At 68.9% G+C, this 57,671-nt stretch carries 47 protein-coding genes and 3 pseudogenes (1 of these 50 running past the window's edge); 30 read left to right on the top strand and 20 right to left on the bottom strand.

All coding sequences use genetic code 11. The features are described 5' to 3' along the window. Together AB0C28_RS48130 and AB0C28_RS48125 are read left to right on the top strand one after the other, a co-directional pair. A protein-coding gene (locus AB0C28_RS48130) for a GNAT family N-acetyltransferase (RefSeq protein WP_358083006.1) crosses the window boundary here: on the top strand, positions 1–626 show its 3' portion. 214 nt of this gene lie to the left of the window's left edge; the window shows 626 of its 840 coding nt (coding positions 215–840); its start codon lies off the left edge, out of view; its stop codon occupies positions 624–626. Positions 627–763: 137 nt separating this feature from the next. Further along, on the top strand, positions 764–1,738 hold the full coding sequence (locus AB0C28_RS48125) for a sigma-70 family RNA polymerase sigma factor (RefSeq protein WP_358083003.1): 975 nt from the start codon (positions 764–766) through the stop codon (positions 1,736–1,738). A 16-nt stretch (positions 1,739–1,754) separates the two neighbouring features. Here the strand turns inward: AB0C28_RS48125 and AB0C28_RS48120 are convergent, their stop codons facing one another. From AB0C28_RS48120 to AB0C28_RS48110, 3 genes are all read right to left on the bottom strand, one after another. Next, positions 1,755–2,189: an ester cyclase gene (locus AB0C28_RS48120; RefSeq protein ID WP_358083000.1), complete on the bottom strand. Its 435-nt coding sequence runs from the start codon at positions 2,187–2,189 to the stop codon at positions 1,755–1,757. A gap of 118 nt (positions 2,190–2,307) precedes the next feature. Beyond that, positions 2,308–2,883 (bottom strand): YbhB/YbcL family Raf kinase inhibitor-like protein, encoded by a 576-nt coding sequence (locus tag AB0C28_RS48115; RefSeq protein ID WP_357849316.1) that lies wholly within the window; start codon positions 2,881–2,883, stop codon positions 2,308–2,310. Further along, positions 2,880–4,274, bottom strand: coding sequence for an NADP-dependent succinic semialdehyde dehydrogenase (locus AB0C28_RS48110; protein WP_357849319.1), 1,395 nt, complete (start codon positions 4,272–4,274; stop codon positions 2,880–2,882). The genes AB0C28_RS48115 and AB0C28_RS48110 overlap by 4 nt, the downstream gene beginning before the upstream one ends. Positions 4,275–4,625: 351 nt before the next feature. Between AB0C28_RS48110 and AB0C28_RS48105 the strand changes: the two are divergent. From AB0C28_RS48105 to AB0C28_RS48095, 3 genes and pseudogenes are all read left to right on the top strand, one after another. After that, a pseudogene (locus AB0C28_RS48105) lies at positions 4,626–5,015 on the top strand (alcohol dehydrogenase catalytic domain-containing protein); the annotation flags it as partial. Between the two features lie 19 nt (positions 5,016–5,034). Next, positions 5,035–5,550, top strand: coding sequence for a zinc-binding dehydrogenase (locus AB0C28_RS48100; protein ID WP_358082997.1), 516 nt, complete (start codon positions 5,035–5,037; stop codon positions 5,548–5,550). A 996-nt stretch (positions 5,551–6,546) separates the two neighbouring features. Next, positions 6,547–7,611, top strand: a complete 1,065-nt coding sequence (locus AB0C28_RS48095) for a mannosyltransferase family protein (protein ID WP_358082994.1) — start codon at positions 6,547–6,549, stop codon at positions 7,609–7,611. A 37-nt stretch (positions 7,612–7,648) separates the two neighbouring features. Here the strand turns inward: AB0C28_RS48095 and AB0C28_RS48090 are convergent, their stop codons facing one another. The 3 genes from AB0C28_RS48090 to AB0C28_RS48080 form a co-directional block, all read right to left on the bottom strand. Continuing rightward, entirely contained in the window at positions 7,649–8,113 is a 465-nt protein-coding gene (locus AB0C28_RS48090; protein ID WP_358082991.1) for a hypothetical protein, read from the bottom strand. A gap of 191 nt (positions 8,114–8,304) precedes the next feature. Next, on the bottom strand, positions 8,305–8,979 hold the full coding sequence (locus AB0C28_RS48085) for an IS3 family transposase (RefSeq protein WP_357849331.1): 675 nt from the start codon (positions 8,977–8,979) through the stop codon (positions 8,305–8,307). A gap of 35 nt (positions 8,980–9,014) precedes the next feature. Beyond that, a complete protein-coding gene (locus AB0C28_RS48080; RefSeq protein ID WP_358082988.1) occupies positions 9,015–9,773 on the bottom strand; it encodes a GNAT family N-acetyltransferase in 759 nt (252 codons plus the stop codon). A 576-nt stretch (positions 9,774–10,349) separates the two neighbouring features. Here AB0C28_RS48080 and AB0C28_RS48075 point away from each other — a divergent pair. The 13 genes from AB0C28_RS48075 (at position 10,350) to AB0C28_RS48015 (ending at position 35,397) form a co-directional block, all read left to right on the top strand. Beyond that, a complete protein-coding gene (locus tag AB0C28_RS48075; protein ID WP_358082986.1) occupies positions 10,350–10,850 on the top strand; it encodes a Rieske (2Fe-2S) protein in 501 nt (166 codons plus the stop codon). A gap of 106 nt (positions 10,851–10,956) precedes the next feature. Continuing rightward, positions 10,957–11,496 (top strand): hypothetical protein, encoded by a 540-nt coding sequence (locus tag AB0C28_RS48070; protein WP_358082983.1) that lies wholly within the window; start codon positions 10,957–10,959, stop codon positions 11,494–11,496. A gap of 147 nt (positions 11,497–11,643) precedes the next feature. Beyond that, positions 11,644–11,910, top strand: coding sequence for a hypothetical protein (locus tag AB0C28_RS48065; RefSeq protein ID WP_358082980.1), 267 nt, complete (start codon positions 11,644–11,646; stop codon positions 11,908–11,910). A gap of 277 nt (positions 11,911–12,187) precedes the next feature. Further along, positions 12,188–12,832, top strand: a complete 645-nt coding sequence (locus AB0C28_RS48060) for a hemerythrin domain-containing protein (protein ID WP_358082977.1) — start codon at positions 12,188–12,190, stop codon at positions 12,830–12,832. A gap of 545 nt (positions 12,833–13,377) precedes the next feature. Then, a complete protein-coding gene (locus tag AB0C28_RS48055; RefSeq protein ID WP_358082975.1) occupies positions 13,378–15,747 on the top strand; it encodes a hypothetical protein in 2,370 nt (789 codons plus the stop codon). Further along, positions 15,744–17,429 carry a hypothetical protein gene (locus AB0C28_RS48050; protein ID WP_357849350.1) on the top strand — a complete coding sequence of 562 codons (1,686 nt, stop codon included), beginning with the start codon at positions 15,744–15,746 and terminating at the stop codon, positions 17,427–17,429. Before AB0C28_RS48055 ends, AB0C28_RS48050 begins: the two co-directional genes overlap by 4 nt. Beyond that, on the top strand, positions 17,426–22,021 hold the full coding sequence (locus AB0C28_RS48045) for a DUF6603 domain-containing protein (RefSeq protein WP_358082972.1): 4,596 nt from the start codon (positions 17,426–17,428) through the stop codon (positions 22,019–22,021). Before AB0C28_RS48050 ends, AB0C28_RS48045 begins: the two co-directional genes overlap by 4 nt. A gap of 28 nt (positions 22,022–22,049) precedes the next feature. Next, positions 22,050–23,225, top strand: coding sequence for a kelch repeat-containing protein (locus tag AB0C28_RS48040; RefSeq protein ID WP_358082969.1), 1,176 nt, complete (start codon positions 22,050–22,052; stop codon positions 23,223–23,225). Beyond that, positions 23,222–26,410 (top strand): hypothetical protein, encoded by a 3,189-nt coding sequence (locus AB0C28_RS48035; protein ID WP_358082966.1) that lies wholly within the window; start codon positions 23,222–23,224, stop codon positions 26,408–26,410. The genes AB0C28_RS48040 and AB0C28_RS48035 overlap by 4 nt, the downstream gene beginning before the upstream one ends. A 2-nt stretch (positions 26,411–26,412) precedes the next feature. Further along, complete coding sequence (locus tag AB0C28_RS48030; RefSeq protein WP_358082963.1) at positions 26,413–31,665, top strand: hypothetical protein; 5,253 nt, start codon at positions 26,413–26,415, stop codon at positions 31,663–31,665. Further along, positions 31,658–33,460, top strand: a complete 1,803-nt coding sequence (locus AB0C28_RS48025; RefSeq protein ID WP_358082960.1) for a hypothetical protein — start codon at positions 31,658–31,660, stop codon at positions 33,458–33,460. The genes AB0C28_RS48030 and AB0C28_RS48025 overlap by 8 nt, the downstream gene beginning before the upstream one ends. A gap of 200 nt (positions 33,461–33,660) precedes the next feature. Next, on the top strand, positions 33,661–34,269 hold the full coding sequence (locus tag AB0C28_RS48020) for an SDR family oxidoreductase (protein ID WP_357849367.1): 609 nt from the start codon (positions 33,661–33,663) through the stop codon (positions 34,267–34,269). Positions 34,270–34,386: 117 nt separating this feature from the next. Beyond that, the gene (locus AB0C28_RS48015) at positions 34,387–35,397 is read left to right on the top strand and encodes an aldo/keto reductase (RefSeq protein ID WP_358082957.1); all 1,011 of its coding nucleotides are present in this window, start codon (positions 34,387–34,389) and stop codon (positions 35,395–35,397) included. Positions 35,398–35,548: 151 nt separating this feature from the next. On the opposite strand, the gene AB0C28_RS48010 is transcribed toward AB0C28_RS48015, so the two are convergent. The 3 genes from AB0C28_RS48010 to AB0C28_RS48000 form a co-directional block, all read right to left on the bottom strand. Next, positions 35,549–36,415 (bottom strand): hypothetical protein, encoded by an 867-nt coding sequence (locus tag AB0C28_RS48010; RefSeq protein ID WP_357849373.1) that lies wholly within the window; start codon positions 36,413–36,415, stop codon positions 35,549–35,551. A 137-nt stretch (positions 36,416–36,552) separates the two neighbouring features. Beyond that, on the bottom strand, positions 36,553–36,897 hold the full coding sequence (locus AB0C28_RS48005) for an EthD domain-containing protein (RefSeq protein ID WP_357849376.1): 345 nt from the start codon (positions 36,895–36,897) through the stop codon (positions 36,553–36,555). Positions 36,898–36,914: 17 nt separating this feature from the next. After that, positions 36,915–38,351 carry an MFS transporter gene (locus AB0C28_RS48000; protein WP_358082954.1) on the bottom strand — a complete coding sequence of 479 codons (1,437 nt, stop codon included), beginning with the start codon at positions 38,349–38,351 and terminating at the stop codon, positions 36,915–36,917. A 102-nt stretch (positions 38,352–38,453) separates the two neighbouring features. Between AB0C28_RS48000 and AB0C28_RS47995 the strand changes: the two genes are divergently transcribed. From AB0C28_RS47995 to AB0C28_RS47950, 10 genes are all read left to right on the top strand, one after another. Beyond that, positions 38,454–39,329: a helix-turn-helix transcriptional regulator gene (locus tag AB0C28_RS47995; RefSeq protein ID WP_358082951.1), complete on the top strand. Its 876-nt coding sequence runs from the start codon at positions 38,454–38,456 to the stop codon at positions 39,327–39,329. 451 nt (positions 39,330–39,780) lie between these two features. After that, positions 39,781–41,046: a serine hydrolase domain-containing protein gene (locus tag AB0C28_RS47990; protein ID WP_357849385.1), complete on the top strand. Its 1,266-nt coding sequence runs from the start codon at positions 39,781–39,783 to the stop codon at positions 41,044–41,046. Between the two features lie 22 nt (positions 41,047–41,068). Next, positions 41,069–41,395, top strand: a complete 327-nt coding sequence (locus AB0C28_RS47985; protein WP_358082948.1) for a MarR family winged helix-turn-helix transcriptional regulator — start codon at positions 41,069–41,071, stop codon at positions 41,393–41,395. Next, the gene (locus tag AB0C28_RS47980) at positions 41,392–41,733 is read left to right on the top strand and encodes a nuclear transport factor 2 family protein (protein ID WP_358082945.1); all 342 of its coding nucleotides are present in this window, start codon (positions 41,392–41,394) and stop codon (positions 41,731–41,733) included. The genes AB0C28_RS47985 and AB0C28_RS47980 overlap by 4 nt, the downstream gene beginning before the upstream one ends. 121 nt (positions 41,734–41,854) lie before the next feature. Beyond that, the gene (locus AB0C28_RS47975) at positions 41,855–42,070 is read left to right on the top strand and encodes a hypothetical protein (protein ID WP_358082942.1); all 216 of its coding nucleotides are present in this window, start codon (positions 41,855–41,857) and stop codon (positions 42,068–42,070) included. A gap of 88 nt (positions 42,071–42,158) precedes the next feature. Continuing rightward, positions 42,159–42,533, top strand: a complete 375-nt coding sequence (locus AB0C28_RS47970) for a hypothetical protein (RefSeq protein WP_358082940.1) — start codon at positions 42,159–42,161, stop codon at positions 42,531–42,533. Between the two features lie 546 nt (positions 42,534–43,079). Continuing rightward, the gene (locus tag AB0C28_RS47965; RefSeq protein ID WP_358082938.1) at positions 43,080–43,919 is read left to right on the top strand and encodes an NAD(P)-binding domain-containing protein; all 840 of its coding nucleotides are present in this window, start codon (positions 43,080–43,082) and stop codon (positions 43,917–43,919) included. A gap of 244 nt (positions 43,920–44,163) precedes the next feature. Beyond that, positions 44,164–44,763 (top strand): hypothetical protein, encoded by a 600-nt coding sequence (locus AB0C28_RS47960; protein ID WP_358082935.1) that lies wholly within the window; start codon positions 44,164–44,166, stop codon positions 44,761–44,763. 187 nt (positions 44,764–44,950) lie between these two features. After that, positions 44,951–45,178 carry a hypothetical protein gene (locus AB0C28_RS47955; RefSeq protein WP_358082932.1) on the top strand — a complete coding sequence of 76 codons (228 nt, stop codon included), beginning with the start codon at positions 44,951–44,953 and terminating at the stop codon, positions 45,176–45,178. Between the two features lie 363 nt (positions 45,179–45,541). Continuing rightward, entirely contained in the window at positions 45,542–45,973 is a 432-nt protein-coding gene (locus AB0C28_RS47950; protein ID WP_358082929.1) for a hypothetical protein, read from the top strand. Here the strand turns inward: AB0C28_RS47950 and AB0C28_RS47945 are convergent. From AB0C28_RS47945 to AB0C28_RS47925, 5 genes and pseudogenes are all read right to left on the bottom strand, one after another. Next, a complete protein-coding gene (locus AB0C28_RS47945) occupies positions 45,958–46,620 on the bottom strand; it encodes a hypothetical protein (protein WP_358083073.1) in 663 nt (220 codons plus the stop codon). The genes AB0C28_RS47950 and AB0C28_RS47945 overlap by 16 nt on opposite strands. A gap of 135 nt (positions 46,621–46,755) precedes the next feature. Beyond that, positions 46,756–46,899, bottom strand: a pseudogene (locus tag AB0C28_RS47940) (transposase); the annotation flags it as partial. 43 nt (positions 46,900–46,942) lie between these two features. Further along, entirely contained in the window at positions 46,943–47,500 is a 558-nt protein-coding gene (locus tag AB0C28_RS47935) for a DUF1707 domain-containing protein (protein WP_358082926.1), read from the bottom strand. 234 nt (positions 47,501–47,734) lie between these two features. Next, positions 47,735–48,547, bottom strand: coding sequence for a DUF2306 domain-containing protein (locus tag AB0C28_RS47930; RefSeq protein WP_357849410.1), 813 nt, complete (start codon positions 48,545–48,547; stop codon positions 47,735–47,737). 194 nt (positions 48,548–48,741) lie between these two features. Further along, positions 48,742–51,582: a BTAD domain-containing putative transcriptional regulator gene (locus tag AB0C28_RS47925; protein ID WP_358082923.1), complete on the bottom strand. Its 2,841-nt coding sequence runs from the start codon at positions 51,580–51,582 to the stop codon at positions 48,742–48,744. Positions 51,583–51,787: 205 nt separating this feature from the next. Between AB0C28_RS47925 and AB0C28_RS47920 the strand changes: the two are divergent. Beyond that, positions 51,788–52,126: pseudogene (locus AB0C28_RS47920) on the top strand (family 20 glycosylhydrolase); the annotation flags it as partial. Between the two features lie 493 nt (positions 52,127–52,619). On the opposite strand, the gene AB0C28_RS47915 reads toward AB0C28_RS47920, so the two are convergent. From AB0C28_RS47915 to AB0C28_RS47895, 5 genes are all read right to left on the bottom strand, one after another. Next, a complete protein-coding gene (locus AB0C28_RS47915) occupies positions 52,620–52,856 on the bottom strand; it encodes a hypothetical protein (protein ID WP_358082920.1) in 237 nt (78 codons plus the stop codon). A 61-nt stretch (positions 52,857–52,917) separates the two neighbouring features. Next, positions 52,918–53,946 (bottom strand): aldo/keto reductase, encoded by a 1,029-nt coding sequence (locus AB0C28_RS47910; protein WP_357849419.1) that lies wholly within the window; start codon positions 53,944–53,946, stop codon positions 52,918–52,920. A gap of 212 nt (positions 53,947–54,158) precedes the next feature. Continuing rightward, a complete protein-coding gene (locus AB0C28_RS47905) occupies positions 54,159–55,058 on the bottom strand; it encodes an AraC family transcriptional regulator (RefSeq protein WP_358082917.1) in 900 nt (299 codons plus the stop codon). Positions 55,059–55,394: 336 nt separating this feature from the next. Further along, positions 55,395–55,628, bottom strand: a complete 234-nt coding sequence (locus AB0C28_RS47900) for an alpha/beta hydrolase (protein WP_358082914.1) — start codon at positions 55,626–55,628, stop codon at positions 55,395–55,397. Between the two features lie 47 nt (positions 55,629–55,675). Next, positions 55,676–56,347: a TetR/AcrR family transcriptional regulator gene (locus AB0C28_RS47895; RefSeq protein ID WP_358082911.1), complete on the bottom strand. Its 672-nt coding sequence runs from the start codon at positions 56,345–56,347 to the stop codon at positions 55,676–55,678. Between the two features lie 371 nt (positions 56,348–56,718). On the opposite strand from AB0C28_RS47895, the gene AB0C28_RS47890 reads away from it, so the two are divergent. After that, positions 56,719–56,916, top strand: coding sequence for a hypothetical protein (locus tag AB0C28_RS47890; RefSeq protein WP_357849431.1), 198 nt, complete (start codon positions 56,719–56,721; stop codon positions 56,914–56,916). 156 nt (positions 56,917–57,072) lie between these two features. Here the strand turns inward: AB0C28_RS47890 and AB0C28_RS47885 are convergent, their stop codons facing one another. Next, positions 57,073–57,393 carry a hypothetical protein gene (locus tag AB0C28_RS47885; RefSeq protein WP_358082908.1) on the bottom strand — a complete coding sequence of 107 codons (321 nt, stop codon included), beginning with the start codon at positions 57,391–57,393 and terminating at the stop codon, positions 57,073–57,075. Between the last annotated feature and the right edge of the window lie 278 nt (positions 57,394–57,671).

The raw sequence follows: 57,671 nt of genomic DNA, 5'->3' as shown, positions 1-57,671 counted from the left end.
ATCTGATCGGCGAGATCTGCGACTTCTACCGAGCGCGGAACGACCCGTCGGCCGACCTGCAGCTCGCGCCCTCGGTGCTGCCTCCGGACTGGGCGAAGATCTGCGCCGAGCACGACCTGTTTCAGGGAACGTCCTCGGTGAAACTCGCTCGGGACCTGTCCCTCAGTGTGCCGGTCGCGCCCGGCGGTCCGCCGGTCGAGCGCGTGGACGCGCGCGGCGCGGAGGAGTGGGCCACGATGCTGATGCGCGGCTTCGACATGGCCGACAAACCGCTGGTGGCGATGACGGCCGCCTTCGCCGCGCTGCCCCGCGTCCGCGCCTACGTCGTCCGGCACGGCGGAGAGGTGATCGCGGCGGCCGGGATGTACATCGGCGGAGAGACGGCGCAGCTCCTGGGCGCCGCCACGCTGCCGCCCTATCGGGGGCGCGGCGCCCAGAGCGCGCTGCTGCGGGCGCGCATCTCCGACGCCATCGCGGCCGGCTGCCGGGTGATCTTCACCGAGACCGGGGCCGAGACGCCGGGCACGCACAACTCCTCCCTGCACAACATGAAGCGGGCGGGGTTCGTTCCCCTGTACGAGCGCGTGACCTGGGTGCTGAGCACACGATCCCCGGCCGGAAAGTAAGGCGCGCGGTGCGCGCGGGCGGCCTCCCGCCACACGAATGCCCAGCATCACGCCGGCCGTGCACGAACGGGTCCCTGTGGCCGAGCCCGAAAGTCGGCCCCTGGTGAATACTTCTCCACGCTCCGGAAGGAAGCACGTTGACCGCCTCGGAGAACGCCAAGGTCACGGAGGTCGACCTCGTCCACGCGGCCCAGTCTGGTGACGTCCACGCACTCGGCTTGTTGCTGGTCAGGCACCAGGCGGACATGCGAGCGGTGGCGTTGAGCATCCTCGGCTGCGGTCCCGACGCCGAGGACGCCCTCCAGGACGCCGCCATGATCGCGATGCGCCGCATCGGCGACCTGCGCGATCCCGCCGCCGTGGCACCGTGGTTGCGGGCGATCGTCCGCAACGCCTGCCGGATGCAGCTGCGCGCCGCGACACCGATACCGGTGGAGGATGTCGAGACACTGACCCTTCCGCGAGGGGAGCCCGATCCGGAGGAACTGCTGAACGGTCACGCCTTGCGCGACTGGGTCTGGCACGCCCTCGACGAGCTTTCACCCCGCCTGCGGCTGGTGACGATGCTGCGCTACTTCACCGACGTCACCGCCTATGAGCACATCGCGCAGTTGTGCGACGTGCCGGTCGGCACCGTACGCAGCAGGCTCAACCAGGCGCGGGCCAAGCTGTCGCAAGCGCTGCTGGCGACAGCGAACGCGACCCACGACGACGTGGCCGTACAGGAGAAGAAGCGCCGCACGGAGGCGGAGGAAACCATGCGAGCCGCCCGGCAGGGCTTGTTCGCGCAGGCGCTCAAAGAGCTCTGCTCGCCCGAGGTGGAGATCACCACGATGAAGGGCAAGCGGATGCAGGGCATCGACTGGCTGCTGGGCGCGATGAACCGCGATCTCGACGCCGGCGTACGGCAGAACTCCGCCAACGTCGTGACCGGCCGTGACGTCGTCATCTGGGAGAACAGCCTCATCAGCCCGCCCGACGATCCCTTCCACTGCCCGCCCGCCGTCATCTGGGTGAACTTCCTCCAGGCGAACCGCGTCCGCGAGATCCGGTTGTTCCACCCGCACCGCGACGACGACGTCGTGTGCCGATGCTGCCACGGCCGTCGGTGACGGTCACGGCGCACCGCTACGCCGGGAGCTTCGTCGTGAAGGGTATGCCGAGCTGGGCGTACCACTCCAGCTGGTCGTAGTAGTCACGGTCGGTGGTGATGAGGCCGTTCTCTATGCTGCACACCGCCACCCCGCGCACCGCGATGGGGCGGCCCGTGGCCTGCAGCACGCTGCCGTCGGCCAGCAGGAAAGGCCCTTGGTGCGTGCCGGTGTACATGTATTCGGTGACCGCGGGATCGTCGAGCAATGGTTTGTTCCAGGCGGTGAGCTTGATGTCGGGAAAGCCCTCGAACAGGTGCTCGTAATACCAGCCGATCTGTTCTCTTCCCTCGGTCAGCCCCGTGGGCGAGACCAGGACGGCCCGCGGGGCGAAGAAGCGCACGACGCCTGGCACGTCGTGCCGGTTGAAGGCGGCCACGACCTCGTCTTTGAGCTCCCGGGCACTGGTCATCAGTACCAACCCCCGTTCGTGCTCCGGGCATATATCCCCAGGTTAACAACCGGAAGTGAGCGGCGAGAAGTTCACCGTCCCCGCTCGTCGCGCGGCCGGGACCGCGGGAGGGCGGATCTCAGGTGCCGCCCTCCGCTGGGGCGGGGATCTCGGCGGTGGCCACCAGGATCGCGCGGCCCAGCACATGAGTGGACATCACCCAGCCCAGCCACCCCGGCGTGGAATCCGCCGGCACCCCGATGTCCTCGACATCCAGAGCATGCACCACCACGAAATACCGATCAGGCCCACTCCCCGCAGCCGGAGCCGCACCCATGAAACGAGCCTCACCGATGTCATTGCGCAACTGGTAAGCCCTCTCGGGCAGACCAGACCCCGCCTCGTCCCCCGCCCCTTCCGGCAACTCCGTCACAGCCGCCGGAATCCCCGCCACCACCCAATGCCAGAACCCCGAGCCCGTCGGCGCATCCACATCCAGCACCGTCACCGCGTAACTCCCCGTCCCCTCCGGAGCCCCCCACCACGACAACTGCGGAGACACATCCCCACCGCCCACACTCACATGCATCTGCGCCACCGGCCACGGCTCACCATCACCCACCGTGCCGCTGCTCACCCCGAACTCCGCCACCCGCGGCAGCCGAGCATACGGATCATCACCCCGAAGGCCCCCACGCATGGCTCGAATGTTCATGACGAGGCTCCTTCGTCGCCGATCCAGACGGTCTTGAGGTTGCAGAACTCCCTGATGCCGTGGGCGGCGAGCTCGCGCCCGTAACCGGAGCGCTTGATCCCGCCGAACGGCAGCTCGGGGTAGGAGACGGTCTTGCCGTTGATGAAGACCTGGCCGGCCTCCAGGTCGGCGATGAACCGTTCCTGTTCGGCTTCGTCACGGGTCCAGGCGTTGGAGCCCAGGCCGAAGCTGGTGGCGTTGGCGATCTCCAGGGCCTGTTCGATGTCGGCCGCCCGGTACAGCGAGGCGACGGGGCCGAACACCTCCTCCAGGTAGATACGCATATCGGGGGTGATGTCGGCGATGACGGTCGGCGGGTAGAACCAGCCGGGGCCGTCGAGCCGCCGTCCGCCGCACAGCACGCTCGCCCCGGCGGCGACGGCGTCGTCCACCAGCTCCTCGATGTCGGCCCGGCCCTGTTCGGTGGCCACCGGCCCGACATCGGTGGACGTCTCGAACGGGTCCCCGACCCGGAGGGCTCGCATGCGGGAGACGAACTTGTCGGTGAAGGCGTCGTAGACGTCGGCGTGCACGATGAAGCGCTTGGCCGCGATGCACGACTGCCCGTTGTTCTGCACCCGCGCCTCCACCGCCGTGGCCGCGGCGCGGTCCAGGTCCGCCGAGGGCATCACGACGAACGGATCGCTGCCACCCAGCTCCAGCACCGTGTGTTTGACCTCGTCGCCGCAGATCGCGGCCACGGAACGACCGGCGGGCTCGCTTCCCGTCAGCGTCGCGGCGACCACCCGCGGATCACGCAGGATCGACTCGACTCTGCGCGAGGAGACGAGCAACGTCTGGAAGCAACCCTCGGGGAAGCCGGCCCGGAGGAAGACGCTCTCCAGATACAGTGCGCACTGCGGGACGTTGGAGGCGTGCTTGAGCAGCCCGACGTTGCCCGCCATCAACGCCGGGGCGGCGAAGCGCATCACCTGCCACATCGGGAAGTTCCACGGCATGACCGCCAGCACCGGGCCGAGCGGCTGGTAGCGGCCCAGGGCGCGCACCGCACCGACCCGCGAGGGGTCGGCCAGTGGCTCGTCGGCCAGGAATCCGGCCGCGTGCTCGGCGTAGTAGCGCATGCCATGAGCGCACTTGAGCGCCTCGTGCCTGGCCGAGGCCAGGGTCTTGCCCATCTCGGTGCTCATCAGCTCCGCTGCCAGGTCCGCTTCCTTCTCGAACAGGTCGGCGGCGGCATGCATGTGCGCGGCCCGCTCCTCGAAGCCGGTGGTGCGGTACGTCCTCCATCGTTCGTCCGCGAGAGCGATCTTCTGTTCCAGCTCGGCCTCGCCGAGCTCCTCGAATGTCCTGACCGTCTCACCCGTCGCCGGGTTGATCGTGGCGATCGCCATGACAGTGGTCTCCTTTCGCTCCGCCGGTACGAACGGGCGCGCGGTCCGGCCCGACGCAAAGGGCCATGTGCGGACCGGCCCTGCTCAGGGCCGTGCGCGGGCCGGCTCGGCCGTGCTCCTGCGACTACCCGGAGGCCGCGGCCTCAGGCGTCGGCCGGCAAGTCACCTCGCTGATGTCCGCACTGTAAGGGCTTCGTAGTTGACGGCCAGTGAACGAAGCAAACCCGCTGCCCACAGCGATCGGGCATCGCCACTTCTGAATCGGCCGCGGAACGGTTCAGTCGCGATCAACAAGCCTTCCTTGCCCGGATTAACGTCACCGGACGACAGCGACGAGAACGAGGAGGCGTCATGACCATGCGCGCGGCTCGGATGCACGGGTACAAGCAGCCGTTGCAGATCGACGAGGTTCCGGTTCCCGAGCCGGGGCCTGGCGAGGTGCTCGTCAAGGTCGCGGCGACCGGCATGTGCCGCAGCGACTATCAGCTACTGGACGGCTACTTCCCGGTGGAACTGGCCTTCCCCTACATCCCGGGCCATGAGGTCGCGGGCCACATCGCGCAGGTAGGCCCTGGTGTGCCGGCGTCGGCGGGCCCGGCGGAGGGCGACATGGTGGTGGTGGACCCGGCGTGGGGGGAAGGGACCTGCCGTCAGTGTCACGAGGGCAACGAGCAGCTGTGCACGGGCAGCGGAGGGTGGATCGGGTTCGGCCCGCCCGGAGGGTTCGCGGAGTACGTCGTGGTGCCCTGGCGGTTACGGGGTGCAGTACGCGCGGCTGCTCGGAGGTGGTGCGACGGTGGTGGCCTTCGCCCGCAGCGACGACAAACTCGCGGTGGCGCGGGAGAACGGCGCCGATCACACGATCAACACCCGAGGCAAGACCGTTGATCAGGTCCGGGCCGAGCTGCGGGAGCTGACCGGCCGGGAGGAGGCAGATGGGGTTCTGGACTGTTCGGGGGCTCCGGAGTCACTGGCGCTGAACGCCTCGTTGCTGGCGTACGAGGCGACCTTGGTGTCGGTGGGGCTCATGGGACAGCGGGTCGAGCTGCCGTTGTTCCCGTTCGTGTCCGGCGAGCGCACGTTCACGGGATCGTTCTGGGGCAACTACCACGATCTGACGGAGGTTCTGGCTCTGGCCGATCGGCCGCCAGGTCGTCGTCTTCGACTGACGTCCACAGCGCCCCTACCGCAGTTCGGGCCGGGCAGGTGCTTGCCACCTGCCCGGCCGCTGCCGTGTCGACGCCCGTCCGGCTCTCCGGGCGGACGCCTGAGGTGAGGTCACGCGGGTGAAGCAAAAACGCCGGGCACCTCGTCTCAGGCGAATTCTTATGTGGAACGAAATTCATGGAGTCGTTCTGTCGTGTCGGATGACCTCATGCCAGGAGTCCGGAGAATGGGGTAATAAATTGACTCCAGGACCATAGCGAGGCCGTTCGACATAAAGCTCTTTCCAGCATGGAGCGTCCTTGACGAATCGTTCGAGTGATGCCATCATCCCTGTTCAAAGGCGCCAAGCGGCCGAGGCCCGAGCTGTGATGAGCGAATACCAGAACAACCTCGCCCACGCTTGCGACAGCTGTCACACACTTCATGTGATCGACTCGCGGAAATAGCGTTAAGGTCATTCCTGCTGTCGGCGGAGACACGTATCGACCTTGGCGATCCAGCGGGCGTCAGAAAGGGTTCAGACATCCATGGGAAAGCAATTGAACGGCGGGCGGTTCTCGTTCTTCGTGCGGCGGTTGAGTGCTCACGCATGTGGTTGAACCGGTCAGGACGACGCTCGGCGCCCGATCGCTTCAGGTCCTCTTGATCGTCGTACCGCCGAGGGTGGCCGGCGTGCCACGTTGAGCCGCGGCCCCCTACCCGCAGCTCTTTTTCTCATGACATTCCGCACAGGACGGCATGACCGGCCCTGGGCTTGAACTCCCCCAGGCCGTTGCCGCTTTTCGTCTCTCCTGCTGCGGATCGAATTTCCCCGGACGGCCCTCATCCCCTGCCGTCCCGGCTGCTCACCAGCCGTGTTGAGGCCCAGCAACGATTCCGGCCTGGGCCTGCGACGCGGCCATTTCGCCATGACCACTGTCCTTCACGGAGGGCTCTCCGGCCTTCGCGACCGCCAGGAAAGAAGACCGTCAGTGCACAGATATAGACAGCTGAACAACACGTGCAGCGCGCGGGACCACGATGCCGAGTGCCCGGATGCCAGGCCGGGGGCGCAGCCCCTGGACACCTCGCCTGCCGGCCATGTTCACCCGGCCTCCGTACTTTCATGATCACTCGATCTGGACGGCTCGACGCGCTGCTGCTCTGGTTCGGCCTGCACACGGGCATCATGGTGTCCACGCTGCTCGGAGTGGCGCTCGCCGACTACGTCGACAGGTGGCGCAAGTGGGATGTCGTGCTGTTCGCCACGATCGCCGAGCACGGTTACGACGGCGATCCCGCTCAGCCGCACGACCCCGGACTGCCCGCGTTCTTCCCCGGGCTGCCGCTCCTCATGCGACTGGTTCACCTCGTGGTTCCCGACTGGACGGCGGCCGGGTTGCTGATCTCGCTGGTGGCCGGCGCGGTGGCGGTGGTGCCACTGGCCCGGCTGGCCGAGGCCGAAGGCGCCTCGGGATGGATGGCGGTGGTGGCCCTGCTGCTCTTCCCGACGGCGGTGTTCCTGACGGCCGGCTACAGCGAGACGCTCTTCCTCGCCTTCGCGATCCCCGCCTGGCTGGCCGCCAGGCACGGCCGCTGGCCGCAGGCGGCGATGCTGGCCGCGGGAGCCTCATGCGTGCGCATCACGGGGTTGTTCCTGTCGGTGGCCCTCGTCGTGGAGTTCTGTGTGCGCAAGGAACCGCTGTGGCGGACGGGCTGGCTGGTGCTGCCGCTGGTGCCGCTGGGGGCGTACTCGGCCTACCAGTACGGCAGGCTCGGCGACTGGCTGGCCTGGATGCACGCGCAGGAGGCCGGCTGGGGACGCACCTTCACCTGGCCGTGGGAGGCGTGGAAAACGTCCTGGCGCGAGGCCATGGGGCACGGCGACTTCTCCGTGGGGTTCAGAATGGAGATCGTCGGCGCGGTGGTGTCGGTCTGCGTGCCGGTCCTGCTGCTCGTGCTGCGCAGGTGGAGCGAGGCCGTGTACGCGGGGACGCAGGCCGCGGCTCTCCTGACCTCGTCGTTCTACCTGTCGGTCCCGCGCTCGCTGCTGCTCTGCTTCCCGTTGTGGCTGCTGGTGGCCCGGGTCGCGACCAGGCGACCGTGGGTGATGGCGCTGTACGCGGTGATCCTCGGGCCGCTCATGCTGCTCCACGCCAGCCTCTTCCTCAGCGGAGGCTGGGCGGGCTGACGACGCCGGCGGTCGGCCGGCATGCCGGCCGGCCGTGTCAAGGCGTCACGGGCACGTTCCGGAGGGGCGGCGCGCCACCGATGGAGACGTCCATCGCGGTGACCTCAGGTCCGGGAGCGGGGAACGTGTACGTACGCATGCTGATCTCGCCCACCTCAAGAGCCGGGTCCTGCGTCCGGGACGGCCGGTTCGCGGAGTCCGGGACGGTCAGGTAGCGCTTGCGCCCGGCGTTGTCCACGAGGCTGATGGCCGACGGGCTGTCGCCGACGAACGCCTCGACCGAGACGCGACGGGCCTGTTCGGTATGCGGCATGATCGACAACACCAGATCGAGCAGGTCGCCCCGGCGTCTGAGCGTCAGCACCCCGATCTCGGCGGTGTGTCCGCCCGCCGCCTTCAACGTGACTTTCGCCGGCCAGTGGGTGACGGGGTCCGGGGTGCGCCGTGGTGACGGCGACGCGCTGCGGGGCGGAGGTGGTGAGAGGAGATGGGGAGCGATCACGGATGGATCGGCGCCTCTTCCTGGCACCGAACAGGCCGTCAGCGCCAGGGGTATCACCGCTGCCGCGATCCAGCTGCGAGCTGGCAAGATCTCTCCTTCGACATCGAAGACGGTGACCGTCTTGACCGTGTCACGCGGCCCGGCGGCTGCCGGGCCGGTTCCGCTATCACATGCGGGCCGGGGCCGGCTGGTCAGCGCCGATCGGGAGCATCGGGATCAGTGCGGCGCTGTACGGCGCCGTCCGCACGATCCTGACCGGCGACCTGCCGGCGGCTCTCGCGGCCACGGGCGCCCTGCAGCCCGGCTTCGCGCATGAGCCGGGCGACGCGCTTGCGGTTGACCTCTTCGCCCAGGTCGACTCGTAACCTGGCGTAGACGCGCGGCGAGCCGTAGGAGCCGTTGGAATCAGCATGGATCTGCCGGATCATCTTGGTGAGCTCTTTGTTGCGCAGGACACGCGTCGGCTCAGGACGCCCGAGCCAGTCGTAATATCCCGATGTCGACACATGGAGGAGCCGGCAGGCCACCGCGACCGGAACGTGGTCGTCGGCGAGCTCGCGGATCAGCGCGTAGAGCACCTTGGGAGAGCACTTCCGCAGGGCGAGATGGATCGCGCGCTGGAGAACGTCATTCTCCGTCTGCAACTGCCTGGTGCGGCGGCGAAGGTCGGTGAGCTTCTTCCTGGTCTCGGTGGGCAGTTGGTCATCGGCGCCGGATCGGGCATCGGCGTCGTCTTGTTTCAGCCACGCGTGCAGGCACGAGCGGCTGATGCCCAAATCCTTGGCGAGCTGGACGAGCGATGTGTCGCCTCGCCGCGCGAGCTCGATCGCGCGGCGGCGGAGGTCGGGAGAGTGCGCAGGGGGCACGGACGACGTCCTTTCCTGGTGAGCGAGCCGGCTGCTCAGCCGGTCCAACCGAACGCCTCGATGCCGGTGCTGTCCTGCTCTGTTCGGCTTGGCGATCGGGTCGGCTGATCGGCGCCATCGGATCGCCACACCCAGTTCTCCCGGATGTACAGCGGCCGCAGCCCGGCCCTGAGCATGTTGCTCAGCGACGAGTTGGAGCCGCCTTGCTCGGGCTGGCCCGTCTCGGCGACGAGCCAGCGGCAGCCCGCGTTCGCGGCCTCCTTGGCGCGGGCCGCCAGCAGGGCCGACTGCGCCCCGCGGTTGCGATAGCCGGGGAGGGTCGCACCCGTGTTCAGTGAGCCGGCCTTGCCATGAAGGAACAGGTTGGCGCCGGCCACCATCCGGTCATCGTCCCAGGCGGCGAAAGGGCGGAAGTCCGGGTGCGTCACCGCGGCCGCGATCATCTCGTCGATCCCGTGCTCCGGCATGCCGAACCCACGAAGCACGACCGAAGCCCATTCCCGGGTGTCGTCGGGACCGACCGGTCCGACGCGCAGGTCGGTCGTCGCGCCGGCGGTGAAGAAGTCGATCGGGCACCAGAGCTTCACGATCCTCCCTTCCGGCCGCAGGTCGTGCCGGGCGCGGATGTCGTCCCAGTCCTTCGGCAGGACGTCCGGGGCGACCTGGATGACCGCCATCCTGCTGTCTTCGTCCCGGTAGAAGTCCAGGACACGATCAAGAAGCTCTCCTGTGAAGGGTTCGTCGAAGCCGAACCCCAGTGCCTTGCTCCAGTAGCCCGTCGGGTCGTTGCGCATCGCCAGGGCGACACCCCCGCCGATATGGGCCGTCGCGATGCCGAGCTCGGCTCGGACCCGCGACGGGGCGCTCGACTCGTACCGATACATGAACTCCGCCTCGGCACCTTCGGCGAGAGCGGTCTGTTCCGCGTGCCACATGCTCTTTCCTGCTGGTCCCCTCGTGGCATCCCGTTCCGGCGCCGCGTGTGCGGGCCGTCGCGGGATCTGACGCAGACAAGATGCGCTGATCAACCGGGAAGTTCGATTTCGGCTCGACGAGTTTTCTGGCCTTCCGGCGCGGGGTTCGCACCATGTTCGACCGCACGGAGGGCAGGTGATAAGTTCCCCCGGGAAATCCCAGATGTGTGGAAAAGTGCATGGTCATCCGCGCCTGGACCCCGGCAACCTCCTTGAGGTCCCGCTCAGAGGCCGCATTCTGAGCGCCGCCCGACAAGGGCCGAAACGACTATCTGACATTCCCTGGCTGTCACGGCACGCGGCTGCGGCATGCGCCGAAACCGACGACACGGGAAGAACCTGAAGGGCGAACGTATGTGCACGATGTCTGATCAGGGGTGCCAGGCGCGCCACGTCATGACCGATGATCAGCCGGAGGACCCGCTCGCGACCGGCTCGTCCCGCCGCGCCGCCATCGCGGGCGTGGGGGCCGCCGGACTGATGACCGTCCTGGCCGCCTGCGCCGGCGAGGGCCAGACCAGCGCCTACACCGACTCCGGCTCCGGCTCCGGCTCAGGCGCTTCGGCACCCGATGCCGGGAACACCGGCACGCCTCCCGCCACGCAGGCCGGTGGTACCGTCCTGGCCAAGACCGCCGACATCCCGAAGGAGGGCGGCAAGGTCTTCCCGGACCAGAAGGTCGTCGTCGTCCAGCCGTCCGCCGGCAAGTTCCGGGCCTTCAGCGCCGTCTGCACCCACCAGGGATGCACGGTGAGCGACGTCTCCTCCGGCATGATCAACTGCCCGTGTCACGGCAGCATGTTCTGGCTGGACGGCAAGGTCATGGGCGGTCCGGCGACCAAGCCGTTGCCCGAGGTGCCGATCAGGGTCGACGGCGACACCATCTCGCTGGCCTGAACACGCCGTTCCACACCACGGTCGACCACTTGCGACCTCAGTCGATCACCGACAGTTACCGATCGAATACCTCCATGTCCCCGTACCTCCGCAGAAAGCAGGAAGCATGAACCTCGCACACCTCTCCCGCACGCTCGGCATGACCCTGGCGGCCGGAGCGATCGCGCTGACCGCGGTGCCCGCAGCGAGCGCCGACACCGCCGCAGCGCCGACCGGCTGTTTCAACGGCTGGATCGGCGCCTGGGCGAACAACCGTCTGGTCAGCGCCGAACTCCACTGGGAGGGCGCCGGATACGGCGCGCTCCGCGCCCGGACGGTCACCGCCAAAGAGGGCAATTGGGAGCAGTTCGAAATCTGCCTGGGCAGCAGGTACGACACCATCCGCTCGCTGGCTTCGTCACGTTACGTAGCCGCCGAGCTGGACTACACCGGAGCCGAGAAGAGCATGCTCCGCGCACGCTCGACCACCATCGGCCCCTGGGAGGAGTTCGACGTCGTGTGCCGGACCAATTCCTACTGCACCATCAAGTCGCTGGCGAACAACAAGTACGTCTCCGTGGCGGACTCCACCGCGCTCCGGGCGGACTCGACGTCCATCGGGTGGGAGCAGAAGTTCGGCATCGAGCGCCAGGACCAGATGGACTGAGAACCGGTCCTTTCGCCGGGGCAAGGCGTCAGCCGCCTTGCCCCGACGCAAAGACCCGGGCACCCGCAGAGCGGCGGTATTCATCCAGCAGCCCCGAGCGGCCGCGAGCAGCGGCCCCGGCCTGCGAAGAGAGCAGAAGGCGAAATCATGATTCTCGGGAAGAGCACGCGTACGTTCGGCATGACCTTGGCGGCGGGGACGCTCGTGCTGAGCACGACGTCCACGGCGTTCGCCTCCGCTTCGGCGGCCGGCTCCTTGTCCTCCTCATGCGTCAGGTGGTCATTCAAGGAGCAGGTCACCGACCGCGGGGTCAGCGCCGAACTCGACTACACGGGAGACAAGAAGGGCATGCTCCGCGCCCGGGCGACCGGCGTCGGAGCTTGGGAGAAGTTCGACGTCTGGCAACCGAAGTGATCGGAGACCTGCACGCCGCGCCCGCAGGTCTCCCCCGCCGACCGGCTCCGACCGGGAGAACGCGATCAGCGAAACCGAATGCGGCCGAAATCGAACTTTCGGCGTGGCCGCCGCATCTTGATGTCCGGGAAGGCTGGGCCGGTCCCAAAGTGCTTGGGCAAGCCGGTGACCACCACGTGCTCAAGCCGGGCGCCTGGCCATGGTGGCTTCAACCGGAATAGCCACAAGATCGCGAGATGAGGTCGTAGTGAACCAGCCCATGGCTGACGTACGGGACATGTTCATGGTGCACACGATGATGCGCCGGGAGTTCGGGCTTCTTCCCGAGCTCGTGCGCGAGGTGACCGCGGGTGACACCAACCGCTCCGCGGTGGTCGGGAAACATGCCGCGCTGATGTGTGTCGTCCTGCATCTGCACCATGAAGGCGAGGACATCATTCTGTGGCCGCTCCTTCTGGAGCGCGGTGGTACGCAGGCCGCGACCTTCGTGCCGAAGGTGGAGGATCAGCACCACGGGATCGAGGCCGCCCTTGAGGGGGTGAAGGAGCTGTTGCCGGCGTGGACGTCCACGGCCCGCGACGGTGAGAGCCTCGCGGCGGCCTTCGAGGTGCTACGCGACCGGCTGCTGGAGCACATGGCCCTGGAAGAGGAGGAGATCCTTCCTCTGGCCGCGAAAGTCGTCACCGCCGCCGAATGGGCCCAGCTCGGTGAGCACAGTATGTCGAACAGCCCCAAGAAGGACCTGCCGCTCGTGTTCGGCATGGGCATGTACGAGGGCGATCCCGACGTGGTCAAGGAAGTGCTCTCTCACGCGCCACTGGCGGCCCGGCTGATCATGCCACTGCTCGCCCCGCGTCTGTACGCTCGGCACGCCAAACGCCTCTACGGCACCGCCACCCCGCCTCGTGCAGGTCGACAGTGAGGTTGTCGCAGAGCGGACGGGGTGCCCAGCCCGTGAGCACGTTCGGGGGCAGCGCCTGACTGCTCGGGATCGAGGGCGCCCAGCACGGCGTCGCGGTCCACGATGATCCTCAGTACGCCGACCCGCAGATTCAGGACCTTCTGATGGGTCCGGGCCGAGTTCGTCGCGCGTGCCACCGCCAACGCTTCAAGTCCGTGCGACGCCGCGCTGTCCGGTCGTCCCATCGCGATATACGCTCTGCTCTTCAGCGATCGGCGAGGGTGAGCATCCGAAGCGCATCGCGTTCGTCCCAGGCCGCCTGGCTCTTCCGCGGCAGCACATAGCCTTGCATGGGAAAGTCGCCGGTGGCCTGAGCCCATTCCATCGCACGGTCACGCCAGCAGCCGGCCCCGTCGCCCCATGCCACTTTCCTCTCATCAAGTGGCACAAAAGCGTGGTAACCCACCTCTGCTTATTTCAAAGCCCACCAGGGTCATGTGGAGACCATTGCTGGATATTTCCGGATATTTCCGGACTTTCGGTGAGCAACTCGTTTCATCGGATGCTTGCGGCCGAACCACTTCGCATGTCCAATGAAACTCGCAACTCTTCTAACGAGATGGTCAGTCATCCCGACCGAACGAGGTGATGCGGGTGGCATCTCCCATGATGGGCGTCATTCCGGCCTGTCCACGCGGTCAGGCCAGGTTGTCACCTTGAATGACGATCCGTTCGGAGGTGAAGGGCGGCCGTCTCTCCGCGAGCTGCTTGAGCCGCGCGCTGTCCCGCACTCCAGCACACCCAGCGTGCACGCGGGCAAGGGAGTGACACGGGGCAAGCACGGCAACTTCGATCAGGGCACAGCCGGGCTGATCGTCCGGAAAGTCGGAGGGCAGGGCAGGTACATGCTGACCTGCGCGCACGTCCTCGGTCTGGCGCCGCTCGGGCAGGAGGTGCCGGACTCCAAGCTGGTGTACTCGCCGGAGCTGAGCGAATGCTGCGATATCGAGTGCAACAACCCCATCGGCAATGTGGTCCCGGAGACCCTTCAGCAGTTGCAGGACAATGCCATCCAGGCCAAGGTCAAAATCGGCCAGGTCGATTTCGCGGTGGACGCCTCGCTTGTCGAGCTCGCCGCCCGGGCTAATGCGTCGAACGAGGTCCCGAAGATCGGAATGGTCGCCGGAATACGGGATCTCATCGCGGAATGGGCGATCTCCGCGTCCGAGCCCTCGAGCTCACCCGACGGCGTACTGTCACTGAGCGTCGAGCGCCAGATCGCGGTGCAGAAGTACGGCGCGAAGACACAGCACTCCCGCGGAAAGATCGTCGCGCTGAGACGGGTGCCGACCAAACAACTCAGCGGCAGCCAGATCGTCCCCGGACAGGCATGGGTCTTCGAGATCGAGGTTGTGCCTCCTCCCGGCCAGGAACCGGTCGTCGAGTACCGGCTGGACATGCAGCGCTATCTCACCGCGGACCCGGCGATGACCCCGCAGGCCATCAAGGCGCAGTTCGACAACTCCGGCCTGATCGTCTCGGTCGGCGGCACCCCCTCCGAACCGACGTTGATCGTCAGAGGCAGGCACTTCTCGCTGCCCGGGGACTCCGGCGCGCCGATTCTCGACAACGACCGCAAGACGGTGGGCATCCTCACTCAAGGTGTCAAGCAGCTCGTTCTCGTCACGGGAAAGACCGCCCCGGTCGAGATTCTCACCGGACGATCTCAGGGCATCTTCGTCGAGGCCGCCTTCAAACACCTGAACGTCGAGCTGCTCCCGCCCGGCGTGACCACGGCCGGCGACGTGGTGGCCGTGCCGGGAACGGCCATCAGGCGCGGCGGGCCGCCAGTGGACTGGTCGGCGATCCGCGCCGCGTGGACCTCCCTGGAGAGCAGCGAACTGGGCGGCCGCCTGGGCGCGGTGATTCGCCGGCACATGGCCGAGGTACGCGATCTGGTGCATCACAACCGGCGCGTCATGGTCACCTGGCACCGCCGCAAAGGCCCGGCGTTCGTCAATGCCATCCTGCGCGGCGCCGAGCAGCCGGCCTGGCCGTTGCCGGCGGAGATCAACGGGGTGAGCCCGGTGGACACGCTGCGCGCGATGCGGGATGTACTGATGATGGAGGGCAGCGCGGGGCTGCGCGCCGACCTCGACGCCCACCAGGAGTACATCCTCGACCTGGCGCGACGTGCGACCTCGCTCCCGAGCGTGCTGAACCTGCCGGATCTCATGGGGCCGCCGGCGGTGCGGATCGTCAACTCTCGCGGCGTGCCCGGCGTCGCCTCCGTGCTCGTACGCGACATCGACGGCGCCCACCATCTGCTGGCCAACCACCACGTGGTCCATGGGGCCGGAGCACAGGATGGAGAAGCTGTCTGGGCGCTGCCGCCATCCCGCGGCGACGGGGCGCCGGCCGAGCCGGTCCGGCTGGGGCATGCAGGACGCGGCCGCCTCGGCACCGTGAAGCATGACGGCGAGGAGTACTTCGTCGACGCTGCGCTCGTCGGCCTCGGCGGCGTTCAGAACCTGCCCGGCTGGCTGCGGCACACTTTCGCCGGTCCGTGGCCGACGATCGTCGCCCCTCCTGAGCCGGGGGCCGTGGTGAGCAAGCACGGACCGGCCACCGGCCTAACAGAAGGCATCCTCCTGGACGTCGCCTACCCCGACCGGCCGTTCATCGACGGCCGCGAGTTCCTCGCGCCGGGGCAGCTTCTGGTCGGGCCGCGCGATCCGGAGCGGGTCTTCTCGGCCTCCGGCGACTCGGGCGCGGCACTGCTGGACGAGCAGCGCCGCCTCATCGGGCTGCTCTGGGGAGCCACCGCCGGCGGTGACGGTGTCGCATGTCCCATCGCACCCGTACTGGATTGCCTCGGCGTGACACCCGTGGGATCGGCCGAGCCCGCCGGAGCGGCCCGGGAGGAGAGGTCATGAGCTCGGTGGAGAACCTCAGGCCACATCTGCCGCAGGTGCGGCGGATGCTCCGCGACCTGCCCGGCATCGTGGGCGTGGGGCTGGGCGTCGCCGACGACGACAGTGCCACGCCGGTCTGGCGCGTGTACGTCGATGGCTCGGATCAGACCCAGGAGGCCGGGGTTCCGGTGAGCGTCCTGGGGCTGCCCACCCGGATCGTGGTCGCCCGTGCCACCGTCCCGACGGCCGCTCCGCCGTTCGTCACGGCCGGCGCCAGCATCGAGACCAATCACAATAAGGGGCCCGGCTCGCTGGGATGCTTCGCCCGCGACAGCGGCGGTCACCCTGTCCTGCTGAGCTGTGCCCACGTCCTGTTCCCCGGCTTCAAGGTCATCGACAAGTTCGCCGTCTACTCACCCGACTACAGCTCGTGCTGCTCGAGCGGCGTCCGGATCGGCCGTCCCGTCTACGACCCGAACCAGAAGGCTCAGCCCACCGAGGGCGAGGAGTGGGTCGGCGGCTACCACGACGGCCAGTGGACGGGCGGCTTCAACTGGATTCCCGCCAAGGTCCGGGTGATGGGGACCGTGGTGAACGGCCACGCCAGTGAGACCGACTGCGCGATGGCCCGGCTCGATCCCGGGGTCAAGTTTCACAACGCCTGGCAGGTCAATCTCGGCAGCACGGTGACCTCGATCCCGATCAAGGGGGCGGTCACCGACGGCCTCGGGATCGGTAAGGGACCGCCCGTGGGCACGTTGCCGAGTCATGAGCAGTACGTGCGTGTCTACAACGCCGTCAACGGGCGGCTGAGGTTCGGCACCATGTTGAGCAACACGCTCTCCGAGCCCGATGTCGCGGATCCCGACCGCATCATCATGAGGGTGGGAATGTCCGATCCCCGGGATCACGGGACCGGGTCCAAGACGAACGTCAACCAGTTCATGATCCTGCCGAGGCCCAGTCCGATTCCCGGGCAGTCGCTGAGCGACAGCTACCACAACGGGGAGGAGCTGACCTTCGAGAGTGGCGACTCGGGCAGCGTGGTGATCAATCACGAGAACCGCGTCATCGCGATGATCATCCGAGCGGGGCCGATAGACGAGTACTTCAAGCTCGATCGGAGCGCGCCCGAGTTCGCGCACGTCGGCAATCTCGGCATCGCCACGCCCATCGGCCCGGTACTCGAACGGCTCCAGGTGGAGATCCCGGCTGCCGAGGACGGCTGGTCAGGCACCACTCCGAGTGCCGGCGGCCCGGTCCACATCTTCCTGGGCCGGCCTCCGTCCAACGTCGATCTGGCCCAGCGGCGCGGGGTGGAGCAGTTGCGTGAGCAGCTTCGTACCAGCCTTCTCGGGCGGCTGCTGCTGGGCAAGATCGGCCAGCACCGCAGGGAGGTGAGGGAGTTGCTCACGTCGGTACGTCCCGTCGCCGCCGCCTGGCAGGCCATGCAAGGGGCGGCCTTCTACCATCACTGCGTGCAGGGCGTCCGCGCTCCGGGGCACACCATCCCGACGGTGATCAACGGAGTGAGCCGAGCCCAGCTGGCCGAAACGATGCTCCCGCTGCTGCTCCGGCATGCCGGGCCCGTTCTCCGTCGTGATCTCGAACGCTACGGCCCGAAGATGATCGGACTGCTGCTGCCGGTCGAGACGATCCAGGACGTCCCCCTCGTCCTCGCCCGCCCGCGAGCGCGGTCATGACCGGTGAGCGAGGCAGCCTTGACGGGCTGATCGGCCAGCTCGCCACGCTCCTGTCCCCGCTCACCGGGCTCTCCCGGGCCGGGGCGCGAGAGTTCTTCGCCGACGTGGGGCTGCCGCTGACGGACGCGCAGGCCGCCGCCATCGCGCCGGCTCTCAGCACCACCACGGGATCCGTCGGCTTCCTGGTCGAATTGCTGCGCGGCCTTCAGGAAGCGGTCGAAGCCGAGCAGTGGGATGAGGTCCTGCGCCGGATCCTCCGCGCCGGCGGCCAGATCGACGCGGTCATCTCCGGGTTCGACGGGCTGAAGACCGCACTGGCGGGCCTGAACCTGCCCGGCGCGGAGCCGATCCTGGCGAACTTCCCGCAGCGGGTGTTCAACCTGCTGCTCACCGAGTTCCTGGGACGGCAGCAGGGTGTCAACGAACTCCTGGAGTTCCTGGGCGTCCTGGTGCGTACGGATCGCAACGTCGGCCTGATCGACCCCCAGAAGCCGTTCTTCACGGAGAACGACTTCCACTTCGACCGCATCGGCGGCTGGATCCGTGAACCGAATGCCCAGCTGGCCGCTCTCTACGACTGGGGCGCGCCGAGCTTCGACGGCACCAAGATCCTCGCCGTGCTCGACCGGATCGCCGCGTACGCGGGATTGCCGTCACTCTTCGACCGTGCAGCCACACCACCCACCCTGGACCTGGTCTTCGCCTCTCTCGTCCCGCGGACCGACCTCGACCCGCCTGGCCTCGCGGTGGAGCTGCCGCAAGGACTGGGTGTGGGATCGGTCGAGCGCAGTGGTGAGGCCTGGACCCTCACTCTGCGTCTCGACGCCGACGTCCCAGCGGGGACGAAACTGGTGTTCCAGCCCGGCGGAGCCAGGGTCCAGCCGCCACCCGGCACGACCGTGTCGGGAACGGCCGAGGTGGTTCACAGCTATCGCCGTGATCCCGCAGATCCGGTGATCCTGCTGTCGCTTCCCGGAGGAAGCCGGATCTCGGTCGAGCAGGTGGACGTGACCCTGCGGCTGCGAGCCGAGCCGGACGGACGTCTTGAGGTGCAGCTGGGGGCGCTGCTGCAACGCGGCAAGGTCCTCATCACCCTGGCCGGCGGTGACGGCTTCATCGCGAAGCTGCTCGGTGGCGTCCGGATCGAGAGCGGCTTCGAGCTCGGCGTCCGGTTCAGCCCGGCCGACGGCCTGCGGTTCGAGGGCAGCGGCGGCCTGGAGGTGCGCCTCGCCTCCCACGTCGGCCTCGGCGCGGTCGACCTCTCCGCGCTCACCTTGCTGGTGGGCATCGAGGGCAGCACGTTCACCCTCGCCCTCACCTCGGACCTCAAAGCCGCGCTCGGGCCGATCGTGAGTGTCGTCCAGGGCCTGGGGATCGAGATCCCGCTCGCTTTGACGCCCGACGGCAAGGGCAACCTCGGGCCGGTCGACGTACAGCCTCGCCCCAGACCGCCCGCGGGCGTCGGCCTGTCCATGGACCTCGACGTCGTCAGCGGCGGCGGGTTCCTCTACTTCGACCCCGACCGCGGCGAGTACGCAGGTGCCCTGGCCTTCCGGCTGGCCGGGTTCATCGATGTGAAGGCGATCGGGCTGATCTCCACCCGGATGCCGGACGGTACGCAGGGCTTCTCCCTGCTGATCATTCTGACGGCCGAGTTCGGCGGGATCGGCCTGCAACTGGGTTACGGATTCACCCTGCTCGCCGTGGGAGGACTGCTCGGTCTGCATCGGACCATGAACCTCGGCGCGCTCGTGGAGGGGGTACGCACCGGCACCGTCGAGTCGGTCATGTTCCCGAAGGACGTGGTCGCCAACGCCCCGCGTATCCTCAGTGACCTGCGGGCCTTCTTCCCCCCGGAGCAGGACACCTTCCTGGTCGGCCCCATGGTGAAGCTCGGCTGGGGCACCCCGACTCTGATCAGCGTCTCGCTGGGCGTCATCGTCGAGATCCCGGGAAACATCGCCATCATCGGTGTCCTGCGCTGCATCCTGCCCGCCAAGGAACTGCCGCTGCTGGTGCTTCAGGTCAACTTCATCGGCGTGATCGAGTTCGACAAGCAGCGGCTGTGGTTCTACGCCCAGCTTTTCGAGTCACGCATCCTGTTCATGACGATCGAGGGGGGCATGGGCCTGCTCGTCGGCTGGGGCGAGGGAGACCTCGTCCTGTCGGTGGGCGGCTTCCATCCCTCGTTCAAGCCGCCGCCCCTGCCGTTCCCGGTGCCGCCGCGCATCTCGGTCGACATCATCAACCAGCCGTTCGCCCGTATCCGCGTATCCGGCTACTTCGCCGTCACCAGCAACACCGTGCAGTTCGGGGCGATGGCCGAGCTCGTCCTGGGCTTCGATGACTTCGGGCTCCAGGGCCACCTCAGCTTCGACGCCCTGTTCCGGTTCTCCCCGTTCGCGTTCGTCATCGACATCGCGGCAAGCGTCTCGCTCCAGGCCTTCGGCATCGGCCTCTTCAGCATCCACCTCAGGTTCCAGCTGGAGGGCCCGGCCCCGTGGCGGGCGCGCGGAAGAGGGTCCATCTCGCTGCTGTTCTTCGAGATCTCCGCGGACTTCGATCTGACCTGGGGCGCGAGCGACAATCCGACCCTGCCGCCGGTTGACGTCCTGCCGCTGCTCTGCGACGAGATCGGCAAGGTGGAAGGCTGGGCGACCAGGCTGCCGAACGGCGCCACCCAGGCGCTGGTCAACCTGCGGACGCTGCCGGAGAGCGACCACCTGGTCCTGCACCCGCTCGGCACGCTCTTCGTCCACCAGCGGTTGATCCCGCTCAATGTGCGCATCGACCGCGTCGGCGCTCAGCGGCCACGCGACGGCAAACGGTTCAGCATCGCCCCGGCACCCGACAGCGGCCTGGTCCAGGTGTCGGTCCCGGACGACAAGTTCGCCATGGCCCAGTTCCAGGACATGGACGACGCCGCGAAGCTGACCATGTCCCCGTACGAGGACCAGGACGCCGGTCTCGAACTCACCGCCCTGCAGGGAACCCTCGCGTCGGCGCGCGCGGTCCGCCGCAGCGCCCGGTACGAACTCATGGTGATCGACAGCAAGGCCCGTGGTGCGGCGGAGTTCCGGGCCGCGGACACGGCGCCATCGCCGGACACCGCGCCCGTCCGCAAGAAGAAGCTCCATCGCGTCAGCCCCGCGGTCTTCCAGCCGCTGCTCGACGGAAGCAGCACCAGCCGCTCCCCTCTGTCGCGGCACGAGGCGACGCTCCGCAGGCCCTACGCCACCGAGGAAACCCTCCAGGTGACCGGCCAGCGCTTCGTCGTCGCCCACAGGCGGAACAACCAGCAGGCGTTCCCGCCCGGCAGCGGCGCCGCCGCGGTCGCCGCGGGTCCTTCGAGCTTCCGCAGCCGGACCACGGCGACCGAGGCCATGGCCGCATGGGTGGAAACCGAGCCGAGCCTGGCCGGCACGCTGCATGTCATCCCCTCATCGGAGGTCGTCGGTGCCGCCGCCGTCCCCGGTGGCTGGAGCGGCATCGCGGCACTGCCGACGGCGGTCGGCGTGGACTCCTCCACAGACGCCGCGGTCCTGCTCTCCGGGGGCCGGGTGCTGCTCGCGGGCGGCGCGGACGAGACCGGAGCGCCGCTCGCCGGCAGCGCGCTGTTCGATCCCGTGGCGGGTACGTGGACGCCGGCGGACCGGCTCGGAACCGGACGCCGTCTCCACTCGCTGACCAGGCTCTCCGACGGCAGAGTGCTGGCCTTCGGCGGGTCGGCTGCCGATGGGTCCGCGCTGACCGCCGCCGAGGTGTACGACCCGGTCGCCGGGCGCTGGACGGCCGTGCCGCCAGGGACGTCCACGCCGATCGCCCGTCATGGGCATACGGCCACTCTCCTGACCTCTCAGAAAGTCCTGGTCACCGGCGGGACTGGACGCCGGGCGGGTGATCCGGTGACCCTGACCTCCGCCCAGCTGTTCGACCCCGCCAGCGGGAAGTGGGAGAACGCCGGGCCGATGACCGACGCCCGTACCGGACATCAGGCCGTCCGGCTCCACGACGGCCGGGTCCTCGTCATCGGCGGCGCGCTGCTCACCGGCCGCGGCCGCGCCGCGCTCGCCTACTGCGAGATCTACGTCCCGGGCACCGGCACCTGGGCACCGGCAGGCAGCCTCATCACCGCGCGCGTCGGGCACCAGGCGACCCTGCTGCCGAACGGCACAGTCCTCGTCACCGGCGGTGACTCCCCGGCCGGCCGGCCAGGGAGCGGGTACCGCGCCGGCAGCCTGGACTCCGCGGAGATCTACGACCCCGGTACCGACCGGTGGACGCCGGTCACGCCCATGCCCGGCGGGCGCAGCCGCCACCGCGCGGTACCGCTGCCGACGGGCAAGGTGCTGGTCCTCGGCGGCACCGCCGGTCCTCGTTTCGGCGCCGGTTTCCGCAACGCCGTCACCTACGACCCCGGCACCGGCACCTGGGCGAGCACCGGCGGTCTGGCCACCGGCCGGTGGGACTTCACCGCGCTGCTCCTCTCCGACGGGCGGGTCCTCGCCGTGGGCGGTCGCGTACTGGCGGGCGTGGCGGCACCTGAGGGTCAGGACGTCCTGACGCCAACAGCCGAGATCTTCACTCCATGAACGTACCGACGACGAAGGGCTTGCGGCCATGACCAGCACCACCTTGGCGGCCACCGGCAAATGGAGCAGCACCGGACCCCTGCCGGCAGCCGGTGGCTGGTACGGCCAGCATGACAGCGCGGTCGTGCTCGGCACCGGCAAGGTCCTCGTCGTGGGCGGTGCGGACGGCTCGTCCGCCGCACTCGGCCAGGCCGCGCTCTACGATCCCGAAGCCGGCACCTGGTCGGCCACCGGTTCCCTGCAGACCCCCCGGCGTCTGCACACGACGACCCTGCTGCCCAGCGGCAAGGTCCTGGTCGCCGGAGGCATCAGCGGATCGGCGCAGTTCCCGGCACCGGGTCTGGCCGCAGCGGAGATCTACGACCCCGAATCCGGGCGGTGGAGCAGTACGGGGGCCATGAAGGGCGCCCGCTGGGGCCACAGTGCCGTCCTGGCCGGGGGCAAGGTCCTGGTCGCCGGAGGCACGACGATCCGATCCGGGCAGTCGGTGAAGGCGTTGCGCTCCGCCGAGTTGTACGACCCGGACGACGGAACCTGGACCGAGACCGGCGCCATGACCGACGCCCGCAGCGGACACCCCGCGGTGGTCCTCGCCAACGGCAAGGTCCTGGTCGTGGGAGGCACCGTGCCGCTCGCCCGCGACGAGGACGCCGCCCTGGCCTACTGCGAGCTGTACAGCACCACCGGCGAGACCTGGGCCCCGACCGGCGCGCTGCTCGCGCCCCGTGCCTGGCATCAGGCCACGGCGCTGTCCGGCGGCGCCAGCGTGCTGGTGACCGGCGGTCGTGCGCCGGGTGGGCCCGGCGACGGCACGTTCGACCCGTTCAGCCGGGCGAGTGCCGAGGTGTACGTCCAGGACACGGAGAAATGGACCGCCGTGCAGGCCATGCCCGGAGGACGCGCGCTGCACCGCGCCGTTCCGCTCGGCTCGAACAAGGTCTTGGTCGTCGGCGGCAGCGACAACGCCCAGAGCGACGTCGGCTATGCCAGCGCGGCCGTCTTCGACGTCGGAACCGGCAGCTGGGCGCCGACAGGAGGGCTGGCCACGGGCAGATGGGCGTTCGCGACCGCCCCGCTCTCCGACAAGCTCGTGCTGGTGGCCGGCGGAGTCGTACGATCCGGGATCGCGGCCGCCCAGCCCGGCGCCCAGGAACTGACCACGAGCGCGGAGATCTTCGACATCGAAGCAGCGGTCACCCCATGACCGGCAACGCCTACACCTTTCTGCCCTGGCTCAGGTCCGGCATCGCCACCAGGATCACCACCGACCCGGTCGGAACCTCACGTGCCACCGTCCCGGTCAACCTGCGGGTGAGCGGCGAAGCCATCGGCTCACCGGACCCGATCAGCCGCGACGTCATGCGGACCGTGCAGATCTACGGCCCCGGGGACGTCGTCGGGGTGGATCCCCGGGTGATCTCGCGCACCGAACCGCGACCGTGGATCACCAACGTCGAGCCCAACTACCTCGCCCACATCGAGTTCTACGACGAAGACTTCCCCTGGCGATACAGCCCGGCCGCCCCAGACACCGCCACCAAGCGCCTGCGGCCCTGGCTCGCGCTGATCGTGCTCGCCGGCGGAGAGGACTCGCGTGCCGGGAACGGCGCCGAGTTCAAGGACGGCACCGCCGTGGGCCGCCCGCTGCCGTTCATCACGGTTACCGAACCGGCTGCGCTGCCGCCGCCCGCGCAGCTGGGGGCCTGGGCTCACGTCCATGTCGACGGCTCGCTCGACGCGCCCGTGGCCTCCGACGACATGGCCGGCGTCCTGCCCGCTCTGCAGCGGGTCCTGGGCATCAACGCCGACCGCGCCTGTGCCCGGCTGATCTGCCCGCGCCGGCTTGATCCGCACACCGGCTATCACGCCTTCCTGGTGCCGGCGTTCGAGACGGGACGGCTCGCGGGTCTCGGGCTGGACCCGGCACGTTCACCCGGCGCTCTGCATCCCGCGTGGAAGGAGACCTACCCGGGCCAGGAGGCGGCTGGAGACCTGCCGTACTACCACCGGTGGTTCTTCTCCACCGGAAGCGCCGGCGACTTCGAGTACCTCGTGCGGCTGCTCGTACCGAAGGAGCCGCTGGACGAGAGCATCGGTCGCCGTGACGTGGACGTGCACCGGCCGCCCGGCGCCGGGCTGCCGGGCATCACCCTGCCGGTGGAACTCGGCGGGGTGCTGAAACTGGGCGGCGCTCTGCGGGTACCCGAACGACCGGAGGACAAATGGGATAAGTGGGACGATCTCCAGGATCTCGGCTTCACCTATCCGCACCCCTTCCAGCAGGCCCTCGCCGGACTGGTCAATCTCGCCGACGACTATCTGCGCCAGGACCCGCTCTCGGCACACCGCGCCCTGGCCGCCGGGGACGCGGCCGGATCACCCGGCGCGGCCGATCCGGTCATCACCCCGCCGCTCTACGGCCGCTGGCACGCACCGGCATCACGGCTGCTCACCGAACGCGACGGCACCCCGATCGCGGACAATCGCAACTGGGTCCACCGCCTCAACCTCGACCCCCGGTTCCGGGTAGCGGCGAACCTGGGCGCCCAGGTCGTTCAGAAGCGTCAGGAAGAATTCATGGCGGCCGCGTGGGCCCAGGTCGGGGACGTCCTGGCGGCCAACGCCAGGATCCGAGCCGCGCAGGTCGCCCGGGAGGTGGGCGACCTGCTGCACCGCAAGCATCTGGTACCACCGCCCGCCACCATGCGTGAGGCGGCGGTGCCGTCCGGCAGGCCGCTCACCCTGACCGCCCCGGCCCACTCCCGGGTGGTCACGCGCGCACCGGCGGCCGCCCTCGACGCCGGATCATCGGCGGAGGCCGAGCGTCTCGCCGTCGGATTCCGGGTAGCGGAAAGCCGGATCACGTCCGCGCCGCTGTCGGCGGCGATGCGCCGCATCACCCGGCCCGGATCGCGGCTGATGCGAGCCCTGCCGTTCAGCGCGCAGCTGCCGCCGCAGGCGCTCGTGCCGAGGATGGACGAGGACACCGGTGGCGTCACCGCGGCTCCTCCCAAGACGAGGCCCGCCGCCGTCGTCACGCCGGCCCAGCTCGACCTGCACCTCCATCCGCCGGGCCCGGGCGTGGCAGCCTCGGCCCATCCCGTGGACCGGCTCCCCACGAGCAGCAACTTCGTCCTCACGATGCCCGGCGACGCCTTCGTCCCCACGGCGGGCGGCCCGGACAGTTCCGAGGCGGTGGCGTTCAAGAAGGCGTTGAGAGAACTGTACGAGGGGTGGGACGACGCCGCCCTGGGCGGCAAGACCGACGAACGTGTCAAGCTCGGCGTCGCCGGCACCACGGACACGATGCTGACCGGCCTGAGCGCCGACGAGACCGTGCCCCGGCAGCTCCTCAGCTCGGTGAAACTGCCGGAGCGGCTGGCTCCCTTCGCCAAACGGTTCCTGGAGGCGATGGCCTACCCCGTCCTGGATATGCCCATGTACCAGGCGCTGGTCGAGCAGTCCGTGGATCTGTTCGTACCGAACCTGCACAAGGTGCCACCGAACTCGATCAGTCTGCTGGAAACGAACCAGGAGTTCATCGAGTCCTACATGGTCGGGCTCAACCACGAGATGGCCCGCGAACTCCTGTGGCGCGAGTACCCCACCGACCAGCGCGGCACCCCCTTCCGCCAATTCTGGGACGTCCGCGCGGTGCGACCCCTCCAAGGAGAGACCTCCGAGCAGCGCCGCGAGCGGTTGTACGACATCCCGCCGATCGCCGGCTGGACCAAGGAGTCCAAGCTCGGCCGGCACGACCACCGCGACCAGGGCTCCGAGGACGAGCTGGTGCTGGTCATCCGCGGTGAATTGCTGAAGAAGTACCCGAACGCCGCGATCTACGCTCACCGGGCCCGATGGGAGCCCAGCGACGCCCATCCCGATCCCACGAAAGAGCGGGTGCCCGTCGAGCTCGTCGACGAGGCGAACCCGTCGCAGGACGAGATCCGGCTGCCGCTGTACGAGGCCAAGATCGAACCCGACATCTATCTGCTCGGCTTCGACCTCACGGCCAAGGCGGCGAAGGGCGAGCAGCCCGCGGGCAGCGCGGGCTGGTTCTTCGTCATCAAGGAGCGGCCCGGCGAGCCCCGCTTCGGCCTGGACGTCGCCCCCGCCGAACTGCCCTCCCGCGTGGAGGTGTGGAACGACCTGTCGTGGCCCGACCTCGACCCCCGCGGGACCGGATTCATCGAACTCGACGAGGCCACCGTCCCCGTCGTGATCGAGGAGTTCGACGACCCGGAAGCGGACGAGGAGAAGCGCCTCCAGCACGTCGAGGACCTGTCCCTCCCGCTCTGGCATGGAGCTCTGAGCTCCGCGGACGTCGCCTACATCCTTTTCCAGGCGCCAGTGCTGATGGCCGTACACGCACAGGAGATGCTGCCGTGACCATGCCCGATCCACGAGCGGCGCTGACGCTGAGTGACGACTTCCCTGTCCTCCTCGGACCGGTCCGGATCGAGACGCGCTTCACCGCCACAGAACTCCTCATCCGGGTGTTTCCCGATGAATGGCAGATCGACGCGTTCGAGCCCCGTCCCACCATCGGAGAGGTCACCGCGGTCGACGCCTACTGGATCGCCGTATGGCGGGCCGGAGGCGATCCCGTGGCCGAACGTGCCGCATGGCACGAACTGACCGGAAGGATTTCGGCCGGCCGGGCCGACTGGCTGGTGCAGACCCGCACACCCGCCAATCCCGCTGAGCGGCCCATCGGAGTGCAGTCCGGCACCACCGTGCTCGTCGTCGTGACCCCCGAGCCGGTCGCCGCCGGTGACCGGCAGCCGGCGATCACGTACTGGACCGCGGTCTGGCGGGCGCGCGGGGACCGGCTGAAACTCCTCACCGCCGACACCGCCCTGCTGGCGGCCGTGGGCGCCTCCCGCGCCGAGACGATCCGGCGCCGCCGCCCGATCGGGATCGACGACCCGCCCGGAGGCGCCGGGGACGCCGTCCTGGTCGCCTTCCTCGTGCTCGCCACCCCTCCTCCGGCGGACGTCGCCTCCCGATCGTGGACTCAGGCGGCGAAGGCACGCCTGCTGCCCGACCGGTTCACGTTCATCGGCCACGCCGGTGGCGAAGCGGTCTTCTCCGAGCTCGGCAGGACGATTCCCGCCTCACTGACCGTGAGTCCGGACCCGTCATCCGCCGACAAGCCGAAGATCAACGAGGTGTCCGGCGACCTGCACATCCCCGCGGACCTGCTCTGGCTGACCGACTTCGATGCCGCGGTCGAGGTGGGCATGGGAATTCGGATCCCGCTTCAGGACGACTTTCGGGACGGCCTCGACCGGCTGATCGTCTTCGGCGTACGGCAGAACAGCACTCCACAGCAGACGGCCGCCGACCTCGCCGGCCTGATCACCCGCCAGCTGCGCAGCTCCGCCGGGTTCGGCCTGTTGCCCCAGGGCACCCCCACGAACAACAGTGAACAGGCCTCCGCCGGCCAGAACGTCCTGGAGGAGGCCGACGCCGTGCGGCGGGCGGCCTCCATGAGGACCGCGCGGGCGGCGCCTGCCGACTGGACGGCCAAGACCGACGGCCAGTGGCTGGCCGAGCTGCTGGGCATCGATCCCGCGGCGCTCGCCGGAGCGGCCAACGCCGACGGCACCGACCAGCGGGAAGCACGCGCCGCGAACGTCGCCCTGTGGCCTGCGACCTGGGGGTCGTATCTCCAGACCATGCTGCATCCGATCATCCCTGCGCACGTGGTGACCGAGACCCGCGACTTCTTCGTCCGGCACGTGTCCGGGCGCGGCCCCGTGCCCGCAGTCAAGATCGGGCGCCAGCCCTACGGCATTCTGCCCACAACCGCTTTCTCCCGGATGGCGTGGCCCTCGACGGCGACACATCGGCGCGGCCTCAACGCCGTACTGACCGCTGCGGCCGAGGACTGGCAGGCCGCCGCTCAGGACGTTCCGCACCTCGGCAAGTTCCCGGATCCGCATGGGCCCGTGGCCGACCCCCATCAGACACTGCTGGACATCCTGGCCCTGCACCCCACGTCCGCCGAGTACTTCCAGCGCTACGCCCAGAGCGTCGAGGACGTCTACAACCGGGAGAACTTCAGCGGCAACGGTCCTCAGGTCATTCCCGCGCTGAACACCCTGAACATGCCGCAGCCGATCCGCGACCTGCTGCGAAAATTGGGCCATTCGGGCGCGTCAGCACCGGACCCCGACCTGATCCGCCGTCTGTTCGTCGAGGAACAGTACCCGCTGCTGGGCCCGCTCATCGACGACCGGCCTCTGTCGGAGACCCGGCCGGTCCGCGGCTACCTCCAGGACGGCCGCAACTATCTGCGGTGGCTGGCCGACCACGCGGGTACCGACCTGGAGACCATCCGAACGGAGAAGGGATTCACCGACGACCGGCGCCCCGCCGCCCTGCTCTACCTCCTGCTGCGTCACGCCGTCCTGCTCGGCTGGGAGGACACCGCGCGCAAACTGGCCGCCGCCGAAGGCGAGATCGTGTCCGCTGCCGATCCGCTGTTCATCCACATCAAGAAGTCCGCTCCGCACAGCGAAAGCCGCTTCCGCAAGCTGTACTCGCCGGACGAGGACATCACCGGGGACCCCGGGAAGCTGGTCGTCGACTTCATCCCCGCCGCCCTCACCGCGGCCAACCCTGCGACCAGGGAGCTGGCGGAGCAGATCGCGGCACTCGACGTGCTCGCGGACGTGCCCACCGCGCGGCTCGAACGGGTCGTGGCCGAGCATCTGGACTGCGCCACCTACCGCTTGGACGCCTGGTTGCTCGGGCTCGTCAACGAACGACTCTTCGATCTACGCTACGGTCCCGACGGCAGCTCCCCGGCACAACGCGGGGTGCATCTCGGCGCGTACGGATGGCTGGAAGACGTCCGGCCGCGAAACACGTCACTCACCCCCGTGCAGCTGACCGGCAGCCTGGCCACGCTGTTCCAGCCGGAAGGATCCGAACCGCTGATGCACGACGCCGCCAACGGCGGCTACATCCACGCTCCGTCACCGGCCCAGGCCACGACCGCCGCAGTGCTCCGAGCCGGCTACATCGCCAACGGCTCGCCCGAGAACCCGGGCTGCTTCGCCGTCAACCTCAGTTCCGACCGCGTACGAGTGGCGCTCGACCTCCTAGATGGCCTGCGGCAGGGCCAGTCGTTGGGCGCGCTGCTCGGCCAGCGCTTCGAACGGGCCCTGCACGACCGCCATCCCGATGCCGAGCTGGACAGTTTCCTGGAGGCGTTGCGCGGGGAGTTCCCGCTGCGCTCCGGCAAGCTGTCCGACGTCGATCCGGGGACTCCCCTGGAGCTCATCGAGGCCCGCTCCGTCGTCGACGGCCTCGCGCTGGTCCGGCGCGCCACCCGGGCCCCGGCCTTTCCCGAGTACCCCTTCGGTGCGAGCGGCATGCCGGACGCGAGCCAGGCCCAGCAGAAGGCGATGAACGAGGAGGTACAGCGGCTCCTCGACATCCACGACGCGCTGGCCGACCTGGCCGTGGCCGAAGCCGCGCACCAGACCTTGGCCGGCAACCCGGAAAGGGCCGGCGCGACGCTCGACGCCTACGCCAAGGAAGGATTCGCGCCTGACCCCGCCGTGGTCCGTACCCCGCGCAGCGGTGTCACGCTGACCCACCGGCTGGGCCTGAAGCTGACGTCGGGGCTGGGGCCCGAACACGGGTCCGGCCTCTTTCGCGGCAACGGTCCCCGGGCCCAGGCCGAGCCGGCGATCAACGCCTGGCTGCCCAAGCTGCTGCCATCCCAGGCCACGGTGGCCGCCGTGGTCCGCTGGAAGGACCCGCTCGACCAGCAACCCCGCAGTCGCACGGTCACCCAGTTCGACCTCGAACTTCAGCCGATCGACCTGCTCTGGGGGGTGAAGCCCAAGGACGACGCGGCCATGACCGATCTGGACGACCGCATCATCGCTGTCGTCGTGGCGAAGGATCAGCCCCGGCCCGACGTCGAGCTGAAGATCTGTCACACCGAGCGGCTGACCGGCAAACTGACCTTCTTCGAGGTGTCGCCGCTCATCACCGCGCTGCGCTCTCTGCTCACCACCTCCCGGCCGCTGCGGCCGACGGATCTGGTCCCCGCCGCAGGCGCGCAGCCCGTCGATCGTGCCATCGACACCGCCGTCTCCATCCCGAGAAACCGGCCCGCCGCGGTTCGCACATCGCTGGACCGGCTGCGCCAGAACACCGCCGGCTACCTTGCTTCACTGACCCCGCTGTTTCCGCCCGCGCCCGCCGAACCGAATCGCACGGCCGTCGTCAACGGAATCGACACCTTCCTGACCGGTTACGCCAATCTCATCTCCACAGCCGGCGGATTCGGCATGGTGCGTAGCGGCTGGGGTGAGGTGACCCTCTGGCGGCGAACCATGTTCCGCCAGGTCTTGGAAGCGGTGGCCGCGACCGCCGTCCGCATGGGGCAGTCGCTCACAGCGGCCGACGACCTGATCGCGGCCTACGACCGGCTGCCATCGACGGCCACGACCGACGAGCGATTCCGCCTCCTTCAGCGAGCCGAGTGGCTGCTCACCACCAAACCCGCCACGCCACGCCCTGCCACGCCCTCCCAGCTGCGCACCATCGTCGGCTCCAGACGCACGGCCTTCAACGGCCGGCTGCAGGCATTGCGGAACATCGCCAGGACGACGAAGAAGACGCTCAGCGGGCTGCTCACCGATGTCGCCGCGCTCCTGCCGCTGAGCGACTTCGACCGGACCGGCCTCGACCTGGCCCCCTTCCGCGAGCGGGCCGTCGCCTTCGGGGCGGACCTCCTGGCCCGGGCACGGGCGCTGCACACCGAGGTCGTCGACCGGCTCGCCGCCGCCGACAAGGCCCTGGTCGCCTACGATCAAGCGCTGACCGGCCCCGACCGGGTAGTCGCCGCGACCGACGCGCTGCGGGCGATGCTCGGCGACGACGTCCTTGTCGTACCGGAGTTCACCGCTCCCGCACAGCTCCACTCGGACTGGAAGAAGGCTCGCGCCGACAGCTCCAAGCTCCTGAGCCATCTGGTCCAGGACGCCAAGCGTGACATGCCGGTAGACGACTGGGTGCACGGCATCGCCCGGGTGCGGGAGAAACCCCGGCTGTGGGAACAGGCTGTCATCATCGCCGACGCGTTGCGTGGCCCTGGCGGCCTGCTCAGTGATCTGCTCGGCTGGGACGAGCCCGAACTGGTGCCGGTTCAGCTGCCCTATCGCCCCAATGACACCTGGCTGGGCATGACGTTCGCGCCAGGCGCCAAACTCGATGAGGACCGCCTGCTGTTCACCGCGCACTACGCGCCGGAACCGTTGCTGAGCGGCAATCTGCACAGCGGTCTTCTGCTCGACGAATGGACCGAGGTGATCCCGGCGGAGAAGGAGACCACGGCGATGGCCGTCCACTACGACAATCCCGACTCCGAGCCGCCGCAGGCGATGCTGCTTGTCACGCCACCGGCCAAGACAGGCACCTGGAACGGTGACGACCTGATCACAGCCGTCGGGGAAACCCTCGATCTGGCCAAGACACGTGCTGTGGAACCGGGCCACCTGGACAACACCGCGTACGCCCATCTGCTCCCGGCGACTGTGATGTCGGCGACCCGGCAGCCGATCACCATCAGCACCGATCTCGCGATCTCGAACCTGCGAGGGAAGACCCATGGCTGAGCCTCCGCGCATCGAGGACCTGCGCACCGCACTGACCGACCGCACCTTCCCCGCTGTCGGCCTCTGGAACCGGATCGAGGGCAGGCCTCGCACCGCCGGGTTCGACCGCGCCCTGCGTGCCGAGATCCGCGACCCGCTCTGGCTGCTCACCCGGCAGTGGCAGCTCGGAGAGTTCCGGGGCTCGGACGCGGGAACGGCCGTCACCGCGACCTACTCCGTTGCCACCACGACTCCCTCCCGCTTCCGGCCCGGATCGGGCACACCTCAGGATCTGCCCGGGGACCGGCCGCTGGAGACACTGGCCGAACGGCGCGCCTTGTCTTTCGCGTCCGGAGCCGATCCGGTCTCCTTCGACCTGCGCCTGATCATCGGCCGGCGCTGGCTGAAGCTCCTCGGCCAACACCTGGGACTGCGACACCTGCGCAAGGACTACGTCAGTAAATACCGGATCGTCGCGCCCGATCCTAACCTGGACGCCGACACCCCACGTGCCGCCCACGCGGAGGTCTGGTCGTTCCTCCAGGCCGCCGCGGACCGCCGCATGGACGGGTACGAGCTCTACCGGCACCTCAAGAACAACGGCCATGCCTGGGACGGCATCCCCGGTACGGTCCTGCTGCGCTCGCAACTGGACAATCTCGGTGCGCAACTCGTCCGCTGGTTCGACGGGCTGTTCGACCAGCCAGGTCCGGACTCGGCATGGGACGCCGGCCGGCTCGAGCACCGCTTCTCCATCGCGGCCACCGCACCCGCGGGCGGAGAGAAGGTCCTGACGGCACAGGAGTATCCCGGCGGGCACCTGGACTGGCACGCGTTCTCCGTCGACCCGCGCGGCCCCGTGGGCGGGACGGCTCCCGCCCACCAGCCGATCAACCGGACGGTCATCCCCGCGCCTGTCCGCTACTCCGGCATGCCGCTGCCACGCTGGTGGGCCGTGGAGGACGGAGGAACCAACTTCGCGGGCGTACAGCCTGACCGCACGGACCTGGCCCGGCTGATCTTTCTCGAGTTCGCGCTCGTCTACAGCAACGACTGGCTCCAACTGCCCTGCGACCTGCCGGCCGGCACGCTGGCCTCGATTCGAGGACTCGCGGTCACCGACGTCTTCGGACAGCGGCTGTGGATCACACCCGCCGGCGCCGGGCAGGACGAGGACTGGCAACGGTGGTCGATGTTCACTCTCGACACGATCGGTACGGAGGATGTCGCGGCCGACACCAGCATGTTCCTGCCGCCGACCGTTCCGAAGGTCGCCGAGGGGCCGGTCCTCGAGGAGGTCTCGCTCATCCGTGACGAGAACGCGAACATGGTCTGGGGTCTGGAGAAGATCGTACGGCTGCCGACCGGGGAGAGCCGCCGCGGCAGCGAAGTCGTCGCGGAGATCCTCGCTCACCGGCAGCGGTTCCGTCCCGTCCCCACGGAGGACCCGCCTCGCGCTCCGATCGCCTACCAGGCGATGAACAGCGTCCCGGAGAACTGGATTCCCTTCATTCCGGTACACGTCCCCGGCAACAACCGCGCCGTCCGGCTGCAGCGGGCCGCCATGCCGGACCCCGTGGACGGCCGCCTGGTGCGGCCTCGTACCAGTTTGTTGCGCGAGGGGTTCGACGCGGGGAACCCGTATTTCGTCCACGAGGAGGAAGTGACACCGGCCGGCACCAGGCTCACCCTCGCCTTCAACCGCACCCGCTGGCGGAACGGCCGGGTGTCGGTCTGGCTCAGCGCCCACCGCGGACTGGGCCGCGGTGAGGGCTCCAGCGGTCTGGCCTTCGACACGCTCGTCGATACGTCCTGACTCCCCCATCCGATGGCTCATCAGTCCCGAAAGAACCAACACTCCCAGGAGGTAAGCGCAGGCCCTGCGACCATCGCTCAACGGACTGTGGGTTGTCTCTCAACGGCGATGACGTCCGTGTCACGCAAAATCGGGCTCCCCGGCCATCACACCTACGGCAAGTCCGGTTTGTCGGTCTTTGTTAGGGGTTAAGGCCCGCTGTGACGGTCCGGAAAGGGGGCCCGCATGGCGCCGCCGCGCTCGTCGAGCAGGTTCCCGATGTCGACATCCTGGTCAACAACGTGGGCATGTACGTGGCCAGGCCGGTCTTCGAGATCACCGACGCGGAATGGCTGCACATCTACGAGGTGAACGTGCTGTCGGGCGTCCGCCTCGCCCGGCACCACGTGCCCCGGATGGCCGGCCGCGGGTGGGGCCGGGTGATATTCGTCAGCAGCGAGTCCGGGGTGCAGACACCGGTGAACATGGTGCACTACGGCATGACCAAGTCCGCGCAGCTCGCCGTCTCGCGCGGGATGGCCCAGGAGGCCGCCGGGACCGGCGTCACGGTCAACTGCGTGCTGCCCGGCCCGACGATCAGCGAGGGCGTGCGCAGGATGTGGGACGACCTGTACCCAGGGCTGGACCCGGCCGAGCAGGAGCGCCGGTTCGTGTCCGAGGGACGCGCGGCGGGATCCCTGCTGGGCCGCCTGATCCGGCCGTCCGAGGTGGCGAATCTGGTCGCTTACGTCGCCTCCGAGCGTTCGTCGGCCACCACGGGAGCCGCGCTGAGTGTCGACGGCGGGCTGGTTCCCACGATCTTTCCTTGACTCGATCCGCGGCTCGCTTGGCTTGTCCCGAAGGGGCCGAGCCAGGCTGCCGCACCCATGTCCCCGGGCTGGCGTCCGTCATGTCGGCCCGCCAGATCACCTGAGGAGGCAGCCGCCATGGGCATCCGCTCGTTCCTGCCGGGCCGCCTGGGCTTCGGCTCGGCGCCGCTGGGCAACATGTACCGCGCCATTCCGGAAGACGAGGCACTGGCCACCGTCGAGACCGCCTGGAACCAGGGCATTCGCTACTTCGACACCGCCCCCTTCTACGGGGCCGGCCTGTCGGAGATGCGGCTCGGGCAGGTGCTCGGCTCGCAGCCTCGCGACGAGTTCGTGCTGAGCACCAAAGTCGGCCGGCTCATCTCGGACGAGACCGAGGATCCCGCCGGCCGCGAGCTCGGAGAGAAGGGTGGCCTGTTCGAGCACGGCCGCCCCAACAAGATCGTCTACGACTACAGCGCCGACGGCACCCACCGCTCCATCGACGACAGCCTCAAGCGCTTGAACACCGACCGTCTCGACTTCGTCTGGGTCCACGACATATCCCAGGACTTCTGGGGCGACCTGTGGCTGGAGGCCTTCGATCAGGCCCGCACCGGCGCCTTCCCCATCCTGCAGGACCTACGCGACCAGGGCGTCATCAAAGGCTGGGGGCTCGGGGTCAACCGGGTCGAACCCATCGAACTCACCCTCGGGCTCGAAGACGCGCAGCCGGACGGCTCCGTCCTGGCAGGTCGCTACACCCTGCTCGACCACGAACGCGCGTTGCAACGCCTCATGCCCACCGCGGCCGAACAGGGTGTCGACATCGTCATCGGCGGCCCCTACAACTCCGGCGTGACGGCCGGCGGCACGCACTTCGAGTATCAGCAGGCGTCCCCCGCCATCGTCGACAAGGTCAAGCGCATCACCGCGCTGGCCGAGCAGCACGGCGTCACCGTCAAGGCCGCCGCCCTGCAGTTCAGCCTCGCCCACCCGGCCGCCGCGGTAGCGATCCCCGGCTCGTCGCGCCCGTCCCACGTTTCCGAGGACCTCGCCGCGGTGAACGAGCCCATACCAGCCGCGTTCTGGACGGCCCTGCGCGACAACAACCTGATCGCGCCGAACGCGCCCGTGCCCACCGAGTGATCCAGGAGGTCACCATGGCCACCGCCACCGCGACGATCGTCGAACGCCTGGAGCGGTTCCACGGCATCTACGCCGACGGCCTCGCCGCACTCGCCCAAGCTCTCCGTACCTGACCGGACCGCACCGGCTGTTGGCCCACCTTCGGTGATGATCAGCTTGTTCGCGGCGTCCGGAGATTTCCGGAGTTGCGAGCCGCGGCCCAGGGCATCAGCTCGGCCACCACCTGCTTGCTCCAGGGGCGTACCAGGAAGCTCAGTTCCTGACAGCGATCGTCGCCGAGCGCGGCGTAGGGGGCCCTGCTCATCCGGTCGGTCGCCTCTTCGATGGCCTCACGTTCCCCGCGCCCCTGCTCGGTCAGGGAGCCGTCGCTGAGCCGGCCACGCTCCTCCAACCTGCTCTCGGCGGCCGCCCAGTCGGCTTCGGTCCAGCCGCGGGTGGTCCGGAGCGTCTCAGCCGGTACGGCACCGGTGGCGGCGTGGCTGACGAGGGCTTCGATCCCGCTGAGGCCGGCGGCCAGCAGGGCGGCCAGGTGGCCGTCACCGCGAAACTCGCGCAGCAAGGTCGCGGCATGCCAGAGCACCAGATGCGGAGCGGCCGGCCAGGGCAGCGCGGTGTGCGCGGCGTACAGAGGCCGCCCGCTCAGCTCGTCCGAGATCGCCTGGGCCGCCTCCCGGGCCAGCTCGGCGGCACGGGACATCTCCGGCGAATCAACCGCGTCGCCGAGTACGCGGCGCAAGGTCGTGTCGGCCGCGTTCAGCCGGGCGTCCAGGATGTCGGCGGGGGAAGCGAGGTGCCATGCGGCCGGGATCGCCTTGCGTACCACCTGGGGATTGAAGTTGTAGAAGGTGGCGATCACCGCCTCGGCGGAGACCGGGCCGAAGGCGGCCGCCCGGGAGGCGAAGTACCCCATCCGTCCGGTCAGCCCGAGCCGCTGGTAAGCGGCATGCGCGTCCGGGGAGAAGTAGATCATGCCGTGCAACGGCTCCAGCGTCCGCCACGTGCGGCGTTCCAAGGTCATGCTGGTGAAGATACCGACCGGTTGGTACCGCGTCCACCGGTGAGAGCGACACGGCGGCGGCTCGGAGCGACGGGCCGGTGGCAACACCGGCACCGCGCTCCGAGCCGACCGGGTCCGGAGTTCGCGCGGTTACGGCCCTAGCCGCGATCGATGACGACGTCCTCTTCGCAGATGACGCGCCCGAACGTCGACAGGTCGATGAAGTTCTCGTGATCGGGGTCGACGATCTTCAGGAAGTTCTCGCTGAAGAACAGGGCCTCAAGGCCGGCCATGTCGTCGAACCAGGCCTCGACCACCGAGTCGTACTCCGATGCGGGGTACCGGGGCGCCGGAACGGGGTACGACACGACGAACCGGCGGATGTAGCGCTCCGACTCCGGGATCGACATGAGCAGCGGCCGGTGGATGTTCTGCTGGTAGTGCTTGAACTCGTCGTGCGTCATGCCTTCGCGGCGCTTCAACGTGATGATCATCTTGATCATGAGTGAATACCCATCCTCTACTGATTGTTTTCTGATAAGGAAAGTGACGTGGTCGAAGGGTCGTTTCCGTCCGGGGCATGGCGGGCGTCGTAGCCGCGCAGCCGCCCTGCCAGGGCCCAGAACAGCACGGTCGTGACCACCTGAACGCCCAGCCCCGCCGCGAAGGCGCGCTCCCAGCCGAGCGACACGGCGAGCGTGCCGGGGATCGCGCCGATCGTGGCGATGCCGAGCGCGAGCGAAGCCTGTTGCGCGGTGGTGAACAGTCCTCCGGCCAGGCCCGCGACTCGATCGGGCACCGCTGCCATGACCGTCGCGACGAGGGGGCCGTACTGGCTCGCCTGTGCCGCGCCGAGGAGCAGGCCGACCACCTGGAAGCAGCCGATCCAGACCGCCGCGCCCTTGCCCTGGCCGAACCACGAGGCCAGGCCGAGCACGACCAGACCGGCGGCCAGCAGGCCGGCGGCCACCTCCATCGTGCGGTCGCCGAACCGCGCGGTGATGCGCGGCATGCGAAGTCCCGCGAGGACGAAAGCCCCCGCGAACGCGGCCAGCCCGAGCCCGGAGCCGACCGGCGTCAACCCGAGACCGACCTGGGTGAACATCGAGTACTCGTAGCTGAACGCGCCGTACCCGGCGAAGAGCAGCACGGTCATCGACAGCCCGATCCGCAGCGCGGGCGGCCGCAGGCTGGAGGGGGCGACGAGCACCGGACATCCGGCCGACTCGCGCCGTCTCTGGTTGCGCCAGAAACCCCACAGCCCCAGCAACCCGAACGCCACCAGCGCGAGTGTCCACCAGGGCCAGTCTGTCGCCGGGCCGAGTGACAGACCGGCGACCAGGGCCAGGAGCGGGATCGCCGCTCGGAGCGCGCCGCCGAAGTCGGGCCGTTCGGTGCCGTCCGGCGGGGCGGCCCGGAGCCGGCGCACGCCCAGCAACGCCACCACTGCGGGGATCGCGGAGGTCAGGACCGCCCCTCGCCATCCCGCCCACGGCAGGCTCAGCCCCATCACGAGGCCACCGGCGACCTGCCCCGCCACGGTGCCGACCCCGGAACTCGCGGTGAACGCCGCGACCCCGCGCGCCTGGGTGGCCCCGCTGCCCGAGGTCTGAATGATCGCCAGCGTCTGTGGCATCACGATCGCCGAGGCCGCACCTTGCAGGACCCGCGCGGCGACCAGCCACCAGAGTCCGGGAGCCGCCGCGGCCAGCGCCGACGTCAGCGCAACCGCGACCAGCCCTAGGGCCAGCAGCCGCCGCCGTCCGTACCGGTCGCCGAGGCGTCCGGCGGGGATCAGCCCGGCCGCGAACGTGACCGCGAAGCCGGCCAGCACGAGCGCGACCTCGCCACGATCCGCACCGAGATCCGGTCCGAGCCGTGGGGCGGTCACGTTGCCGATGCTGAACGTGTACGTAGCTCCGAATGCCGCCACGAGAACCGGCCATGTCCGTTGCATGACACCCACCCTGCGGCCCTGGCGGGCGGCCCTCCAGAGTGCCATGATGCTGGTGCTCGGACCACCACCTTGGCCCGGCCCCGCCGTGGCATGCTCGTTGCCATGGCGGACATACGTTCTCGTGAGCTCGGCGCCTACCTGCGGGCCCGGCGTGACCGGCTCTCGCCCGCGGACGTGGGCCTGCCCGGTGGCGGTGGCCGGCGCCGGGTCAAGGGGCTGCGCCGTGAGGAGGTCGCGGTTCTCGCGAACGTCGGGTCCACCTGGTACACGTGGCTCGAACAGGGACGCGACGTACAACCGAGTGTCGAGGTGCTGACGGCGATCGCGGAGGCGTTGCGGCTCTCCCCCGGCGAACGCCGGCACCTGCTGCTCCTCGGCGGGCACGCGGCGGAGCCTTCGAGCTTCGAGCAGGTCGGCGGCCAGTTGCAGGGGCTGCTGGACAGCCTCTCCCCGCAGCCGGCGGTGGCGATGAATCCGTGGTTCGAGCCCTTGGCCTACAACGCGCCGTTCCGGTTCATGATCGACGACATTGAGGCGCTGCCGGCGGGCGATCGTAACTGCGCCTACCTGCACTTCACCCACCCCGACTGGATCGCCGGGCACTCCGACCACGAGCAGGAGTGCGCGGGCATCGTGGCCCGGCTGCGCGCGTACTACGGCGAGTCGGTCACCGATCCCGCCTGGGGGCCGCTGCTCGGCCGGCTCCGCGAGGAGTCACCGCTGTTCGTCCGCCTGTGGGACCAGGCGGACGTGTCGAGCGATCCCGACCGGGTGAAGGGAATCCGGTCGCTGCACGTCGGCAAGCTGTCCCTGCGCACCGTCACGATGCAGCTCCAGGCGAACCCGCGCACCCGTGTCGTCGTGTACCAGCCGGAGGACCGGACGACCCGGGAACGGCTCGAAGAGCTCGCGAGCCGGATCACCCGCGGCGTCATCGACGGTCCGGCGAACGTACGGCGGCTGCGTCCGGCGACCTGACGAGATCACTCACGACAGCCCAGGCGCTCCGGATGCCTCGACGGCCCGGACCTGCATCCTCGCGCAGCGCCGCGAGGCCATGACCTGCGCGGCGGACGGGACATAGTCCGCGAACCTCAGCCTCGGCGAGCAGCGTGCGGGCGCGTCGCCGCCAGTCGGCGACGGCCTCGGCCTCGGTGGTGGGCTGCTCGACGCCCGGGTGCACGGGCGCCGCTCTTGCGGATGATTCCTTGTCGGCGCGGCAGGGGCTCCCACCATGCGGTCGCGAATCTGCTGGTAGATCGGCATCTCCCTGTCGAGGTCAAGTGATAGCTGCACGCTACAGGTTCTATCTGATATACATCTAATAGAACAGACGCTCAGCCGCGGCGCTTCGCGGAAGACGCCTGCCCCCACCCCCTTGCGGCGAGGCAGCCCCGGGCCTCATGCCGTTGATCAAGGAGACAAGACCATGAACCTCACCAACCCGACCGCCTCGACGACGACGCACCCCATCAGTCGGCGCACCGTGGGTGTCGCCACAACCGCGGCGGCGATGCTGGCCATTTCGGTGATCGCCGTCGCCGCTCCCGCCGCCGCCACCTCCCGCCCGGCCTCACCGGCCGGCGGCTCCATGCGGGACGTCGCACAGCAGATGCTGGCCATCGGCAACCCTGGTTACCTGGCACGGATCAACGACGGCCGGCGCGTTTCCACCACCGTCGCCGGAGTCGCCGACATGGCCACGGGCCGCGCACTGCGTGCGGACGACCAGTTCGAGATCGGCAGCAACACCAAGACCTTCACCGCGACGCTGATCCTGCAACTGGTCGACAAGAAGGCCGTCACCCTCGACGCACCCGTTTCGACGTACCTGCCCGGCGTCGTCCCCAACGGCGACAACATCACCGTGCGCATGCTGCTCAACCACACCAGCGGCCTGTTCAACTACACCGGCGACCCCAAGGTGCTGGCTCTCATGCAGAACGACCCGCACCACGACTGGACCGAGCGAGAGCTGCTCAACGCCGCCTTCGCCCACCCGCCGACATTCGCCCCCGGCAAGGGCTGGTCGTACTCGAACACGAACTACACCCTGCTCGGAATGATCGCGCAGAAGCTGACCCGCTCGAGTCTCGCCGACCTCGTACGCGAGCGCATCGCCCGCCCGCTCGGCCTCAAGCACACCTACTACGCCAACCCGCGGGCCACCAACACCGGCCCGGGATACGCTCACGGATACGCCATCGTCTTCGCCGACGGCACCCCGAAGTACACCGATCACACCGGGGCGAACATCGGCGGCTGGGCCGGCGCCGCCGGGGCGGTCATCTCCACCAGCAGCGACCTGTCACGCTTCTACTCCGCCCTACTCGAAGCCGAACTGTTCTCCCGTGCGCAGCTCCGGCAGATGAAGACCACTGTCGCCCTACCGCCCGAATTCCCCATCAAGGGCCGCTACGGTCTCGGGCTGATCAAGTTCGATACGCCCTGCGGGACGGCATGGGGCCACGGCGGCGACACCCAGGGCCACCACAGCACGACCGCGGTTTCCGGCGACGGTCGCCGCACCGCCATCAGCGACAGCACCGGCAAGGCCTCCGACCTCGCACCCAACGACGGGATCACCCGCTGGACCAACGTGGAGTTCGCCGCCCAGAAGGTGGCCGTCTGCCACATGCTCGGCAAGCCGGTGCCGGGCTCCCTCATCCGAGAGCTCCACGCCACCGCACCGTAGCGGGCGGGAGTGCCCAGGTGACGTGAATCAGTTCCCTCGGGCGGCCGGCGGCGAGACCAGCCACAGCGATCTGCGCCAGGCGCTGGGCATCGACGGTGCGAGCGTCACCCGGCTGATCAAGGAGTTCGAGGCCGAAGGGGTTGTCAGGCGTCGTCTCGACCCGGCTGACAACCGTTACACCCTGGCCGCCTTGACCCCCGCCGGCGAACGGGTAGCGGCCGACCTGGAGCGATCGCACCAGGCGTACCAGGAGCGACTGCTCGCCGGTGCCACCGCACAACAGCAGGAGATCGTGCTGGATGTCCTACGGCGCATCCGCGCGAACGTGACCGCACAGGAGAGCCGATGACAGACGAAGTGCGGGCCGCCGCGTGGCGCATGTACGCGGCGTTCAACGCCCACGAGCACGCCACGGAGGAGATCTTCACGACGGACTTCTTCAGCCATCCCCTGGGCGCCACCGGACCCGAAAGTGTCACCCGGGCCTGGCAACAGTTCCACAAGACCTTCCCCGACGCGCAGGTCATCGTCGAGGACATGGTCGTCGAGGGCGACACCGCCGCCGTCCGCACGAGCGTGCTGGGCGTTCCCGGCCGGCAGCCACCGACCATGCTGGAGATCTTCCGGGTACGCGACGGGCGTATCGCCGAACTGTGGGCACTGTCCTCCCTGCGCCGCGACTCCTGAAGCCGGCCCCGAACCACGACCGAGATCTATCACGGAGCCACTCGGCGACTGCGACACGTTCGGGAGAAGACCCTCGAGGGACCAAGGTTGCCGAGTCAGCTGGACCAGCGTCCAAAGGTGCGTGGCCCACCGCGAGAACCAGCGCACCGGCAACCCTCATCTGATGGTCACCAAAGCGGGGTGGAACCCGGCATCCGTCGCCTATGTCAGCCACGTTCTGGACCCGTCCGGCATCTCACCGCGGACGCTTCGCTCCACTCGTCTGATCGACCTGGTCAACCCCATAGACGCCGAACTCGTCGCCGCGGCCTCCGGGATGAATCCCGAGGTGTCATGATCTATCTCGCCGATCATGTTGATTCCAGTCGACTGCTGAACCCCGGCTTCCTCGCCGAGACGAGCACATGACGAACAACGGAGGTCAGATGCCCAGTTCCGCCACCAGGATCGTGCTGCGGCAACACGTCACCGACGACGACGTCCAAGGCGTCGCCTGGGATCTGGACTGGAACGCGATCAGCGTGGGCGACCGAAAGCAGGCCACATGGGTGGATGCCTGGGCCACCGTGGATGGGGCCACCTCTATCCACTACGTGCATGATGGGCCTATCGGCATGCGTTACTTCATGGTCCGTGGCCGTGACGTCGTTGGCGTCGCGCAGCGCATCGTGGATACCTGTCCCACCTGGACACTCGCCAACGCCCTGGACACCGCGCGGTTGGCAACCGAACGTGACGACAGACTCATCGCGGTGTATGCGATGGCCCTTACCGCGCCCGACGACCCCGACCCGGCATGAGCAGCGAGGCGGCCTTGGGTAAAGAAGAGCTGCCCGGTCCTGGTGTGAGAACCAGGGATGTCCGGGGCCTTGATAAGGAATCGACTGCGGTCCTGACCCATGAGGAAGCGTAGAGCCACCATCATCCGCACGCACGCAGCTCGAGGTCGAGCGGGCTCCTGACGGTCGATCGTTCAACACGGGACCTCGTTTGACACCAAGATCATTTTCACGTGCGCGGAGAGCACGTCATCGTGAGGCCGGTGCGGATGATGCGTTCGGGACCATCCCCGCGTGCGCGGGGAGCACTCTCGATGACCTGCAGCGTTAGCCCGCCAAGGCGCCCAGATCGAGCACTTTCGAGGATTCGGACATTTGGGCACTCTCGATCAATGGCGCGCGGACGAGAACATCGCCATGCGCCTGCTCACGGTGGCGCATGAAGCAGTTGGTGGGTCAGCGCTGTCCGTAACGGCGGCGCTTGGATGCCTTGCTCCATCCGGTAGGGGCAGAGGCCGCCGCGGTTGCCGGCCGATCTTTGGGCCGACACATCAAGACGAGACCGTCGTGATCGATGGGGTGCCATTTGTGGTCGTGGGTTTCGAAAGCGAATCCCTGCTCGTTGTAGCTGGCTGTCCGGAATCTTCTAGGCACCTCAGTCCGGCGAATCGCAAGGATACGGCTCTTGGGAGGGACGCTGAGAATATGACGACTGTGGGATTCATCGGAAGCGGATACATCGGCACTACCATCGCGCGGCTCGCCATCGCGGCCGGGCACCAGGTCGTGCTCAGCAACTCGCGCGGTCCAGAAACGCTCGCGGACACGGCCGCGAAACTGGGGCCGCGGGCGTCCGCGGCGACGAGCGGGGAGGCCGCGGCGGCCGGTGACATCGTCGTGATCACGGTGCCGGTCAAGGCGTTCCCCAACTTGCCCGCCGCGCCACTGGCCGGGAAGACGGTCATCGACACGTGCAACTACGGCCCTGAACGTGACGGGCATATCCCCGAGCTCGACAGCGAGTCGCTCACCTCGAGTGAACTGCTGCTGCGGTACATCCCGGACGCCATGGTCGTGAAAGCGTTCAACAACATCTTCTTCAAGCACCTGCAGTCACTCGCCCGTCCGGCGGGGGCCGCGGACCGCTCCTACCTGCCGATCGCCGGGGACTCCGCGCCGGCGACGGCGGCGGTGACCGAATTCATCGATTCCATCGGCTACAGCGTCGTGGACGCGGGACCACTGGCCGACAGCTGGCGGCAGGCGACGGACACGCCGGTGTGGGGGACCCCATACGGGCCGTCCTCGAACGAGAAGGGCCAGCCGGCCAACGAGGACTGTTGGCTCTGCCTGGCCCGCGGAAGGAGATCGAGGCCTCGCCATATCCGTGACTACGAACGTTGCTGACCGCGCTGCAGGGAGGAGACTCGGTCGCTGACAGCAGCGGCTTCCGGTTCAAAGACCCCACACCGGCAGGGAACCACGACTGGCCGACGTGCCCTGACCATGACGACCCGGGTCAGTCAGCCTCCCCCAGATCCAGTCCCGGCGCCGGCCCGAGGTCGAGCTGTTTGCTCATGTCCAGTTCGAACGCACACCAAGTTCCGCCAGGTCGTTGAGGAGTGGGAAGGAAGCGGTCAAGCGTCCAATCGTGATCGATGAGATCTACGGGATCAGCGGCGGGCTGGAGACACGTACTTACAATCGGATGCCGGCCGGAACCTCAACGCCGGACGAGACGGCCGCCTACCTGGACACGTGGGCCATCGCGCATGCGCGGGCCGACGGCCGCGATGCCGGCGAGCGGCCCGTCTCCGGCGGCACGGCCCGGATGGACCCCCTGACCGAGCTGCTGACCCTGCACAATCGCACCAACGCCGTTCGGGACGAGTTCATGGGGCCGCCGCCGCACCTGCTCGCCGAGATCTATGAGCGCGAGGCCGTGCTGCTGGACCGGGTCTCCACCCACGGCGGCCGCGGCCGATCGGCCCGCGACGCCAAGAAGCGCGGCCGAGGCTCGCGATCGCGCGGTCACCTATCGCGCCCAGGACGCCCACCTCAAAAGAGATCGCCAAAAACCCAGACAGCGGACCAGCACGCTGGCGAGCACGAACGACGCTGGCCCAAGGAGATCTACGGCCCGTACCGGATCTTCCCCGACATGGCCAGCGCACGCGACTGGTGCGCCCACTGCAACGTCTGGATCGGTACCGCCGCCGGGGCCGGCGACGACCCGTCGTCTCGGTCCTGACCAATGCTCCGGAAGAGCTCGGCAGCCCTGCTGGAGATGGCTCCGACGGAATCACGATCAGTGCTTGTCATGGAAAGGTCCGGAAGTTTCGGCGTACGCTGCTCCCAGTGGCCGACGCGCTGGCCCGCTTCCGAGCCTCCTGCCCCACGCGGAGGAGGCGACGAGGACAAGGTCCACGGCGCTGCAAATGGACGGCATGGTCGGGGTCGACGCTCGGCTCGGCCAGCGCCAGCGCCAGGACGTACAGGTGCGGTTCGGCGAGCGCCTGGCCGCCGTGCTCGACGCCGAGCGCCCCGCGCGCGATCCGTACGGTGACGACCCGGACGACTTCCTCGGGGAGCTGTCCGACAAGCCGCCTGTGCCCATCGTGGAGAACCTGGACGACGTCGAGGACAACGGCTTCTACGACCCGTGACCGAGCCGCCCCTGCCGCGAAGCGGCGGCCGCGCGAACGACGCCGACCTCAGTTCGTGGGGGGCTGACGATACGCGGCTGGCGCCGTCGGTGAAGTACCGGGTGTTCGTCGAGGTGCTCACCGGCCAGGCCACCCAGGGCCAGGCGGCCGGCAAGTACGGCGTCAGCCGGATGACGGTGAACCAGATCTGCAAGACCGCCAAGCAGGGCGCCCTGGACGCGCTCGCGGGTGCCTCGGCCGTCGGGTGTCCGGGCAAGAGTCCCAAGGAGGTCGAACTGGAGGCCGCCCGGCGTGAGATCGAGCGGCTGCGTGCCACGGTGACCGAGCAGGCTGTCGCCTTGCATCTGCACCAGGGAATTCGCTTTGGGGCTGAACGCCGGCCTGGTCCCGCCGCGAGTCGGCGCCCGCGTCAAGGCCGGTCTGCTGGTACTCGTCGCGGACGCGGCATGTGCGGGCGGCTGGTCGACCCGGCAGGCGGCAGCGACGCTGGGGCTGGATCACGCGCGGGTGCTGCGTCGGCAAGTGCGTGCCGTCCTCGGGCGGCTCGATGACGCCAGGCCTGGTCCGGAGATCGCCCTGCACGCGTTGCTGCCGTGGGAACGCGAGGCGATCGTCAAGATTGCCGGGGAGCGGCTGGAGATCGACCGTAGCCATCGCGAGCTCGCCCATCGCGGGTCGCGGCTGGATGCCTTCTACGCCTCCGAGAGGGCGGTTCGCGAGTTGATGTCCCTTTCGTCGCTTGAGCTGGGTAGTGCAGGCCAGTGGTCAGGCCCGGCCGATTACGGGCGTGGCTGAGTGAACAAGCCTGGCTCGGTCTCGGCGAGGATGGCGCGGCTGACCAGGCGTTTGAGCTTCACCCGGACGTTCTGGATGTTGTTGTGCGCCAGGGGCAGGTCGAGAGCCTCGCACAGCTCGCGCGCCCTTAAGGGACGGTCACGGTCGGCGAAGACGGTGAGAATCTGCTGGTAGAGCGGATGGCCGGGCAGTGCCGGGGATTGCGTGGCCGGTTCGGGGTCATCGGCGGTGTCAGCCGCGAGGGTGAGCAGCGTCTTGCGGGTGATCCGTAAATGTTCGGTGGCCTCCCTGAGTTCGCCCAGACGCGCGCGGTCAGCGCGTCGATCTCCGCCTGGATCTGTTCGATCTGGCAGGTCAGCGCCTGCTCGCGGGCATCGATCTTGTCCAGCAACCAGGCGCCCGGGTTCGAGTCCCGCGCGTCGAACATGGTCATGTCGACCGCCAGGAGGGGGCGGGAGCGCGGTCAGACGGCGGGACATCACGTCGGTCATCGCCCAGTACACCCGCGATTCGGAGCTGGCCGGGCGGTGTTCACAGTCGCGGACCAGACGCCGGTAGAGCATCAAGGTGCCGTAGGTCTGTTCGACGACCGAGCGTTTCGTGCGCGGCGGCTCGGTCCAGCAGGGCGATCCCGGCGGTGTTCTCATGGGCGCAGGCGGCAAGCATGACCACGGCGATGACCAGGCCGAGCACGTCCACGGCGCCGCTTGTGGGCCCGGCGGCGTGCGGGTGGGCCCACAGGAGGCCGAATCGACACTGACCATCGACCAGTCGATCCGGCCTTCCGCGTCGGCGCCGGTCAGAACGGCCGCGAAGATCCGGTCCCACCTATGGTGTCGCTCGTACACGGTCTTCCACAGACCGAAACGCGCCGGCGGATCCCGCCGTGGTACCCCAGTGCACAGCCGATGCAGGATGCCGTTGATGGCCGCGGGGTGGCCCGGAAGATTCCGCCGCCGACTCACCTCGCTAGCGCAGGTTCCAGTCGTCCTTTCCGCGGGTGACGATGACCTTGGAGAAGGCCGACGACCCGGTGACCCTGATCAGGGGGCCGTCATCCTGGGAACCTCCCGTGACGTTGCGCTTGCCGAAGATCGAGCTGCCCTCGTCGATCACGTTGGCGTTGCCGGGGACGCGGACGATGAGTTTGCTGAAGCGGGCGTTCGTCTCGATGGTGATCTCGCGTCCCGGCAGCACGGCGTCGGACAGGTCGATGATGAGCGCCCCGAACCTGGCGGTCAGCCGGGTGTGGCGGGAGGCCACCCAGCGGCCCTTGCGGACGACCTTGCTGAACTGGGAGGTGATGACCTGCTTTTCGATGGCGGCGGGCACGCCGGATGCGGCCACGTCGGGCAGGTCCCGGGTGATGGGGACGAGCTCACCGACCGTCTGGGCCGTGTAGGCGACGTCGAGACGGTCGGCGTGCTCGACGCTGGTGAGTCTCCCGGTGGCGAGGGCCTCGCTCAGCACCGCGGCCACGCGGTCGCGGTCGGAATCTGAGGCACGCAGATGGGGATCGTCGGTCACGATAGGTTTCGACCTCCGGTATGCGCCGATAGGCGCGCGGGGCTTGGGCTGAAGCTCTTCAAGGTCGGGCGGGCAGGCGTTGCAACGCAGGTCGCCGCGAAGGGCGCGAGGAGCCGCCGTCCTTCACGGCACCTGAGGGCTCTGCAAGACCATCTTCGCGGCCGGCACGCTTGTCGTACCAAAGAACCAGTCGATGGCGCTGGAAATTGGGCAGCCCGTGCGCCGGTTCGTCTCCTACGGTGCCTGAGTGTCCCCGGTCGAGACCTTGGCCGAGGTCGTTGCCGCGGCGGGGTCCATCGGGGGATCCGCCGGCCCAGAGCGCCGCGCGGTGTCGGCCCGGCGCCGGGCACGGCCGCGCTCCACCAGCCACCATTCGACGATCAGCAAGGGGAGGGTCCAGCCGAGCCAGGTCGTCACGCCGGCGGAGGCCTTGATCACCTCCTGCATGTCCCCGCCGTAGGTCGTCTCGAACTCGGGCAGGACGATGAGGAATATCACCATGCCCCAGATGCGGTTGGTGATGATCGAGGCGGTCAGCGCGAAGCTGCGCAGCATCCACCGGCGGTGATCGGCGTACCTGTGCCGGCGTGCCATGCGAAATCCGGTGACGGTGAACAGGGTCCACAGCGTCGCGAGCAGCATGTTGCTGACTCGCGCGCCGTCGCCGTACGGGGTGGCCGCGCCCACGACGAAGCCGGCCAGGCCGCCCGGTATCACGCCGGCGAAGATGTACACGCGTCCGATCCTGCGGTGTGCGACCGGGTGGCGCTCCCGAAACCACGGCCAGACCTGCAAGCCGCAGGTCAGTAACGCCACCGAGGAGCACAGCACGTGCGTGGCCAGGAAGGGGTAATACAGCGGAAAGCCTTCCGGCGGCGGCACGCGAGACAGGGCGGGATCGAGAGTGGTGTAAGGCGGAACGGAGAACGCGACGAAGCCGAGCACCACCAGCATCAGCGGCACGACCCAGGGGCGCTTCCACAGTGGTGGTTTCTGTACGGCAGGCGGCGGCGTGGCGTGATTTGCCGGTCGCGCGAGATCAGTCATGCCCGGAGTTTGGGGTGAGGCGCTGACCACTCACCTACCGCGCACATACCGGCGGCATACGGTGCCGGCCTGTGGCCGGACGCCGCGCACGAGCCGCCGACCGACGGTGCCGCCCCTACAGGACGGTCACCACCGCAGACCGGAGGGCGCACTTCGACTTGTACGCCATGGCGCCCACCTTCCGGAGGAGGCGCCTACCGTTCGCCGGCCATCCGGCTGACCTCGGTCAGTGCGGCGTCAATGCGCGTGCGGGTGGTCTCGGTGCTGTACCACTGCGCGGGGCACTCCTCACGGGCCCGGGTGAGGAGGACGTGCGCCCCCGCCACGTCACCGCGGGACAGCTCCACTTCTCCCATGCCGAGATACGCCCAGGCCACCGTCTCCATGGAGCCGTATCTGCGCGACAGCTCGGCGGCCAGCTCGTAGTCGGCCGCCGCGCCCGCCGGATCGCCCAGGCTCAGCAGGGCGTCGCCCCGCCGGCACAGCGCCTCGGCGATCTCCGTCCCGGCGCCCAGCTCGCGTGCCGTCGCCAGCGCTTCATCGGCCAGGGCGTGGGCCTTGCGGTGGTCGCCCTGGTTCTGGTGCAGGGAGCCGAGCCCGGACAGCACCAGCACGGTGCCCCAGCGCTCGCCGATGGCCTTGAACGCGGCCAGGCTGCGCTCGAAATGGGCCAGGGCCTGCTCCACCTCGCCGAGCACGTCGAGCACGAACGCCGAGCCGACCATGGCCAGCGCTGCCTGCCACGGGGAAAGGCTGGCGGACTTCCGTGTGACTTCTCCGTAGGCCTCCATGAAGTCGCCGGGCGGTCCCGTGAACATCGACAACAGCATCATCAGGAACTCCACGCGCTGCGGCACGTAGGTCAGCGGAAGCAGCTCGCAGACCTCCTGCAGGTGGGAGCGCAACTCGTCGTCGATCTCGCCGGCCCAGGCGGTGACGAGCACGCACATCACGTGCTCCTCCACCATGCCGTCGAACCGGTGAGAGCCCAGTCTGCTCAGCAACGCGTCGGCCAGAGCGGCGGTGGCGGTGCGATTGCCGCGCATCCACCAGTAGCAGGCGCTGTGCGCCAGCAGCCGCAGGGCCGTCTCCATCTGCCCCGACTCGGTCGCCCAGCGCACGGCCGCGCTGAGGTCGTCGCTCTCCTCATCCAGCCTGGCCAGCCACTCCAGTTGCTCGCGGGTGCGCAGCCGCGCGTCGGCCGCGACGAGCAGGTCCAGGTAGTACGCGGCATGCGCGTCACGTATCGCCTCCACCTCGCCGGACTCGGCCAGCCGCTCCGCGCAGAACGCCTGGATCGTCTCCAGCATCTGATAGCGCCCGCCCACGAACTCCACCAGCGATTTCTCCGCCAGCGAGAACAGCACCTCCTCCGGCAGCCCGCACACCCGCTCCGCCGCCTCCGGCCGCGCGCCGCCCACGAACACGCTCAGCCGCCTGGCCATCCGCTGCTCGTCCTCGTCCAGCAGGTCCCAGCTCCACGCGACGACCGCGCGCAGGGTCTGGTGCCGGGGCAGCGCCGTACGGCTGCCCCGGGTCAGCAGCCGGAACCGGTCGTCCAGCCGCGCCGACACATCCGGCAATGACAGCGTACGCAGCCGCGCCACCGCCAGCTCGATGGCCAGCGGCAGCCCGTCCAGCGCCCGGCAGATCCGCACCACCTCGGTCGCGTTGCCCGCATCCACGGCAAAGCCCGGCTGAACGGCCGCGGCCCGGTCGGCGAACAGCCGGACGGCCGGGTAGTTCAACGGGTCGTCCACCTCCGGCGGCGGCAGCCGCAGCGGCGCCACGGGCAGGATCGACTCACCGGTGATGCCCAGCGCTTCCCGGCCGGTCGCCAGCACCCGCAACCCCTGGCAGGAGGCCAGCAGCACATCGGCCAGCTCAGCGGTGGCCGCGATGAGGTGTTCGCAGTTGTCCAGCACCAGCAGCAGCTCGCGGGCGGCGAGCGCGGTGACCAGCCGCGCGACCGGCTCCACCAGCGAACCCGTCGGCGGGGTGCGCAGGGCGTCGCGGATGCCGAGTGCGGCCAGCACGGCCCTGGGCACGTCCGCGACGTCGGAGACGGGCGCGAGCGGCACGAAGCAGACGTCCCCCGGCTCCTGCCCGACCGCCTCGATCGCGAGCCGTGTCTTGCCCACGCCGCCCGGGCCGATCAACGTGACCAGCCTGCCGGCCCGCAGGCTCGCGCCGACCTGGGCGAGCTCCTCGGCGCGGCCGACGAAGCTGGTGAGCTGCGCCCGCAGCCCGTGCCGTTGAACGGCCGGGCGTGGCACGGCCGTGCCCAATACCGGGGCGGAAGTGCCCAGCGCCGGGTCGGCCCGCAGCACGGCCAGGTGCGCGGCGGCCAGCTCGTGACCCGGCTCGACGCCGAGCTCCTCGTCCAGGATCTTCCTGGCCTCGTTGTAGACGGTCAGCGCCTCGGCTTGGCGGCCGCTGCCGTAGAGAGCGCGCATGAGCTGGGCTCGCAGCCGCTCCTGCAGCGGATGGGCGGCGATGAGCCGGCTCAGCTCGGCGACCAGCTCCCGGTGCCGGCCCAGGTCCAGATCGGCCTGCACACGGTCCTCGACTGCGGTCAGCCGCAGCTCCTCCAGCTCCGTCGCGGCGGCCTCAGCGTGCGGGGCATCGGCCAGCGGAGCGCCGCGCCACAACTCCAGCGCCTCCCGCAGCAGTGTGGCCGCCCGATCCGGGTCGCCGCCGGCCAGCGCCTGTCCACCCGCACGCGCGAGCTGCTCGAATCGCCCCGCGTCCACGTCCTGCGGGTCAACGATCAACCGGTACCCGGCCGGATGGAACTCCACCAGGTCCCTGCCCAGCGATCGTCGCAGCCTGGACACCTGCGACTGCAGCGCGTTGGACACGCCCTCCGGGGGACGGGCGCCGTACATGCCCGCCACCAGCTGCTCCCCGCTTACGATGCGCCCGGCATGCAGGGCGAGCAGCGTGAGCAGAGCCCGCCCCCGAGGGCCGCCGAGCACAACGGGCTCACCGTCCTCGCCCAGCGCGATCGTGGGTCCGAGGATCTGGAAACGCATGCGTCGATTATCGCGGACGCGGCAGCAGCGCGGCCCGTCACCGCAAATGTCGGGATCTGCGACCCTGGCCCGCCTGAGAGGGCGGTCTGTGGGCCGACGCCACTGATGTCATAGGGTGATCGAGTGAATCTGCAGCGTTATGCCTAGCTGGTGGGCGTGGACGTGTTGAGATGGCCGGGTGAGTGAACGCAAGCCGTACACGACGGACTTATCCGATGAGCGGGCGGAGCGGGTGCTCGGCTCACAGTGCGCCGTGTGGACCGAGCTGATCGATTCTCCCCGGCAGGTCGACTACATGGCCTTCCCCTGCCTGACCGCTTTCGCCGAGACCGTGTGGAGCTCCGCCGACCGCGACACGGCCGACTTCCTCCGCCGGCTGGAGGTCCACCTCGATCGGCTGGACGCGATCGGCGTCGAGTATCGGCGCGAGAGCGGGCCTCTGCCCTGGCAGACCCGCCCGGGTGTCCCCGGCCGGCCCGAGAGCGCCGACACCTGGCAGCGCAAGATCGACGCCTGGACCGGTAACTTGCGTCGCTCCCGGTGATGATCGCCGCGCATGGCGCGGATCGGGCGAGGATCAGCGCGCTGACGCGATCAGTGTCTTCAGCCGGTCGTCGCCGGCCGCCCCGGTCACCGGCGCGATGCGCTTGTCCGGGTCAGGCGCCGGGGACGGACGGGATGACCTGCGTCCCGGCCGGCGGGTGACGACGCTCGGTGTGCTGGGAACGTGGCTGTCCAGTGCGGGACGTACGGCTCAAGCGACTTCGCGGTGAGCACGATCTCGCTCTGGTTCTCCCAGCCGCCGTGCTCGTCCGGCGTCCAGAGCCGCAGCCATCCGCGCTGCCACCGACGACGATCCGTCCGGGCTCGGTCTGCCACGCGCTGGAGAGTCTCGCAAGCCGCCCAGGCCGAGCGGACCGCGGAACGGTTCGTCAGGTCGCCGAGGACTTGGCGGCCAGCTTTTCGGCGCCGCAACACGTCCTACGTCAACAGCCGGCACAAGAGCCGGGCCATGTTGGACGCCGACCCGGCGCAAATCAGATGTTCCGGGGGACGAGGATGATTCGCCGCGGTTGTTCGTCGAGACTGAGATCGTCCCCGCGATTCACATTCACCGTGGAGACCAGAACGGCGAGCACGGCCTTGCGCAGCGTCCGTTCGAGCCGCTCATAGTCCTCCGCCGGCCCGGACAGCGCGCGGAAGGCGACGCCTTCGACGGTCACGGAAAGGATGTCCGCGAGGTCTTCGAGGGTGATGTCGGGGCGCAGCCTCAAATCGTTTACCGCCGGTATCGGTCACGCAAGCCTTTATGGTTGGCGCGATACGCGCCGCCCGTCAGACCGCGGAGCGCTCGGCGACCGGGCGGCGGCGCCGGTTCACGTACGAGATGGCCGGTGGGGTGTAGGACACGTCGTTGGGGCCGGCGTCGGTACCGGGCGGAGCGATCTCGTCGATCCGGTTGAGGATCTCGTCATCCAGGGTGACGTCGGCGCCGGCCAGCAGGTCGTCGAGATGTTGCATGGTGCGTGGCCCAATGATCGCCGAGGAGACGCCCGGGTGGGCGATCGCGAACGCCATCGCGAGGTGAGTCATCGGCAGGCCGGCCTTCTCGGCGAGCGGGATGAGCTGTTCGACGACGTCGAGTTTGCGCTCGTCGCTGAAGTGCTGCGGCATGCCGCCGGACCGGTGGGTGTCCGTCTGCTGCCCCTTGCGGTAGCGGCCGGTGAGCAGGCCCTGGCCCAGCGGGCTCCAGACCAGGGTGCCCATCCCGTAGCGCTGACAGACCGGCAGCACCTCGCGTTCGATGCTCCGGTTGACGATCGAGTACGGCGGCTGCTCGGTCCGGAAACGCTCCAGACCGCGCCGCTCGGCGACCCACTGCGCCTCGACGATCTCCGAGGCGGGGAAGGTCGACGCGCCGATCGCCCGCACCTTGCCGCTGCGGACCAGGTCAGACAGGGCTGACAGAGTCTCCTCCACGTCGACCGCCGGGTCGGGGCGGTGGATCTGGTAGAGGTCGAGGTGATCGGTCTGCAGGCGGCGCAGAGAGTTCTCGACGGCGGTCATGATCCAGCGCCGTGAGTTACCCCGGTGGTTCGGATCGCCGCCCATCGGATAGTGCACCTTGCTGGCCAGCACGACATCGTCGCGGCGGCCCTTGAGTGCCTTGCCGACGATCACTTCGGATTCGCCGGCGGAGTACACGTCGGCGGTGTCGACGAAGTTGATCCCCGCGTCCAGGGCCCTGTGGATGATCCGGATCGAGTCGTCGTGGTCGGGGTTGCCCATGGCCCCGAACATCATGGTGCCCAGGCAGTACGGGCTGACCTCGATTCCGGTCCGGCCCAGCGTACGGTACTTCATTATTCCCCCTTGGAATCGTTCGTGGAGCGTTCGGTGGGTGGTCGGCATGGTGACGCCGAGCCCTGTGTCGAGGTGCGGCGTCGCCGATCACTGAGAACTATCCGGGCGCCGGCTGCGGCTCGTCCCGGTACATCCATGCAAGCAACGCGGCGAGCGCCGGGCCTTCACGATTCTTTCGCGTGGTTGCACAATCCTCTTCGTTCAGGTGGCAGTCACAGCGGCGCCGCCGCAGCGGGACCGGCTCCACCCCGCAGGCGCACCGCGTCGACGCTGGGCGGAGCACCGAACTGGCGCCGGTACTCCCGGCTGAACTGGGACGGGTTGTCGTACCCGACGCGCTGGCCGACACCGGTGACGTCGTTCGGACGGTTCGCCAGCAGCAGCCTCGCCGCCTGCAGCCGGATCTGCTTCTGGAACTGGATCGGGCTCATCGCCGTCACCACCTGGAAGTTCCGGTGGAAAGCGGAGACACTCATCCCCGAAAGCTGTGCCAGCTCCTCGACCCGGAACGGCTGGGTGTAGTTCTCCCGGATCCACCGCACAGCACGTTCAATGTGGCTCAGGCTGCTGTCCGCGAGGCCGAGCTGACGGACGGCGTCACCCTGTTCGCCGGTCATCAACCGCCAGAGGATCTCCCGCTTGAGCAGCGGGACGAGCGCCGTCCGGTCCCCTGGCCTGTTGAGCAGGCGCAGCAGCCGTACGACAGCGTCGAGCAACTCCTCCGGGGCGTCACTGACCGCGATGCCCGGCGGTGCGGTGCGGGTGGACCGCGGCAGCTCCCCCGGTCCGGTCTGCAGCAGCAGCTCCGCGATGACGGCAGATTCCAGGGTCATCCCGAATCCGAGTGAAGGGCGGGCGGTGTCGACGAAATGCCCCGTCACCGGGAGGTCGACCGAAGCGACGAGGTACTGGCCGGCACCGTACTCGTAGACGCGGTCTCCCAGCGCCAGACGCTTGCTACCCTGAGCGATGACCGCCAGCACCGTGCCGGACATCGAGGACTCCGGCGAAACGGCGTGGTCGACCTTGCAGACCCGGACGCCGTCGATGGCGGTGGTCAACCCGGGCCGCGCATGCCGTTCCAGCAGGTCACGAAACTCGTCCAAAGACATGTCACCATTGCAGCACGCAAGCCGTCGACGGCCATCGGTAGGTGCACGAACACGAGTCCACCCTGACCAGGGACAAGTTCACCGCACCTCGCTTCGCGGCTTCCGCGATCAAGCCCTGCGGCAGGGCTTCGAAGACACCGCCGTCCCTCCACTGCCGGAAGCGGTCGGCGCCGACCTTCCAACGAGAGCGGGGCATCACGGTGAGACACAGGGCAGGTCCTCTGCCGGCTCGACACGGATGAGGTGCTTGGTCGCGTCTCATCCTCGCCGCGAAGGGCCCGCCCATCTGCTACCTCAGCCTTCCCGGTCTGTCATCGACGTCCTGTCCCGCAACACCTAGAGGAAGCAACTTGCGTTCCCATCCGGCAGTTTGAGGTCGATGAGGTAGTTGGCCACGACTTTGTCGACGCACGGATTGCGGACGACCGTCGCGCCGTGCTGTTCGCCCTTGACCGTGAGCAGCCGCGCCCCGAGCGTTTCTGCGAGGTTGATGCCGCCTTCGTGCGGCGTGAGCCCGTCGCCGGTGATCGAGACCACGGCCAGCGCGGTTCTTCCCCGTGTCGTGGACATGATCGTGCTTTCCCCCGAGATGGTGAATGATCGTTACAGACTTCCATCTACGTTTGGTGATCATTTCCACACCTGGAGTGGAGTGATATCCCCTGGCCAAGGGATGATGTCGGCTCAACAGCCAGCGGATTCGCGCACCGGGGGTGTGTCCAGGTTTTCGGCGTACAGTCCCCCCGAGCTCGACGGCGTCCGTGTGCTCGCAGGCTGCTGGCGGGGGTTGTGACCTGACTGGGACCGGAATCTCGGAAGTCACATCGGGATTCTCCTTCTGGGAAGGCGTTGTTCTCGGACGTATGCGCTGCGTTCGCCTTGTCGCTCGATCTGGGTACTTGATCATGGGTCAATGGTCTGGTTCGGCACCGCTTGGACGGTGAGCCCGGATGATCAATTCTCTCTCGCCAGGGCTGCTGGAGTTCGGGCTGGTGGGTGAGCTCGGCGATCGTGAGCCGGTACAGCGCGGCGACGGCGGGTGAGAGGACAACGCGCAGGAGGCGCTCGCCCACGGCTTGGAGGTCGGTTCGCGGGTCACCTGTATGGCCGGTCGCCGCTGATCCGCCCGGCGTGGCGCTCGCCGCGGTCCGGGCCTCGCCGACGACCGCGAGGAAGAGCCGTTCCTTGTTGCCGAAGTGGCTGTAGACGGTCTGCTTGCCCACCCTTGCGCGGGCGGCGATCGCATCCATGCTGACCCTGGCGTATCCCTCGGCAAGAAACAGTTCCAATCGGATTTGACTGGGGATGCAGATGACCGATCAGCCATGGATCTTCGCCGGACACAGCGACTTCATCGCGGGCCTGGCCAACTACGACATGAAGGCGCCGCTCACCGGCGCGCCCCCCGCCCAGGTCCCGCCATCGGACCTGGGCTCCACCCACGGCCTGGGTGGAGGCCTGTTCGAGGTGATGGTGCCGCCCATCGACCGCCTCCAGATGACCAAGACCGACACCGGCCTCCAGATCGAGTACCCGCCGCAACTCGACCGCCACTACGCCCTGGACCAGAACATCGCCGGCATCGGCGCCCTGCTCCGGCTCGTCCGAGAGTCAAAGGGCCGGGTACGGCTGGCTCGCACGGTGCTCCCAGGCACCGCTCGTGGTCACCCACGCCGCCCACGCCCTGTCACCTACCAGCCGGGCACTCACCGACGACCAGATCACCGCGATCGCGGCCAGCGACGTGATCGGCGTCAGCCTCGAAGGCGTCTCCCCCTCACCGGCCGGGATCGTCGCCGACGTGATGACCGGCATCGCGCATGCGAACTGGCTGCGCGTGCTGCACGCCACCTGGTGACCCGCCCCTCGAGCAACCGGTCCTGATCACACCCGGCGTCGGCGAGCGCGGGCCCGCCCGCTGTGTTCGAGCCGAATCTGTCGTCCTGTGCGGAGGTCGCGGCCTGTTTCTGGTGTATGCGGTGGCCCCCGTTATTCGACACTGCGATGACTCATCTCAGCCTGCGATGGGCCCGACCGAGAGCTGGCCGGTGGCGGCCTTGACGAGTTCGGCTCTTTCGGTGGCGACGTCGATGATGGCCAGGTCCGCAGTCCAGTCGAGGCCGACCACGAGCCGGGTTCCGCTGAACGTCATCCCCCCTTCGATCGCATACCTGAGGTGGTCGCCGGAGATACGACGGTCCTTGGCCGGGTCCCTGGGGGACAGCAAGAGCAGGGCCGGATCGTTGTCGTCGTTCCACAGGGCGGCGACCTGTCCGTCGCCTGAGGCGCTCAGGGCGCCCGCCCACGACGGGCCCGGGGCCGCGACACCCGGCACAAGAACCCCCGCACCGCCATGCGCTACGTCAAACCCGGCGCCGAAGCCATCGCCAAGGTCACCGAGATCCTCGCGCCACGCCGCCGTACCCACTGATCAACAGAGTGGCGGCTCGCCGGAGCTGTAGGAGTTCCGGGCCTCCAGGGCCGGGCCGAGGGTCCCTGTCTAAGCTCAAGCCCATGACACTGGAATGGGAACAGATCATCGTCGACTCCGCCGACCCTGTCGCTCTCGGGCGCTGGTGGGCCGAGGCTCTCGGCTGGGTTGTGGTCGACGAA

Source organism: Nonomuraea sp. NPDC048892, assembly GCF_040649735.1.
Lineage (GTDB): Bacteria > Actinomycetota > Actinomycetes > Streptosporangiales > Streptosporangiaceae > Nonomuraea > Nonomuraea maheshkhaliensis.
This window is presented reverse-complemented; position numbering and strand designations above follow the sequence as displayed.

Coding starts and splice junctions, on each gene's coding strand:
- AB0C28_RS48120 (WP_358083000.1), bottom strand. CDS start 2,189: ATGACCAGTGCCCGGGAGCTCAAAGACGAGGTCGTGGCCGCCTTCAAC.
- AB0C28_RS48115 (WP_357849316.1), bottom strand. CDS start 2,883: ATGAACATTCGAGCCATGCGTGGGGGCCTTCGGGGTGATGATCCGTAT.
- AB0C28_RS48110 (WP_357849319.1), bottom strand. CDS start 4,274: ATGGCGATCGCCACGATCAACCCGGCGACGGGTGAGACGGTCAGGACA.
- AB0C28_RS48095 (WP_358082994.1), top strand. CDS start 6,547: ATGATCACTCGATCTGGACGGCTCGACGCGCTGCTGCTCTGGTTCGGC.
- AB0C28_RS48080 (WP_358082988.1), bottom strand. CDS start 9,773: ATGCGCAACGACCCGACGGGCTACTGGAGCAAGGCACTGGGGTTCGGC.
- AB0C28_RS48075 (WP_358082986.1), top strand. CDS start 10,350: ATGACCGATGATCAGCCGGAGGACCCGCTCGCGACCGGCTCGTCCCGC.
- AB0C28_RS48070 (WP_358082983.1), top strand. CDS start 10,957: ATGAACCTCGCACACCTCTCCCGCACGCTCGGCATGACCCTGGCGGCC.
- AB0C28_RS48065 (WP_358082980.1), top strand. CDS start 11,644: ATGATTCTCGGGAAGAGCACGCGTACGTTCGGCATGACCTTGGCGGCG.
- AB0C28_RS48060 (WP_358082977.1), top strand. CDS start 12,188: ATGTTCATGGTGCACACGATGATGCGCCGGGAGTTCGGGCTTCTTCCC.
- AB0C28_RS48050 (WP_357849350.1), top strand. CDS start 15,744: ATGAGCTCGGTGGAGAACCTCAGGCCACATCTGCCGCAGGTGCGGCGG.
- AB0C28_RS48045 (WP_358082972.1), top strand. CDS start 17,426: ATGACCGGTGAGCGAGGCAGCCTTGACGGGCTGATCGGCCAGCTCGCC.
- AB0C28_RS48040 (WP_358082969.1), top strand. CDS start 22,050: ATGACCAGCACCACCTTGGCGGCCACCGGCAAATGGAGCAGCACCGGA.
- AB0C28_RS48035 (WP_358082966.1), top strand. CDS start 23,222: ATGACCGGCAACGCCTACACCTTTCTGCCCTGGCTCAGGTCCGGCATC.
- AB0C28_RS48030 (WP_358082963.1), top strand. CDS start 26,413: ATGCCCGATCCACGAGCGGCGCTGACGCTGAGTGACGACTTCCCTGTC.
- AB0C28_RS48025 (WP_358082960.1), top strand. CDS start 31,658: ATGGCTGAGCCTCCGCGCATCGAGGACCTGCGCACCGCACTGACCGAC.
- AB0C28_RS48015 (WP_358082957.1), top strand. CDS start 34,387: ATGGGCATCCGCTCGTTCCTGCCGGGCCGCCTGGGCTTCGGCTCGGCG.
- AB0C28_RS48010 (WP_357849373.1), bottom strand. CDS start 36,415: ATGACCTTGGAACGCCGCACGTGGCGGACGCTGGAGCCGTTGCACGGC.
- AB0C28_RS48005 (WP_357849376.1), bottom strand. CDS start 36,897: ATGATCAAGATGATCATCACGTTGAAGCGCCGCGAAGGCATGACGCAC.
- AB0C28_RS48000 (WP_358082954.1), bottom strand. CDS start 38,351: ATGCAACGGACATGGCCGGTTCTCGTGGCGGCATTCGGAGCTACGTAC.
- AB0C28_RS47995 (WP_358082951.1), top strand. CDS start 38,454: ATGGCGGACATACGTTCTCGTGAGCTCGGCGCCTACCTGCGGGCCCGG.
- AB0C28_RS47990 (WP_357849385.1), top strand. CDS start 39,781: ATGAACCTCACCAACCCGACCGCCTCGACGACGACGCACCCCATCAGT.
- AB0C28_RS47980 (WP_358082945.1), top strand. CDS start 41,392: ATGACAGACGAAGTGCGGGCCGCCGCGTGGCGCATGTACGCGGCGTTC.
- AB0C28_RS47970 (WP_358082940.1), top strand. CDS start 42,159: ATGCCCAGTTCCGCCACCAGGATCGTGCTGCGGCAACACGTCACCGAC.
- AB0C28_RS47955 (WP_358082932.1), top strand. CDS start 44,951: ATGGACGGCATGGTCGGGGTCGACGCTCGGCTCGGCCAGCGCCAGCGC.
- AB0C28_RS47945 (WP_358083073.1), bottom strand. CDS start 46,620: ATGAGAACACCGCCGGGATCGCCCTGCTGGACCGAGCCGCCGCGCACG.
- AB0C28_RS47930 (WP_357849410.1), bottom strand. CDS start 48,547: ATGACTGATCTCGCGCGACCGGCAAATCACGCCACGCCGCCGCCTGCC.
- AB0C28_RS47925 (WP_358082923.1), bottom strand. CDS start 51,582: ATGCGTTTCCAGATCCTCGGACCCACGATCGCGCTGGGCGAGGACGGT.
- AB0C28_RS47910 (WP_357849419.1), bottom strand. CDS start 53,946: ATGAAGTACCGTACGCTGGGCCGGACCGGAATCGAGGTCAGCCCGTAC.
- AB0C28_RS47905 (WP_358082917.1), bottom strand. CDS start 55,058: ATGTCTTTGGACGAGTTTCGTGACCTGCTGGAACGGCATGCGCGGCCC.
- AB0C28_RS47900 (WP_358082914.1), bottom strand. CDS start 55,628: ATGTCCACGACACGGGGAAGAACCGCGCTGGCCGTGGTCTCGATCACC.